A 56,196-nucleotide genomic window follows, 5' to 3' on the forward strand; every position below is an offset into this window, starting at 1 on the left:
CCAGGCCGCTCAGCTGGGCTATCTGCCGCGGCTGCGCATCGAACACACCTCGGCGTCGACGATCGGTCAGATCTATGTGCCGTGGATCAACGGTGTGCTCATGGTCGCCGTGCTGACACTGGTATTCGCGTTCCGCGGCTCGGCGGCGCTGGCCTATGCGTTCGGGATGGCCGTGACCGGAACGATCACGATCGTTACTCTGCTGTTCCTCTACATCGCCCGCACCCGATGGGGCACCCCGCTATGGCTGGTGCTGATCGGCGGCGGCGCGTTGCTGCTGGTCGATCTGCTGTTGCTGGCCGCCAACCTGACCAAACTCGTGCATGGCGCCTGGCTACCGCTACTCATCGGCTTGGCCGTGTTCACCGTGATGACCACCTGGCAGCAGGGCCGGGTGATCGTCACCCGGGTGCGCGAGCGGGAGGAAGGGCCGTTGCGTGGATTCGTCGAGGAGCTACGGCAGTACGATCCGCCGCTGGTGCGCACCCCGGGAACGGCGGTATTCCTCAACCGCGGCAACGAGACTGCGCCACTGGCGATGCGGGCCAATGTCGAGCACAACCGCGTTCTGCACGAAAACGTCGTCATCATGTCGATCGACACGATGCCGGTGCCGCGAGTGCCGGATGCACAGCGCACAACCATTGACAAGCTCGGCTACTCACAAGATGGAATCATTCACGTCAGCGCCCGCTTTGGATACATGGAAAGGCCCAACGTCCCGCACGCTCTGAGCCTGCTCGACGCCAGGGAGACGGAGGGCCTTCTCGACATCGACACGGCTTCCTACTTCTTGTCGAAGATCGAATTGACGGCCGGGCCGGAAGCCACCATGTCGTCGTGGCGCAAGCGCCTTTTCATCGCCACGTCGTACATCACCGCCGACGCCGCCGCCTACTTCAGCCTGCCGCTGGACCGAACAGTGATCATCGGTTCACGGATCGAGATCTGACGCCAGATCACTTCCGCCACAGCCGTTTCTCGCAACAGGGCGTGGTGGTTTCGCCCGCCTGATGAGCATTCACAGCGACGCCGGGGCCGCAAATCGCCGTCGGCGGTGGTGGCCGCGCTGGGGGACGCTGTTACTCCGTGGCAATCTGGCCGGGGCTGGCCGCAGCCCCACTCCGTACTTCCGTTTGGTGACCATCGCGCGCACCATGGAGAGATCGGCGGTTCTCACATGACGGGAAGGAGGCACGCGATGAAGGCGAAAGTCGGCGACTACCTCGTGGTCAAGGGCACCACCACCGAACGACATGACCAACATGCCGAGATCACCGAGGTGCGTTCCCAAGACGGCTCGCCGCCATACGTGGTGCGTTGGCTGGTGACCGGGCACGAGGCGACGGTGTACCCGGGTTCCGATGCGGTCGTCGTCAGCGCGGCCGAGCACGAGGAGGCCGCACGACGCGCGGCCGGCCGGGTGGGACGCGCCGCGACATAGCCGGCACGCCGCTCGGCGCGGTGGATAACGACGGCCGGGCGGCCTCGCGGAGGTATCCGGCGAAATGTTCGGCTCAGTCTGGCGACCAGTGCGGATCCAGGCTCTTCCAGTGCCCTCGTGGGCAGAACCCTTCCCCGCGTTCGTGCCAATGGGCATAGCAGTACGGGGCCTCACACCGTCGGCAGAAACCAGCGTCATCGTATAAGCCGGCGCTGTGTATCTTCGCGTACGTGAACGGCTCGGCAAAACCGCGGGCGATTCGCTCAGCCTGGGCGATCCCGATGTCGTCGCCCAACCCATTGCCCGCCTCGATGCCTTCGAAGATGAGGTGCCAGTTGCCGCCAGCACCGTAATGCCGTTCGTAGACCCGGCGATCGTCCTCAGACCAGGTCGCGAAGTCGTGTGGCCGCAGCCCCGGCGGCACCAATTCCACGAAGGCGGCCTGCTTGCCACACTGTGCGCACAATATTCGGGCGACCACCCTATCGCCGGCCGACTCGGCCATCCGTGGGTGCGCCGCCGAGTGTTGGCCGGGCGGCGAAGCCGAGGGGGCAACCGCTGGTGACGGCGGCGAGTAGTGGTCCGTCCAGGTGCTGCCGTCGAAATATCGCCACCGGCCGCTGCCGCCCGGATCGGGATACCATGCCGCCGGGGCCGACTGCGTCGTCGCGGCATGGGAGGCAACAGATGTCTCCGACGAGGACAACGCGTCCACGTGGTCGGCGGCCTCGCTCAATTCCGTGGCCAGCTCGCGGCAGCGAGCCGGGGTCAGGTCGCTGTAGGTATCGCTCTTGGCTAGATTCACCCTGATCCAGCGTTCACAGCGGCCGTCCGGATATTGGCGACCGTGAATGCGGATATTCGGGTCGGCGACATTTCGGTTGCTGCCGGAGAATTCGCGGCACCACACGCCGGGAGGGCTGTCCGCCCACGGGCCGACCCAATATGCATCCGATGGCACGTCGACCTGGCCGAGCCTGATCGAACTAGAGTTGTTTTGCCGTGCCATCCATCGCGCCGTACTGAGCAGGTGCTTCCGCGGGTGTGCATGAGCTGTGCGAACATCTGGGTCTGGCTCCGGCCCAGGGTCGTCGGGGCCGAAGCGGCGCTCCATTCGCTCCAGCCCCGCAATCTGAAGTGCGGTCAACTGATCGGCCAGTTCGCGCCAACTGTTGGCATATTCGGGATTCCCGGCCGGTGGGACCTTGCGGCTCATGACGGGGGTCCGGCTGCCGACGGTCGAATCGGCGCCGCGCCGCGCGAAAGCGACTCAACGTGATCGGCAGCCTCGCGCGGCGCGGTAACCACCTCGCGGGCCTGCGCCGCCGCCGCCTCGCCAAAGCAATTGAACCTGTCACGCCGATCAGTCCGTGAGTTGATGTCACGCTCACAGCGGCCGTCTTCGAACTGACGGCCACTGATGGTGACCGATGCGATGAAGACCCCCGCGTCCCGGATTTCCCACTGCTTACCGTCGAATTGGCGATACCACAACCCGTTTCGCTCGTAGTGCTGGTTCCACGGGTCTATCCGGGTGGCATCCGGTGGAGCCGGACACCGCCGGTTGAGCGCATTTACCTTGTCGGCAAGCTCCTTCTCGTGCACCCACCGCTGCGCCATCGACCGCAGCCGCACATCGAGGAGGTGGCGTCGTTCATCGCCGCCGAAGGCACGACCACCCAGACGCCGCTCAGGAACCAGGAAGGCAGGCGAACTGGCATCGGGAGAACCCTCAAGCCGCTCCAATTCGGCGACCTGCTCCGGGCTCAACTGGTCGGCCAGTTCACGCCAGTTTTCGGCGTCGTCGGTGTTGGCCACAGGGGAGGTCCTTACTACGGCTAGCGCGAGAATACTTCACGCGTCGCCGCGGACGCATCCAGTGATTTCGACCCGACGCCCGGGTTGGAGCCGTGAGTCGTCACGGATTTCCCGCTGATTGCCGTTTCGACGACACGACCTAGCGCGAGGGCTGGGAACTCTACTTGCCTGTTCCGTTGCCGTCGTCGGTTTCCCCGACCGCCTCCTCGCCTTCCTCGGCGTTGCGTGCGATCGCCAATAGGGTGTCGCCCTCGCCCAGGTTCATCAAGCGGACACCCTTGGTCTGACGTCCCGCTTTACGAACCTGTCGCGCCGCGGTGCGGATGACGCCACCTCCGGAGGTGATCGCGTACAGCTCGCTGTCGTCGTCGGCGATCAACGCTCCGACCAGCCTGCCGCGCCGACGGTCGTACATCACGGTCAGTACCCCTTTGCCGCCGCGGCCCTGCACCGGATACTCCTCGATCGCGGTCCGTTTGGCGTAACCGCCGGACGTAGCGACCAGCAGATAGGTGCCTTCGCGGACGACGTTCAGCGATAGCAGCCGGTCGTCGGCGTTGAATCGCATGCCCTGTACCCCGGAGGTGGCCCGGCCCATCGGCCGCAGCGCCTCGTCGGTCGCCGAGAACCGGATCGACTGCCCGTTGGCCGAAACCAGCAACAGGTCGTCATCGGCCGAGCACAGCACCGCCCCGACCAGCTCGTCGCCATCGCGCAAGTTGATCGCCACGATGCCGCCGGAGCGGTTGGAGTCGAAGTCGGTCAGCTTGGACTTTTTGACCAGCCCGTTCTTGGTGGCCAGCACCAGATACGGCGCATCCTCGTAACCGCGGATCTGGATGACCTGGGCGATGCGCTCCTCGGGCTGGAAGGCCAACAGGTTGGCGACGTGCTGGCCGCGCGCGATGCGGGAGGCCTCCGGCAACTCGTAGGCCTTGGCCCGATACACCCGCCCCTGGGTGGTGAAGAACAAGATCCAGTCGTGGGTCGAGCAGACGAAGAAGTGCGCGACGATGTCGTCCTGCTTGAGACCGGCGCCCTGTACGCCTTTGCCGCCGCGCTTTTGGCTGCGGTACAGGTCGGTCTTGGTGCGTTTGGCATAGCCGGTTTCGGTGATGGTGACGACGACGTCCTCGCGGGCGATCAGGTCTTCGTCGCTGACGTCGCCGTCGGCGGCGACAATCCGGGTGCGACGGTCGTCGCCGTGCTTGTCGACGATCTCACCGAGTTCGTCGCGCACGATGCCGCGCTGTCGCTCGGGCTTGGCCAGGATGTCTTCCAAGTCGGCGATCTCGGCCTCGATCTTGGCCAGGTCGTCGACGATGCGCTGACGCTCCAGCGCCGCCAGGCGCCGCAGCTGCATGTCCAGGATCGCTTGAGCCTGGATCTCGTCGATGTCCAGAAGCTCGGTCAACCCGGCCCGGGCGATGTCGACGGTCTCCGACGCCCGGATCAGGGCGATCACTTCGTCCAGCGCGTCGAGCGCTTTGACCAGCCCGCGCAGAATGTGGGCCCGCTCGTTGGCTTTTCGCAGCCGGTAACGGGTGCGCCGGATGATGACGTCGAGTTGGTGCTCGACGTAGTAGCGGATCATCTGGTCGAGCCGCAGCGTGCGCGGCACCCCATCGACGATGGACAGCATGTTGGCGCCGAAGCTCGTCTGCAGCTGGGTGTGCTTGTAGAGGTTGTTGAGCACCACCTTGGCCACGGCGTCGCGTTTGAGCTCGACGACGATGCGCACCCCGACCCGTTCACTGCCCTGGTCTTCGATGTTGGCGATGCCGGCAAGCTTGCCGTCGCGGACCTGCTCGGCGATCGAGGTGATGAAGTTGTCGTGGTTGACCTGATACGGCAGCTCGGTGATCACCAAAGAGGTGCGGCCGCGCGAATCTTCTTCCACCTCAACGACTCCGCGCATCCGGATCGAACCGCGACCGGTCTTGTAGGCGTCGGCGATGCCCTGGGATCCGACAATGAGCCCGGCGGTGGGGAAGTCCGGGCCCTTGACCCGCTCCATCACCGCGGCCAGCGTCGTCTCTTCGTCGGCGTCGTAATTGTCCAGCGCCCAGAACACCGCGTCGGCAAGTTCGCGCAGGTTGTGCGGCGGGATATTGGTGGCCATGCCCACCGCGATGCCGCCGGAACCGTTGGCCAGCAGGTTGGGGAACCGGCTCGGCAGCACCGTCGGTTCCTGCACCCGGCCGTCGTAGTTGGGGATGAAATCGACTGTCTCCTCGTCGATTTCACGCAGCATCTCCATAGCCAGCGGGGTCAGCCGGGCCTCGGTGTTGTGGCTGACGAAACCGTTGGTGAGGAAGGCGTGGTCGTCGGTGTCGACCCGCAGGCTGTACACCGGCTGCACGCCGGCGTCGGTGACGGAGGCGACCCGCGCGTAGTAGAAGCGGCCGTCAGTCAGTTCGGTGGCGATTGCCCGCACATCGGGATCAGCTATGCGCGAGAGTATCTCCTCGCCACGCGTGCGCCAGCGTTGGATGCGGTCGATGTTGTGGCGGTTCGGCCAATCCTTGTCGACCCAACGGCTGCCGCAGTGCCTGCGGATGAATCGCGCCAGCCCCGGAACGTGGTCGGTGTCCATGCCGGCGCAGCGCGGCATGGACGACAGGATCCGGACGAGCTTCTCCTGCTTGGCACCACCGAAGCCGATCTGGCTTGCGAACAGTTCGGCTGGGGCGCGGTTGGTGATGACGACTTTGTGTTCCCCGACGGCGTGCCGGTAGCGGCGCGAAACAACCCCGAACTCCAGCAGCATCTGCTGCACGTCCTTGGCCAGCCGCTCGCTGCGCGTCGAATAAGAGATCTGGATCGTATTGCGCGGCAGCGCAGAACACGATCCATCACCCTCAAAGAGTGCCTGTAGAAACACGCGTTTGACTGCGGCGGGGCGGTACCAGAGCCACTCGGGAACCGTCTTGGCTTCGGACCGTTGCCCGCACAGCGCTCCAAGTCGGGACCTCATCAACTCGGTAACGTTGGCCACGTCGAGTTCATGCAGAAGCGAACCCGAGGCGATCGTGCGTTGGTACAGGTAGCGCTTTCCACCCACGACTGCGTCGTATGCAGAGACCACCATGTTGAAATAATCGCGGTCCAGGTTGTTGAATCCGGCGCGCTTCGCCGACACGAAGCCTTCACTGATGAAGGCACCCAACAACAGTGCTTCCATCACGTCGCGCCAGTCCGCCGGCCCGAACTCCACGGGCGGGGTCCGCTGCAGCACGACGCAGTCGTCGGGGCGGATCTCCTCGATCAGCTTCCACAACAGCGTCGGCACCCCCCCGACATCGACCAAGCACAGCAATGGATGGTTCGCAGTGCCGGCGACCTCATAACCCTCGGCGGTGCACACCGTATAGGTCTGATGCTCACCCGAATGAAAGAGGCGATCGGCCGCTACTGGGTTGCCGTGCCGATCCAGCACCTTCAGCTCGACCGCGTTATCCGAATTGGACCGGGCGCCCGGAACGACATCGCCGATGCGCACCGACTGTCCAAGTGGCAAACGCACCAACGCATCTCCGGTCACGCAATAGCGCATCGCCGCCGGTGGATCGTTGCCCGGAGAACCGAAGTTGCCCTGACCGTCGACGAGCGGATAACGCAGCGACCATGGCTGCGCCATCCGCACCAAGGTGTCGTAGATCGACGCGTCGCCGTGCGGATGGTAGTTGCCCATCGTCTCGGCGACCGACCGTGCCGACTTGGCGTGGCTGCGGTCCGGACGGAACCCCGAGTCGTACATCGCATACAGCACTCGCCGGTGCACCGGTTTGAGCCCGTCGCGCACTTCCGGCAGGGCACGGCCGACGATGACGCTCATCGCGTAATCGATGTAGCTGCGCTGCATCTCCTGCTGAATGTCGACCGGCTCGATCCGCTCGGCGGAATCATCGGGCGGCAGCGTCGTGTCTGTCATCTATTCCTCGTTTGCAACTCGTGCGCGGGCACGCTTAGACATCTAAGAAGCGAACGTCCTTGGCGTTGCGGGTGATAAAGCTTCGGCGTGCATCCACGTCCTCGCCCATCAGGATGGAGAACAGCTCGTCGGCGGCGGCAGCGTCGTCCAACGTGACTTGACGCAACACCCGCACCGACGGGTCCATGGTGGTTTCCCACAATTCCTTGGCGTCCATTTCGCCCAGACCTTTGTAGCGCTGGATGCCGTCTTCCTTGTTGATCTTCTTTCCGGCCTTGAGCCCTGCCTCCAGCAAGCCGTCTCGCTCACGATCGGAGTAGGCGAATTCGGGGTCGGAACGTTGCCATTTGAGTTTGTACAGCGGCGGCTGGGCCAGGAACACGTGGCCGTTCTCGATGAGCGGACGCATGAAGCGGAACAACAACGTCAACAACAACGTCGAGATGTGCTGACCGTCGACATCGGCGTCGGCCATCAGCACGATCTTGTGGTAACGCAGTCTCGCGATGTCGAATTCGTCGTGAATGCCGGTACCCAACGCGGTGATGATCGCCTGGACTTCGGTGTTCTTCAGCACCCGGTCGATGCGGGCCTTCTCGACGTTGATGATCTTGCCGCGCAACGGCAGGATGGCCTGAAACATCGAGTCGCGGCCGCTCTTCGCCGAGCCGCCGGCTGAATCGCCCTCCACCACATACAATTCGGACTTGCGTGGATCGGTCGAGCGGCAGTCGGCCAATTTTCCCGGTAGTCCGCCCAGATCGGTTGCGCTCTTGCGCCGCACCAACTCGCGCGCCTTGCGGGCCGCAATCCTGGCCTGCGCCGATGAAACTGCCTTGTTGACAACGGTTTTAGCATCAGCGGGGTTGGCCTCGAACCAATGGGTGAGCTGTTCATTGCACACCTTCTGCACGAACGACTTCACCTCGGTGTTGCCCAGTTTCGTCTTGGTCTGGCCCTCGAACTGCGGCTCGCTGACTTTGACCGAAATCACCGCGGCCAACCCTTCCCGGATGTCGTCGCCGGTGAGGTTGGGGTCTTTGTCTTTGAGCAGTTTGCGGTCCTTGGCGTACTTGTTCACCACGGAGGTCAGCGCGCTGCGGAACCCCTCTTCGTGAGTCCCACCCTCATGGGTGTTGATGGTGTTGGCGAAGGTGTGCACCGACTCCGAATAGCCGGCATTCCACTGCATCGCGATCTCCACTTCGTGGCCGGGGCCCTTACCGGAGAAGTCGACAATGCTGCTGTGGATGGCGTTCTTGGTGCGGTTGATGTGCTTGACGAAGTCAACCAGGCCACCGGGATAGTGAAAGGTACGCCTCTTCACCTTGTGCGGGGCGGCGGATTCGGCGGCCTTCTCGCTGGCCGACTTCGGGGCCTCGGCGACGTCACTGACCACCTCGTCGACCACCTCGTCCTGGGTCACCCGCTGATCGGTCAGGTTGATGGTGAGCCCCTTGTTGAGAAACGCCATCTCCTGCAACCGTCGCGCGACGGTTTCGAAGTCGTACTCGGTGGTTTCAAAAACGTTGGGGTCGGCCCAGAACCGCACCGTCGTGCCGGTCTTCTTCGTCGGCGCGCCTTGCTTGAGCCCCATCGGCTCGGATTTCTCGTAAACCTGCGACCACTCATGGCCGTCGCGCTTGATCTCGACCTCCAGCCGGACGGACAGCGCGTTGACCACCGAGACACCCACACCGTGCAGCCCGCCCGATATCGCATAGGCGTCGGAATCGAACTTCCCGCCGGCGTGCAGCTGAGTCATCACCACGTCCACGGTCGGTATGCCGGAGGCGTGCATCGCGACCGGGATTCCGCGGCCGTCGTCGGTCACCTCGACACCGCCGTCTTCGAGCAGCACCACGGTTACGGTGGCCGCGTAACCGGCCATCGCCTCGTCGACCGCGTTGTCGACCACCTCCCAGATGAGATGGTGCAGACCACGCTCACCGGTCGAGCCGATGTACATGCCCGGGCGTTTGCGGACGGCCTCTAACCCCTCGAGAATCGTGATGGATGCAGCGCCGTATTCGTCTTGGGCCTTCTTCTTCTGGGCAGCCACGGTCCGAATGCTCTCCTCGGGGTTGCAATGCGAGCGGTCCAGTCACCGCAGCGGGTCGTGTACCTACTCTACCGTGAGCACCTGTCCGCACCGATTCTCTAGGCGCGTTTCCACCTATCTAACTGCGCCGTGCGCTCGATATCTTCTTTGAGGACGCGTCCCGACGTCGGGGATGCGGGTCCGCTTCGTCCTGGTGGATTTGAGACGCGGACGAAACGCAACTCGGGCCCGACGCCTGATGGACCCGGATCGCGGTCTAGCCGTAAGTGTCGCGCGGACCTCTGCCGGCGATGTGCCGCGGTCCTTTGCGCCACGACGGTGCGGCCGGGCCGGTGATTTTCAGCGAGGTCACCACGCCGTTGCCGACCGCGGCGGCGATCTTGGCCAGTAGTTGCGTCTGCATGATCCGCAACTGCGTGGCCCATGCGGTCGATTCGGCGGTCACGCTGAGCACACCGTCGTCCAGCGAGGTGGGAGTCGCATGGTCGGCGATCTGCTGGCCGACGACTGCAGCCCACTGGCCCAGCACGGTGCCCTCGCCGACACGTCCGGACCAACCGCGCTTCTTCGCCAGTTCGCGGGCTAACTTGCCCAACGGTTGCGGATCGCGAGCGTCGGGTCCCGGACCCGACCAGCTTCGGCGCTGTCCGGCGACGCGGCGCGACGAAACCGGCTGCACCACCGGCCCGCGGCCGAGATCGCGTCCCCGGGCACGAGCGGCGGCCCGAGCCTCTGCCAGGGTCCGTCGGACCAAGTCGATACCGTTGTCGGGTTGCGGGGTGGGCTCCTGTCTCGATTGTTCGCCGTTCACGCTGACACCACCGATACTCGTCCGTCGTCACCGTCACGCAAATCGATCTGCACCCGCCTCGCATCCCAACCCGCCGGAATGTCTTCCGGCACCGCCGCGGTCACAACAACCTGTTCGGCCGACTCCGCCGCACTCGCCAGGGCCCTACGGCGCTGGGTATCCAGTTCGGCAAAGACGTCGTCCAACAACAACACCGGGTCGCTACCCTCGACCCGCAACAGTTCATAGGCGGCCAGCCGTAGCGCCACCGCCATCGACCACGACTCTCCATGGCTGGCAAAACCTTTGGCGGGTTGGTCACCCAACCGCAATTCCAGGTCGTCGCGGTGCGGACCGACCAGACATACCCCACGTTCCACCTCGGCATCACGACGCGCGGCCAACGCCGCCAACAGCCGGGCCTCGAGGTAGTCCCGATCGGCAGCCCCGTCAATCTCATGCGATCCGGCGACCACCGACGTCATGCTGGCCCGGTATTCGATGGACGCCGTACGTGACTCCGGCGCCAGCAATTGATACGCCTTTGCCACCTCCGGGGCCAATTGGCTGACCAAATCCAAACGGGCGGCCATCAATTCGGCGCCGTGCTCGGCCAGTCGGCTGTCCCAGACATCCAGGGTGTCCAGCACACCGCGGTCGCCTCGATACCGCGCGCCCGCTACGGATTTCAGCAGCGCGGTACGCTGCCGCAGCACCTTGTCGTAGTCGGCCCGGACCGCGGCCACGGCGGGGCGCCGTAGTGTCGCCAAATCGTCGAGGTAGCGTCGCCGATCCGCCGGATCTCCGCGGACCAATGCCAAATCCTCGGGAGCGAACAGCACTGCTCGCAACACCCCGACCACTTCACGGGTGCTGCGCACCGGTGACCGGTTCAGCCGGGCCTTATTGGCCCGTCCCGCGGCGATCTCGAGGTCCACCGCACATTCCCGACCGTCGTTGACCACGATCGTCGAGATCACCGCACGGTCGGCGCCTGCTCGGATCAGCGGCGCGTCGGTGCCGACCCGATGCGAACCTAAAGTGCTCGAATACCACAGTGCTTCAACGAGATTCGTCTTGCCGAACCCGTTCGGACCTACGAACACGGTCCGCCCCGGGTGTAATTCGAGATCCGCGTGCGCCCAGGAGCGGAAATCACGCAAACCCAAATGCCGGACGTACACCTACTTCGGCACCACAACGATCAGCCCGGCAACCGAACCGGCATCAGCAGGTAGACGTAGTCCGTCGGCACCGCCGGGAAGGGACCACTACCGGTCGGCGTGACATCCTCGGCTGATGCGGGACGCAGCAAAGCAGGCTTTCCCGGGGTGGTGAAACCAAACGACACCCGCTCGGAATGCAACGACGCCAGACCGTCGGTCAGATATGTCGGGTTGAACGCGATCGTCAACGGTTCACCGGCGAAGTCGACGGCAAGGTCTTCCTCGGCTCGTCCGACATCGTCGGCGCCGGCGGAAAGCCGCAGCGTCTCTTCGGCGAATTCCATGCGGACCTGCGCGCCGCGATCGGCGACCAGCGCGACCAGCTTGATCGCTTCGGTCAACTCCGCCACATCAGCGGTGGCGACCGCGGTGTGCTCGACCGGCAGTAGTTGGCGAAATTTCGGAAACTCCGCGTCCAGCAGCCGGGTCGTGCTGCGCTTGCCGTTACCGCTGATCCCCAACAGCCCGTCCTTGCCGACGCCGGTGCCGGCACCCAATGACAGCCGGACATCAGATCCGTCACTGTTGGCTTTGGCGGCCTCGGCCAACGTCTTGGCCGGCACCAGCACCGACGCTTCGACCTCGGGCGACAACACGGTCCACGTCAATTCGCGTACCGCGAGGCGGAATCTGTCGGTTGCCGCCAAAACCACCGTCTCACCGGAAATCTCGACGCGGATACCGGTCAGCATCGGCAGTGTGTCGTCACGACCGGCCGCGATGGCGACCTGACTGATGGCCTCAGCGAACAGATCCGACGGCAACGTGCCGGTGTCATCGGGCAGCGTCGGCAGCGTCGGGTAGTCCTCCACCGCCATGGTCGGCAGCGAGAACCTGGCGTTTCCGCAGTTCAAGGCGACCCGGTTACCGTCGACGTAGAAATCGACCGGCTTATTGGGCAAGGCGCGAGTGATATCGGACAACAGCCGACCTGAAACCAAAACGCTTCCCGGAGAGGATATTTCGGCAGCAACCTGTACTTCGGCGGAAACCTCGTAATCGAATCCGGAAATTGTCAGCCCGTCGTCTGAGCCCGTCAACAGCACACCTGAGAGCACCGGGACCGCTGGCCTGTTCGGCAGGTTCTTCGCCACCCACGACACCGCCTCGGCGAACGACTCCTTCACCAAGCGAAACTTCAAGTCGGTGACACCAGTCTGGGTCGTAGCCGCGTCCATTGCGTCCCTTCACCTAACAGTGAGTTCGATCCCTAGATCCGTGAGCCAGCTCCCGCCGCCGGCATCGCGATTGCCCGTGACATAGCGCCGCAACGGCAGTCGAACAACAACCGTAGAACGTCTGGCTCCAAGTTGAAAGCTAATCGTCAACGCTGACATGTCGGGCTACGCACCCTCGCGAGGGACGCGGTGTGACGGGTGTCCCCAGACCCCTTCTTCTAAGGACAACCCTCGAATAGATTTCAATAACAGTAATAAGGGGTGTGAGTTTTGGGGATGGCCCGGTGTCGGTGCTGCTAGGCGACGAACCGGGGTGTGGATGACGACCTTGCCGGCTGTGTGGGCCGTGTGAGCTGCTGGGGATGAATCGTCAGGTGTGCAAAGGAAGACCCAAGTGTGCAATCCAGTTTCGGGTGGCTGTACACACAACTACACACACCGAATCGGTGTGGCTGCTGTGACTGGCGTGAGAGAAGTTTTTTGCAGAAAGCGACCGGAAATGGACCGGGTTCATCGCTTGGAGCGCTGCCGGATCCTTGTCGTGAGCTCTTTGACGTGATCGAAGACTTCGCGGCGTTCAGCCATTTCGGACAAGATCTTGCGTTGGGCGTACATGACCGTGGTGTGGTCGCGGCCGAACGCCTGACCGATCTTGGGCAGAGACAGATCGGTGAGCTCACGGCAGAGGTACATGGCGATCTGGCGCGACTGGGCCAGCGATCGGGTCTTGCCCGGTCCGCGCAGCTCTTCGACCGTGGTGTCGAAGTACTCGGCGGTGGCGGCCATGATGGTCGCCGCGCTGATTTGCATGGCGGTGGCGTCGGCGATGAGGTCGCGCAGCACGATCTCGGCCAGGGCTTTGTCGATCGGCGTCTTGTTCAGCGAGGCGAATGCGGTGACCCGGATCAGTGCACCCTCGAGTTCGCGGATGTTGCGTTCGATGCTGCTGGCAATGAGTTCTAGGACGTCGTCGGGTACCGCGAGCCGTTCCATCTGTGCCTTCTTGCGCAAGATGGCGATGCGGGTCTCCAACTCCGGGGGCTGCACATCGGTGATCAGACCCCATTCGAACCGGGTCCGCAGCCGGTCTTCGAGCGTGGCGAGCTGTTTGGGCGGCCGGTCGGAGGAGATGACGATCTGCTTGTTCGCGTTGTGCAGCGTGTTGAAGGTATGGAAGAACTCTTCCTGGATGCCTTCCTTGCCTTCGATGAACTGGATGTCATCGACGAGCAACACGTCGACGTCGCGGTAGCTGCGCTTGAAGGCGACCTTGCGGTCGTCGCGCAAGGAGTTGATGAAGTCGTTGGTGAATTCCTCGGTGGAGACGTACTTGACCCGCATCCCGGGGAACAGTCGCTGCGTGTAATTGCCGGCGGCATGCAAGAGGTGAGTTTTCCCCAGTCCCGACTCGCCCCAGATGAAGAGGGGGTTGTAGGCGCGCGCAGGTGCTTCGGCGATGGCCAGGGTGGCGGCGTGCGCGAACCGATTGGAGGCGCCGATGACGAAGGTGTCGAAAGTGTAGCGGCGGTTGAGGCTGGTTCCACCAGTGGCGGCGACGGTATCGGTGCCCGACGGGCGCTTGGTGAAGTACGTGGGCCAACTGGGCCGAGGGCTGCCGGCGGTCTCGTCGGTGTCTCCGGCGATTTCGGGCGACGCTTCCGGTGACATTTCCAGGCCGGGCTCATCGGCCGGCACCGCGCTCTCGTCGGCGTCAGCGGTGGGTGGAGGTGGCGCGATACGGACACCGAGTTGGATCTGGTGGCCGAGTCGTCGGCTCAGCGCGTCGGTGATCGGGGTACGCAGGTGACGCTCGATTTCGTTTTGGACGAAGCTGCTCGGGACCGACAACAGCGCAAACCCCTCGACGATGGTGAGCGGCTGGACAAGGTTCAACCATGCTCGTTGCTGAGGGGTGAGGGGAGTGGCGAGGGTGGTGCCAGTGCCCGGGATGCCGTCAGCGTTGAGTTCCCCGTTGAGTTCGGCGACGACCGCATTCCACACTGAGGCAAAGCCGGACCCGGGATCATCGGTCAACGACGCATCCCCCTGGTCCGACATCGAGGTGCAATTGTCGGCGACAAGCAAACTGTCCACATGGTTATCCACAGTTGTGGAAAAGACGGTCGACTACATTCCGTAGCCTTTCGGCCACGGCCCGCGATCTCCGCGCTGCATCCAACCACCCGGCTGTCGGGGCAGCTAGTCGATCCGCCATCCTCGCTTCATCGTCGGCCGCCGTTTCAGTCCGAAACAGCACTGCCCGAAGCTAACAGTTTTCGGTGCGGCTGCCAACAGTTCTTTCGTTTTCGGGTCGCCGTCTTTGGATGTGCGTGCAATACGGAGTGCGTTAGAGGCAGCCATCTTTCGGTGCGGGCCGGTGAGGTCTGAGTCTGTTGCGACTGGCGAGGTTTGACCAGGCGAAGCCTCGTCAGTACCCTCAAACAGTCGCCCGAAAGTCGGCGATACGGCTGCGACCTGGATTATGCCTCCGGGGACCGCGCCGGCCAGCAGCCAGACCACCTCCGGCCGCCGACTGTGCACGATGAGCGGGCGGATGGTATGCGAGACACATCGAGGAGAACGCCGTGGCCAAGGGCAAGCGGACCTTCCAGCCGAACAACCGGCGCCGAGCCCGCGTCCATGGTTTTCGACTGCGGATGCGTACCCGCGCCGGGCGAGCCATCGTGTCCGGCCGGCGCCGTAAGGGCCGCCGCGCACTGACTGCCTGATCGTCGAGGCAGGTTTCTTAGCGGTGCTGCCCGCACGCAACCGCATGAGGCGGTCAACCGAGTTTGACGCAACCGTCAAGTACGGGATCCGTACCGTACAGCCCGACGTGGTCGTCCATGTCCGTCGGGGTAACGATTCGCAGGACTGTAGCGGTCCGCGGGTGGGATTGATCATCGCCAAATCGGTGGGCACCGCGGTCGAACGCCATCGGGTGGCACGTCGGTTGCGCCACGTTGCCCGGCCGTTGTTGGGCAACCTGCATCCATGCGACCAGGTGGTGATCCGGGCACTGCCGAGCAGTCGGCACGTCTCGTCGGTATGGCTGGAACAACAGGTGCGACGCGGCTTGCGACGCGCGTCCGAATCGGCGGGTGTCGGCCGGTGACCCAGTCGGCGTGGAGTCGCGCGAGCGTGGCGAAGGCCACCGGGCGATGGACAGCCCGCGGACTGATTTTCATGATCAATCTCTATCGGCACATGGTTTCTCCGCAACGGCCGGCCTCCTGTCGTTTTGTCCCAACCTGCAGCCAATACGCGGTGGATGCGCTGACCGAATACGGCCTGATCCGGGGCAGTTGGCTGACGGTAGCCAGGCTCGCTAAGTGTGGACCCTGGCATCGCGGAGGATGGGATCCGATACCGGAGCGCCGGGGATGTTCGGATTGCGATGTCCGCCGGGACGTGCCGGCGAAGCAAGGGGAGCGTGAGTCTTTTGTTTGATTTCTTCAGCCTCGACTTCGTCTACTACCCGGTGTCGTGGATCATGTGGGTCTGGTACAAGCTGTTCGCGCTGATCTTCGGGCCGTCGAACTTCTTCGCGTGGGCGCTCTCAGTGATGTTCCTGGTGTTCACGCTGCGTGCTCTGCTCTACAAACCGTTCGTCCGGCAGATCCGTACCACCCGTCAGATGCAAGAACTGCAGCCGCAGATCAAGGCGCTGCAGAAGAAGTACGGCAAGGATCGCCAGCGGATGGCGATGGAGATGCAGAAGCTGCAACGCGAACACGGGTTCAACCCGATCCTGGGTTGCTTGCCGATGCTGGCGCAGATCCCGGTGTTCTTGGGCCTGTATCACGTGTTGCGTTCGTTCAACCGCACGACGGGCGGCTTCGGCCAGCCGCAGATGTCGGTGGTGGAGAACCGGCTCACCGGCAATTACGTCTTCACCCCGACCGACGTGGGCCACTTCCTGGACGCCAACCTGTTCGGCGCCCCGATCGGGGCGTCGATGACTCAGCGCGGTGGGTTGGACGCGTTCATCGATTTCAGTCGGCCCGCGGTGATCGCGGTCGGTGTGCCGGTCATGATCCTGGCCGGCATCGCAACTTACTTCAACAGCCGGGCATCGATTGCCCGGCAGAGCCCAGAGGCGGCGGCGAACCCGCAGACGGCGATGATGAACAAGTTGGCGCTCTATGTTTTCCCGCTGGGCGTCGTGGTCGGTGGCCCGTTCCTTCCGCTGGCGATCATCCTCTACTGGTTTTCGAACAACATCTGGACGTTTGCCCAGCAGCACTATGTGTTCGGGATGATCGAAAAAGAGGACGAGGCCAAGAGACAGGAAGTGTTGCAACGCAGGGCAGCCAACGCACCTGCCCCCGGAGCCAAGCCGAAGCGCCTGCCCAAGACGGCGTCTGCAGGCGGTGACGGGTCGGTGGCCGACCCGGATGCCGAGGGCGGCGTGAGGAACACGGGCCCGGCTGATCAGAGCCCGGAAGGGAAGTCGGCCGAGAAAGCGCCACGGACTCAGGCCGGCAAGCCGCCTCAGGCCGGCCGGAATAACGCCCCCGCCGGCCGTACACCGCGCCCGGGTGCGCGACCAAAGAAACGCAAACGGTAAGAGCGCGTCACAGCGTTTGCGGGACGAGCGGCACGACCGCCCAGAAAGCCTCAGCAGAATGCCGCGAAACATCGCCAACACTGACCCGTGAGTGAGGGAGAAAGCCATGACTGATGCCGAAACCACCGAGCTCGACATAGAGAGCAAGGCAGCGGTGGGGGATGTCCCAGATATCGCAGAAGACGTGATGCCGACGGACGCCGATGCCGAGGAGGCCGATCTGGAAGACCGATTGGTTGCCGAGGGAGAGATCGCCGGGGACTACTTGGAAGAGCTGTTGGACCTCTTGGACTTCGACGGCGATATCGATCTGGATGTCGAGGGTAACCGCGCGGTGGTGAGCATCGACGGCAGTGACGACTTGAACAAGTTGGTGGGTCGCGGGGGCGAGGTGCTGGATGCCCTGCAGGAGCTCACCCGATTGGCGGTGCACCAAAAGACCGGGGTGCGGAGTCGATTGATGCTCGACATCGCAAGCTGGCGCCGGCGCCGCCGAGAAGAATTGGCGGCATTGGGGGAAAGGGTGGCGCGGCGTGTTGCCGAGAGCGGTGAACGTCAGGAACTCGCGCCGATGACACCGTTCGAACGCAAGATCGTCCACGATGCGGTCGCGGCGGTGCCCGGTGTGCACAGCGAAAGTGAGGGCGTCGAGCCATCGCGGCGCGTTGTGGTTCTGCGCGACTAACCCGTTATCCGACCGCGATCCCACCGCGATGTTGTGGCGGTGAGTTACAGCTATGGAGTTCCGCCGGACAGGGCCGTCGGCGGAGCCCGGAAGATCGGAGAATGTTTCACGTGAAACATGGACGTTCTCCGGAGCTCGGCCCGCCGCGAGCCGCATTGGAACCGATGCACCCCGACAGGTCGGGGATCCCGACGGCGATCTTTGGCGACCGGCTGGGACTTGCCCGGAGATACGCCGACTGGTTGGCGGGGCCCGGGGCGGACCGCGGGTTATTGGGTCCCCGTGAGGCCGAGCGAATGTGGGAACGGCACCTATTGAACTGTGCCGTGATTGGCGAACTCGTGGATCCCGGTGAACGGATAGTTGACATCGGTAGCGGCGCCGGACTGCCCGGTGTGCCGCTGGCCCTCGTGCGGCCCGATCTCCGAATCGTTCTGCTGGAGCCGTCGCTGCGCCGCAGCGAATTTCTGCACGAGGTCGTGGCCGACCTGGGGTTGGCAGTGGATGTGGTGCGGGGCCGGGCCGAGGACCCGGCGGTACGGAAGCGGCTTGGGGCCAGCGATGTCGCGGTGTCGAGAGCGGTGGCCCCATTGGACAAACTGACGAAGTGGAGTATGGCGTTGCTGAAGCGAGACGGGCGAATGCTTGCGATCAAGGGAGAGCGAGCCGCCGATGAAGTGGCGAAGTATCGGCGTGTAATGACCGCATCGGGTGTGCGTGATGTCAGGGTAGTGGAATGTGGCGCGAACTATTTACGAACAACCGCAACCGTGGTGGTGGCCCGGCGCGAAGGTCGGGACCGACCGGAGCGGGGGCAATCAGCGGACGGGGTAACGATATGAACGCGCCCCGGCTTTTCGCCGCGTCGGCCCCAGGCGCTCCTGCGCCGCAGACGGGGATCTCGCCGGCCCGGCCGTCACGGCCTGTGTCGCTTATTTCGGTAGACGCACCCGGCGCGGAAGGGCCGACCTCATCTGCCGCGCCGCCACGGTCCGGAACGCTGTCGACGGTTACCTCCCGCTCAGCCAAGACATTCGCGGGTGCCACAACGATGGACAGCGCGAGCCCGACCGCCCTGCTACCCCCCGAGTTGGCGTCGGCGGCCGAAACAACGCACAATCCCACGGTGAATGTTTCACGTGAAACATCAACAGAAATCGACACCCCGATCGGCGCTGCGGCCGAACGCGCCATGCGCGTCCTGCACACCACCCACGAACCGTTACCACGGCCCCACCAGCGGCGCCTTTTCACCGTCGCCAACCAGAAGGGCGGTGTGGGCAAGACGACCACCGCCGTCAACCTCGCCGCCGCCCTTGCCGTTCAGGGACTCAAGACGCTCGTCATCGATCTCGATCCACAGGGCAACGCGAGCACGGCGCTAGGCATCACCGAACGGCAATCCGGGACGGCGTCGTCCTACGAAGTGCTCATCGGCGAAGTGTCGTTGCGGCAGGCAATACGGCGTAGCCCTCACAGCGAGCGACTGTTCTGTGTCCCGGCGACAATCGATCTCGCCGGCGCCGAGATCGAACTGGTGAGTATGGTGGCACGCGAGAACCGGTTGCGTACCGCGCTGGCCGAACTCGACAACCTCGACTTCGACTACGTCTTCGTCGACTGCCCCCCGTCGTTGGGACTGCTCACCATCAACGCACTGGTCGCCGCCCCGGAAGTGCTGATCCCGATTCAGTGTGAGTATTACGCGCTGGAGGGTGTGTCACAGCTGATGCGCAATATCGAGATGGTGAAGGCACACCTCAACCCCGAACTCGAAGTCACCACGGTAATCCTGACGATGTATGACGGCCGGACGAAGCTGGCCGATCAGGTGGCGGAAGAGGTCCGCCGGTATTTCGGAAGCAAGGTATTGCGGACGGTGATTCCCCGCAGCGTCAAGGTATCGGAGGCGCCGGGCTACAGCATGACGATCATCGATTACGATCCCGGTTCGCGTGGAGCAATGAGCTACCTCGATGCCAGTCGCGAACTAGCCGATCGTTATCGACCATCAGCCGGGAGGGGACGACCATGACGCAGCCCTCACGCCGGAAAGGCGGCCTAGGGCGGGGACTGGCGTCACTGATTCCCACCGGTCCCGCCGACGGTGAGTCGGGGCCGTCGTTCGGCCCACGGATGGGGTCCGCGACCGCAGACGTCGTAATCGGCGGGCCCACGCTCGACGCCAGCCCGATGGGTGCGGTGTACCGCGAAATAGACCCTTCGGACATCGAGGCGAATCCCCGGCAACCGCGCCAGGTTTTCGACCAAGAGGCGCTGCAGGAATTGGTGCACTCGATCCGCGAGTTCGGGCTCTTGCAGCCGATTGTCGTGCGGGCGATCGAGGCAACACCAAGCGGTGCGCACTACCAAATCGTGATGGGCGAGCGACGTTGGCGCGCTGCCCAAGAGGCCGGCCTGGCCACCATTCCCGCTATCGTGCGCGAAACCGGTGACGACAGTCTGCTGCGCGACGCGCTGTTGGAAAACATCCATCGGGTCCAGTTGAACCCGCTGGAGGAGGCTGCCGCCTACCAACAGCTACTCGATGAATTCGGCGTTACCCACGATGAACTGGCCGCACGCATTGGCCGGTCGCGCCCGTTGATCACCAACATGATCCGGTTGCTCAAGCTGCCGATCCCCGTTCAGCGGCGGGTTGCCGCGGGGGTGTTGTCGGCTGGTCATGCGCGTGCGCTGCTGTCGCTCGAGGCCGGGCCAGAGGCACAGGAGGAACTGGCGAGCCGGATCGTCGCCGAGGGTCTTTCGGTGCGAGCCACCGAGGAAGCCGTCACGCTGGCCAACCGAGCTGGTGCTAGCACACCGACCCCGCCGCGGCGCAAACCGATCCAGATGCCGGGACTTCACGACGTTGCCGAGCGACTGTCGACCGCCTTCGACACCCGGGTCACGGTCAGCCTTGGCAAACGCAAGGGCAAGATCGTGGTGGAATTCGGCTCGGTGGACGATTTGCAGCGGATCATCGGCTTGATGACCGACGCCAAGGCGTGAGCCGCAACACCGGGTAATTACGTCACAGTGACACTGACGCAGTTCCGGAATAGGGAGGCAGTGCTTGGTGCGGTGTACTTCGACGCAGACCCTATGCGCGTCAGGGGTTTTCGTGACGCGGCCGGCTGGTTGTGATCAGCGGAGCCGGTCGTGACGCGGCAGCGGCCGGCGGCGGCCCCGGTGGCCAACCGACACTGGCCCAACCGCGACCAACTCTCCTATCCTGGAGAGGTTGCTGGCGCGCATCGGCCGGGGGAGAACAGGGCTGTGGGCGTGGCGATGCGACAACGCGGGCCGAAGGGCCGGCAGAGGAGCGGGGCTGACAGTTGCAGTACCGCACGGAGGCCAGGAGACTAGTGTCTGCTCGTACCACAGCGCTGCGGCTCGAAGCCTTCGAGCAGCTTCCCAAGCACGCGCGCCGATGCGTCTTCTGGGAAGTAGACCCCGCGACCCTGGGCAACGATCACCACCTCGCCGACCCCGAATTCGAAAAAGAAGCCTGGCTCTCGATGGTGATGTTGGAGTGGGGTTCGTGCGGTCAGGTGGCGACAGCCATCCCGGATGAACGCAGCGTCGCCGAACCGCCGTGTTTGGGGTACGTGTTCTACGCTCCGCCGCGAGCGGTACCGCGGGCCCGTCGGTTCCCGACCGCGCCGGTGTCTGCCGATGCGGTGTTGTTGACATCGATGGGTATCGAACGCGGACAAGCCCCCGATGATTTGCCGCACAGCCTGATCGCTGGGGTGGTCGACGAACTGGTCCGGCGCGGGGTACGCGCGTTGGAGGCTTTCGGCCGCACGGCGGAGGTGGCCGACTTACAGGACCCCGGATTGGTCGACCCCGAAGTGCGCCCGGTGCTCGAGGCTGTCGGTGACTGCTCCGTCGACCACTGTGTCATCGACGCAAACTTCTTGATAGACATGGGTTTTGTGGTGGTGGCCCCGCACAGGTACTTCCCGCGGCTGCGGCTCGAACTGGACAAGGGCTTTGGGTGGAAGGCCGAGGTAGAGGCGGCTTTGGAGCGATTGCTGGAAAATGCGCAGCTGCAGCAACCCGTGGGGGCGGCTACTGCGGCCAGTTCCAGGGCCAGTTCTACGGCCAGTTCTAGGCCGGGCAACACCCTCGGACGGCTCGAAAACGATGCGCCCTGGAACTCAAGACAATTCAGGAACCGCCGAGCCTGCTGGCCCGTTCCACCGACAGCTCGTGGGCCAATAACTCGGCGAAAGTAAAAGTGCCTGTGGGTCGATCGTTCTTGCCCAACAAGTAGAGGCGCTTGACTGCGGCAAGAATACCTTCGGCAATGGCGTCGCGGGTCTGTGTCGAGACCAGCATCTCCCGATCATGGGGGTTGGTGATGTAGCCGATGTCGACTTGAACGGTCGGCATCCGGGTCAGCCGCAACAGATCCCACGTCCGGCCATGGGTACGGCAGTCCCGTAAACCAGTGCGCGCCACCACTTCTCGCTGAATGAAGTCAGCCAGATTGCGACCGATGGTGGACACCGACCCGTGCGAGTTACCGAAGTGGAACGAGGCGACGCCGTTAGCCGAAGGACTGGCTTGGGTTTCGCAGCGCAGGCTGATCATCAGGTCTGCGCCAACCGCGTTGGCGGTGGCGGCGCGTTCGGCGTCTGACGGGCTGCGGTTGGCCGGGCGGGACAAGAAGGTCTCCATGCCGATGGCCGACATTCGTCCTTCAAGGCGACTCGCCAAGTCCCACAAGACGTCTGCCTCGCTGATCGGCCCGGCCGGGCCCTGGGTGATCAGGCCGTGATCGGCACCGCCGCGGCCGGGATCGATGATGATGCGCTTGCCGGACAACTTGGGACCCGAACGGCGGACCAGCTCCTCTTCCCGAATCGCGTGCGGTGAGCCGCCGCTGACCCGTGAACTAAGAAAGTACAAGGACCGCAACGTTTCTGGCCCGCAGATACCGTCGGCGGCGAGCCCGTACTCACGCTGATACGACATCAGCGCATTGTGGGTCTGCAACCCGAAATATCCGTCGACCAGCCCCGTGTAGAACCCGAGATCCTGAAGTCGGGCCTGTAGTGTCGCGACATCGTCACCGTATAGCGGCGCACCGAATTGGTGATAGAGCGTGCGGGCGCCGAGCCGGTAGGAAGCCTCCTTCAACGCCCGATAGGTGGCCTCGCCGACGATGCCGTCAACGAGCAATCCGCGATGCTGCTGGAAGGCACGTACCGCTTGGTCGAGTTCGGCGTCGAACACCTCGAGCGCAACGTGGCGGCCCGTGATCAGATCTTCGTCGGGATTATCCAGCATCCCCAGCGCGGCCAGCGCAGCGCGGATCTCGGTGACAGCGGCGCTACGGTCACCACAGCGCAGCGCGTCGCCGTCTTCGCGGCGCGGACTCGGCATACCAAAGGCCCTCCAGGACTCACTGATCTCGCTGACAAATGCAACACAGCTAGCCGCTATTGTCGCAGACGCTTCCCAATTTCGGGAAAACCCCAGGCTGATCTGGGGCCCGACGCGTCGTCCAGGTGACGGTTGGTCGCAGCACTACAACTGCGATGATGACGGTAGGGCGCGGTGGATGGTGGCCGTGACGGCTTTTGCAACGAAACCTGGTCGGATTGGGTAATCCCGATGTTCTTTGCTGCAGTGAGCGCGTTGCAGCTTGCGATGGCTGTCCGGAGCGGGGCGATGATGGTTTGGGCGATCTCATCGTGAGTTGCTTACATTGACGGGTGGCGCCTCTGTGCTTGCTGCATTTCGCCGTGTCCGAAATGAAGTGAATCGGTTTTGAACGGCCTGCGCACGGGACCAAACACGGTGGAGGCCAGCCCCGCGGGACTGGCCTCCACCGGATGCTTTAGGCTAGGCGCCCCATTTGGCGGCTTCGGCCATGCCGCGGGCGTTCATTGCCAACGTGTTGGATTCATGCGTGGAGGCCATCGATTGATATGCGCTGACCAGTTCTGTGCTTCCCCCGGTTTCTCGGAGACTTCCGAACCAGGTTTGATCTTGAGAGCCTGGAGGAAGGAAGTGTGCAGTGGCAGCGAACAGGAAGTATCCGGTGGTACAACCCCCGCCGCATCCAAGCTGGCCTCTGCGGGCTCTCACCCGACGAATATGAAGCTGCCTGGAAGGACAACCAGCAGCACCACCCCCAAGCGGCTACCCTCCCACTCGAGGGGGTCGGTCCCAAATAAAAAAAGTCTCCGGGAAACCGGGGGAGGTCCGTGCCTCCCAGCTGGCCGGCCCCGGACCAGCGCGCAGCATCGCCGAGTTCACCTCCGGCGGGCACGCCATCCAGATCGGTGCGATCATGCCAAACCAGCCGCAGGGGCATACATCAGCGCTGCGGTGGCATCACCAGCGGCATAACTGACCCCGGCCTCACCGATGCGCACACCCGAGCGGGCCAGCTCTTCGACACCCTCAGTGGCGATCCCTACGTGCTGCACACCGCAGGCACTGAGCTCCGCCGCAGTAGCCAGCGACACCGGGTCGGCCGCTGGAGCCACCACTCCCGTGATCAACGGCGCCGCGGCAGCATGCGCAGCCGCCAACCGAGCACTCAACGCCTCCGCCGCCGCAGCCGCGCCGGCCAAACCCTCAGGAACCACCCGCAGCGTCAAGTCGACACTCCTCGTTCTAATGTTTTATGACTCCGCGGGTTTCCAGATGTTGCCGAATTCGCGGTATCCAACGACCGACCGATTGGACCATGGCCGCTGACTCTGGGCAACGACGCGCCGATACATTCGAGGTCTCGGATCATAAATAGAAATAATCAACCCGGTGCAGCGCAGGCGTTGAATCGCTGGGGGCTGCAACGAGCGACCGTTCCACGCGAATTCCGCTGACAGATAACAGGGTTCGAGTGTGACAAAGCGAGGGCGACCAAAGCCGGAGCCATTTAGACCGATGGGAAAAGCAAGACGCTGACGTTCTGGTGTTGCGACCCAAGTCGGTCGTCGTTTTCGGCGGTGCGGATACGGGCGATTCAGGCGTGCGCCAATGGCCTACGAAAGTGGCTGCACGGGAGCTGGTTTCGCGTCAGATCAGATAGTTACAGTAAATTTAACCTGACCGCCGCATTTCGAATCCCGGCCGCAACCGACGGTATGCAAGCGGGATCGCCGCTACACCCCAGGACGGCGGCTTTCTCATCAGCCACATCAGTCTCCGCGGTTCGGGGTGTCTCGCTTTGCCCGCCTTTCCCCGACAAATTCGTTGCACCCCTGGGCTTGTCGCTCGAAGATGGGCACATTGCGCACCGCTAGGCCTGGGGTACCCAGGACTCTGTGCAGCGCGGCAAATAGATCAGCACGGTCCTAGACTTGTCGCGAATGGGGTGTCGGCCGAGCTACTGGCCGAGGTTCGGTACCACGTCGGAAATCTCGCGCAGCAAGGCTGCTTTCCCTTTGGCCCCGACGATTCGTTTCACCGGCTGGCCGTCCTTGAACAGGATCATCGTGGGAATCGAGATGACCTGAAAGTCACGGGCGGTTTGCGGGTTGGCGTCCACGTCGAGCTTGGCCACCGTGAGGCTGCCCGAACGCTCCGCGGCGATTTCTTCGAGCACCGGCGCCACCATCTTGCACGGGCCGCACCAGGTGGCCCAAAAGTCAACCAGCACAGGCTTATTACTAGACAGCACGGTGGTGGAAAAGGAAGCGTCGGAAACTTCGATTGTGGCGCCGGACTTCTCGGAATCGGTCATTGTTGTGCTCCAATCAAGGTGTCGGTACTGTCTGCGTGCCCGGTTGCTTCGCGTTCGGCCAGCCAGCGTTCGGCGTCGATGGCAGCGGCACAACCGCTGCCGGCTGCGGTGACCGCCTGCCGGTAGGTGCGGTCGACCAGGTCTCCGGCGGCGAATACCCCGTCCAGCGAAGTGCTTGTGGTGCCGCCGTTGACCAGCACGTAGCCGTCTGGATCCAGCTCGACGGCATCGCGCACCAGGCCGGAACGCGGCTCGTGTCCGATCGCGACAAAGACGCCGGTTACCGGCAGTGTGGTTTCTTCACCGGTGGCGGTGTCGCGCAACCGCAGTCCGGTGACGGTCGTGTCCCCGTCCACGGCGAGCACCACCTTGTTGGTCAGGATGTTGATCTTGTCGTTTGCCTGGGCGCGGTTGAGCATGATCTTGGAAGCCCGGAACTCGTCGCGGCGGTGCACCAGCGTGACACTGCGGGCAAACCGGGTCAGGAAGGTAGCCTCCTCCATGGCCGAGTCACCGCCGCCGATGACGGCGATGTCCTGGTCGCGGAAGAAGAACCCGTCACAGGTGGCACAGGAACTCACTCCGCGCCCGAGCAGCTTCTGCTCGCCGGGCACGTGCAGGTAGCGCGCCGCCGCACCCATCGCCAGGATCACGGCGCGAGCGCGGTAGGTTTCGCCCTCGGCGGTGACGACCGACTTGATCGGTCCGTCCAGCGATACCGACTCCACGTCCTCCATGCGCAGGTCCGCACCAAACCGCAACGCCTGTTCCCGCATCTGGTCCATCAACTCGGGACCGGTGATGCCGTCGCGGAAACCCGGATAGTTCTCCACCTCGGTGGTGGTCATCAGTGCGCCGCCGAACGAGGTGCCTTCGAACACCAGCGGAGCCAACTGCGCCCGGGCGGTGTAGAGAGCGGCGGTGTACCCGGCAGGACCGGAGCCGATGATGATCACGTCGTGGATGGTGTCTGGAGTGGCGGAGGCGGCAGTCATGCGGGCCTTTCGGGTGCGGAAAGCTGGACTCGGACTTTTATGAACGCCAGCGTAGGCACTGGTGTTCCCCTCCGCGCGCCGGACCATGTCGGGATGCCGCTACGAGCCGGTGGCTCGGGTCACCGTGGTGCTGGCCAACAGGCCGGTATCCGCGGCGCTGCAGTTGAGCGCCACCGCGTAGACCGCCACAGTGTCGGCGACGTCACCGGGGACCACCAGCAGCACGCCGGGGCGGGCGTTGATGTCGATCGGCCGTGCGCCCAGGATCTGCGTGGACGCCGGGTAGCCCAGCCCGCTCAGGCAGGACGCGCGCCTTGCCGGGTCGGCGAGGGCGGTGTCTAGCGGGCCGTAGTCGGGTGTGCGTTGCAGCAGTTCCAGGATCTGTTCGTGCGGCAGCGGAATCACCGGCGGCGGCGTCGAGACGGTGATGTGCATTGCGGTGGCGGGTGTGCTCGGTGCCGGTGCGGGCGCAGTGACCAGTGCGGCGGTACCGACACCGATCGCCGCGACGGCCGCGCAGCACCCGGCTATGCCGGCAAGGATTTTCGCCGGGCGGATGCGCGGTCGGGCTGCGTGAGTGGCGGCCGAGTCACTGGAAGCCGCGGACCGCAGCGTCCGGGAAACCTTGGCGGTGACATCGATGGGAGGATCCGGCGCCGACGCCGGATCAGCTCCGGCGGCCGCGAGGTCGCGGCGTACCTGCTGCAGTGCACGCAGGATTGCCGCCGCCTGCGGGTCAGTGCGGACTCGTCGGCGGACGCCGGCGGCGGCTTTGTCGTCGAACAGACCTGCCTGCAGGTCGGCGAGGAGCTCGACGGTCAGCGGCGGATTCGCGTCGGCTTCGTGTCCGGTTCCATTCATCCGCCCCAGTGTCCGTCATGCACAGCTTGATGACGATGCGCGCCCCGCGCGGCAGTGCGGCGCGCCGATCTGTGCTAACTCGCGTCGAAAGCGTTGGCGCCGGTGTCGAGGTAGCCCAGCAGTCGCGCCAGCCGCGCCCGCCCGCGGGCGCAGCGGCTCTTGACGGTGCCCTCGGCCACACCCAGCATGAGTGCCGTGTCGGCGATCGAGTACCCCTGCATATCGACCGCGACCACCGCGGCCCGTTGTTCGACCGGAAGCTGCAGCAGCGCTCGCTGCACCAAGATCTCCGTCTCGACTCGAGCCGTTGCATCCGGAACCGGATGCACGTCGTCGAGCGGGGCGGTCGGCCGCGCCCTGGCCTGGCGCAACCGGTCCAGGCAGGCATTGACCACGATGCGGTGCAGCCAGCTGCTGACCGCCGCGTCATACCGAAACGACGCCGCGCACCGGTGCGCCGAGAGCATCGCCTCTTGCAGTGCGTCCTCGGCGTCTTCCGGGGTGCGGCTGGTGAGCCGGGCCAACCGGTACAGGTGGCGCTGATGGCGAAGGAACAACTGCTCGAAGGCTCGGTGCTCGCCGCCGACGAAAGCCGCCAACAGCTCGGCGTCACTGCGTTCCCGCTTGCCCCCAAAACCCACGGCCGGACAGTAACCAATCGGTAGCCGCAGGGCACTTCACTCGTTTGCGGGGCTGTGCGGTCAGGATGCGGCCTGGATGGTGATCTCCGAGATGTCGGCGCGGCTCTTGCCGTCGGTGGTGCCCAATGTTGAAATCCACACCAGCAGGTTGGACGTCGGTGCCGACGATTTGACCGCGATGGTGTTGTGGCCGGGCTTGAGTGCGGTGGCCGAGGTCAGCACGGAGGTTTCGTCGAGCTTCGACGGGTTCGGCGTCGGTGACGAGCGAATCTCGACCTTGGTGCCGGTGCTGGAAATGTCGATGGTGACGGCGCCGACCACGGTCGGCTTCGGCAGCTGCAACATCAATCCGACGCCGTTCTTGAAAGCCGGGAACGGGACGGCGTCGGTGTAGGTGTCGGTTTGCCAGGAAGTGCTGGGATTGCCGTCGATAGCCAGATCGGCTTGGCCTGGGTTGTCGGCCTCCCCGTCGGGGGAGAAGACGGTGGCTTTGGTGGGTTTGACGGTGCTGCCGGCGGGGGCGGAACTGGCCTCCGACGCCGACGACGTTTGGGTGTTCAGGCCGAGCTGGTCCCGGTTGAGGCCGGCGCCGACGTTGCCGAAGACCTTGTTGATCACCGAGACCAGAACCAGAAGAGCGACCAGCAGAACGGCGGCGCCGGCACTGATACCGATGAGCAGGTTGCGGCGACGCCGCGCATAGGCTTCCCCGTCCTCCGCGGCCGAGCGGCGCACCGAGACCGGCGGCGCCGGCTCGACGGGACCGAGCACCTCGGTCCGATCGGCCACCGCAGTCGCCTGCTGAAGCAGGTTCAAAAGCGTTGAAGCACTGCGTATTCCGCCGTCCTCCTGGACTGAGCGTACGGCAACGGCGGAGATCTGGAAGGGAATGTCGCGGTCGATGACGGTCGGTTCGACGGGCTCACCGGACGCATCCCGTTCGGCCTGGGGGAACCCGCTGCGGGTCCCGGACTCCGGCAGCGGCCACTGGTTGACCAGCAGGGCATACAGCGCGGCGCCAATGCCACGGATGTCGTCCTGGGGGTTGGCTTCCGGCATGGTCGCCGGATAGGCCAGTACCACGTCGCCTTCGATGCTGACGCGCACCCGGCTGGGGTGGTCGATCGAGAGGGCCACTCCGGCGCGGTGCGCGGCGTCGGCGGCCGCGGCCAGTGACTGCATCGCCCGGATTGCCCCCACGGGCGACGGCGCGGTCTCGGCGACCTCGCGCAACGAACCGCCACGGATCCATTCGGCGACCACCAGACCCCCGGAACCGATGTGCAGGACGTCGAGCACCCGCGCGATACCGGGTTTGTCGATGCGGCTCAGCCGCAGGGTGCGGGCCAGGATCCCCTGGCGCACCTCCTCGGGCAGCGCGCCCTCCGGGTCGACGAACGTCAGCGCCACCTGGCGATCCAGCGCGGTGTCCAAGGCCTGCCAGAACCGCAGATGCGGTGTGCCGCCGTGGAAGATCAGCAGACGGTAGCGGCCGTTGGCAATACGGGCGCCCGGAACCAGGTTGACGTCGTCTCGCGGCACCGACGGTTCCGGGCCGCGTTCGCGCGGCGCATCGAACGGAATCGGTCCGTGGGTATCGGCGTCGCCGGAGAGCCGGTCGGGCCGGCGGGGCCGCGACCCGGCACCCCGATCGGGGTCGGCGGGAATGTCGGGGTGAAAGTCATCGGCAACGGGCCGCGGTAGGTCGGTGCCGGAGACGGCGTCGGACGAGGCGGCACTATCCGATGGGCGGTCGGTCACCTCCGGTCCTTTCGCTATCCCAGCTCTGATTGCCGGAGGTCTGCGCCGGATCGGCTGATGGACCGCAGTTTCCCCCGGCGGGGACGACTTTCTTTGCTCAGGGTACGTGACGCGGTGCCGGCCAGACGATCCGTCCGCCACGGTGACCGCGCGCCGACCGGGTTTGCCCGGCCGAATGCCGAGGCGATGCTGGATCACCCGTAGCGCCGCCTGCGCCTCCGGGACCTGCGCGCCGAGCATGATCGCGGCCAGAATCGGCACCATGATCAGCCCCAGAACGAGCAGCCGCAGCAGTGAGCCGGCCCCACCGCCATGGGCGGTCAGCTTAGCCAGGCCGAGCAGCCGATCCGCGACGTGGGCAACCAGGCCGGCCAGCAACGAGGCGGCGGTCGTCACCAGGATGGTGTGGCCCTCGTGGACGCCGATCAGCTGACCACCGCCGGGCCGCAGCGCCCGTCGCAGCAGGTAATAGCCGACCGTCGCGCCGGCCAGGAATCCGAGCCCGTTGGCCAGTCCCAGATAGCCGGCAACCAGCTCGGGGTCTTCGGTGACGTGCGGTGCCAGCAGCGAGGCGATGATCTTGACGCCGGTGATAACCACGATGATGACGATCGGCGTCCATGGTTGCTCCTGGGCGTAGAACACCCGCAGTTGCAGCAGCACCAGCCCGTAGGGAATCAAGGTGAACGCCGACAACGCGATCGCGGCGCCGAGGTATCCGGCATCGACTTGGCCGAAATGTCCGTAGGCAAACAACGCGCTCCCCATCGCCGGCCCGCCGACAGTCATGAAGGCCACTGTGGGGATCAGCGTGATCATGGTCAGCCGGGTGGCCAGCGACAGGTCGGCGAGCACCGCCGGGATGTCGTCGGCGGCGGCATTACGGCTCAGTCGCGGCATCACCACGGTCAGCACGGTGACACCGATCATCCCGAACGGCAGCATCAGCACCAGCCAGGTGTAGTTGTAGATCGCCGGGCCCGAGGCCGCTGCCGTGCTGGCGATCTGGTTGCCGACGACCAGGCCGAGCTGACTGATCAGCACATACAGCACCATCGCTGCGGCCATCGCGCCAAATCGCTTGAGCCGCTGGTCGATTCCCCACAACGGCCGCAGGCTGATGTGCTCACGCCCAATCGCCACCAGCAGCATGGCAGTTTGGGCGAACACCCCCAACGTGGTCCCGATTCCCAGCACCAACAGCTTGGGGTTGCCCATCTTGACCGGATCGACCGACAGCTCACCGGGGACCGCCAGATACACCCCCAGGGTCGCGATGGCGACCACGTTGTTGACGACGGGCGCCCACGCCGGCGGCCCGAACACGTTGCGGGTGTTCAGGATCGCCATGAACACCGACGACAGGCCGTAGACAAGGACCTGGGGGAGTAGCAGGTAGGCGAAGGCGGTGGTCAGTGGCTCGTTGACTTGCGGATTGCGGCCCAGCATCAGGCGCACCAGCAGCGGTGCCGCGGCCACCGACAGCACAGTGGCCACGACCAGCAGCGTGGTGGCCAACGTCACCAATCGGCGCACAAACGCGGCGCCACCGTCGGGGTCGTCCCGCTCGGCACGGGCCAGCACCGGCACGAAGATCGCGGTGAAGGTGGCTTCCAGGACCAGCGCGGCCACCAGGTTCGGCAGCTGGTTGGCCACCGAGAACGAGCTGGACAACGCGGCGCCCAGGATCGCAGCCAGCAGCACGATCCGGGCGAAGCCGGTGAGCCGGCTGATCAGCGTCGCGAAGGCCATTCCCCACGATCGCGACACCAGGGCGGCGTCGGACAGTTCGGCCCGGCGCGGGGCCGGCGGCGGATCCGGGCGCTGCGTCGCTGGGTGCACTCGCCGCGGAGCCGGTTTCATACCCGATGCTCTTCTTCGACCCGACGGTCGGGCGCACCATGCTGTTGGGTGTGCCGGGCCGGGGGCGGGTCGGGGCGATCCAGGTCGGCGCGGTCGGGCTGGCCGCGGAACCGGTGCCAAAGCCGCCGTCCGGCCAGTGTCACCAGCACTGCCGCGGCGGTGAGAGTGATGGCGAACAGCACCTTGCCGTAGGCGTTGGAGTGCACCGACAACCGCACCGGTTCACCCAGCGCCATGCCGTCGGGCGTCTTGAGCGCGACGTCGATGGCGACCCGCTGGGTGAAGTTGACTTCGATAGGTACCCGCAGCGGCAGATATCCGGGCGGCAGCTCGATTTGCCCGATGTCGGTGACCGTCATGCCGGGCGGAGCATCGACCTGCAGCTTGACCCGGATGGGTACGGCCAGACCGTTATGCAGCGCCAGGGGAAGCGGACTGTGTTCGGTCGCCAGGGTGTAGGAGCCGCCCGGGTTGACGATGGTGACCGCACCGAAGAAGTCGTTGATGGTGTTGCCGACCACCGCCAGCCGCTGCTGGGCCAGGCCGTTGCGGGTATCCGGTGGCACCGACTGGCTCAGCGCGCGCAGCATGTCCTCGCGAAGCGGCGCGGTGTATTGCACGCCGGTCAGCCCGGTGCGGTCATCGGTGGTCAGCGCCGCGGTGAGCTTCCACAATCGGCCGACTTGGCTGGCGATCTGCGAGGTGATGTCGTCGCTGAACCGGCCGCGGGCGGTCGCGGGGTTGGCCTCGGTGCCCGGGGGCTGCGGTGGCTCGGTGTGCGCCGCCGCGTCGGCGATCAGCGCAGGCAGCGGACGCGGCACGGCCAGTCCGGCGTGAATGGTGGTGGCCAGGGCGGTCAGGATGGCCTGCGCGTCGTCGCCCTGCAGGTTCCACGTCGCCGGTGGCACCAGGATCTGGGTGCGTGGGGCGGCATCCGGGTACAGGCTGCGCCACAGCACGGCACCCAAGGCGTCCTCGCGGCGGGCGGTGGCCGAGTCGTGACTGATGCGAACCGACAGCGACGAGTCGAGGTAGGTGGGAACGATCGGGTTGGCGCCGGCCGCGGCCAGCGCGGCGCCGACGGCCGGGTCGAACGGCGCCGCGACCAGCTGCGGGGACAGCCGCCGGGGGGTGATATCGGGGTTGGCGGAGGTTCCTTGAGCCGTTTCCGGGGCGGCAAAGTCGGCGGCCGCGATCGCGACCATGCCATCGTTGGCGCTCAGCAGGTCGACACCACGGGTGGTCAACGGCCCGTCCGGCATCAGGGTTGCACCCCGCACGGAGTTGATGTCGAGGATCTTGTCGACGATGTCGCCGGCGCTCAGGGTGGCGATCGCGCTCAACCCGGGGTCGTTGACCCGCTGCAAGGCGTCCAGGTCGGCCTGGGAATACGGAAGCGGTGCCACGCAGGTGCGATGAGCCAGCGCGCGCAGCCGGTTCAGCCAGATAGTGGCCGCGGTTTGGCCCGTTCCCGGGTGGGTCGAGGTGCCGGGCAACTGCCCGGGGCCGTCGGGCGAGTCGGACACCACATAGCCGGCAGTCATCGCGTTGACGGTGACGAGCAGATCCGGATCGACTGCCAGACACAGCGCGCGGGTGACGGCGCCCTCGGGGTCGACGTCGCGGCTGGTGGCGAGCTCGGCCGCGGAAAGCAGGGTGTCGAGTCGGCCGCCGTTGGCCAGCGAGTTGGCCAGGTCGTCGTCGACGAGCCGCACCGGAATAGTGCCGCCCGGGACGCCGGGGGCCAGCCGGGGCCGGTCAGCGAGCGGCCACAGCATGGTGATCCATACCGGCTTGGTGGTTTCCGGTGCGACGGCGGTGTCGTAGGCCGCTGACTTATCGGACTTGTCGGGGGGCACTCCCACGACGGGCAGCAGGAACCGGGCGTTGTCGAGGCGGGCGGGGGCCCCGTAGTCGGGTGTCCCGTTGACGTTGACCAGGATCGGGAAGATACCGGGTTGGTCGATGGTCAACGACGGCTTGGTCAGCGATCGTAGCGGAGCGGACAGGGTGAACCCCGCCCCGTGTCCGCGCTGCAGTTCCGGGGCGACGGTGACGAAGTCGGCGGCCGGCTGGTATTGGTCGGTGGTGCCGTCGAGCGAGGTGCGCAAGGCCGCCGACGACGTGACGGTCCCGGCATGCTCGAGCCGGACCATCACGTCACGGACCGGGCGGTCACCGATGTTGGTCACCGTGCCGCTGACGGTGACCACCGGGTCGCTGGTGGTGGTGACGACGTCCGGGGTCACCTGATCGATGCGCACCTGCACGAAGGGCGTGGGGGTGGGCTCACCCGCGGTCGCACGCGGTGCTTGCAGCACGCCCGCGAAACCGGCCACGATGCCGATCACGGCGGCGAGGCGCCACAAACCGGCCCAAGGCACTCGCAACGCAGTCACGGCCCGTGCGAGTTCTTTCGGCTCGGCGGCGATCCGTCGGCGTGCCGGGTGCGTGAGTGGGTCTGCGGCCGTCGCCGCGGTGAGCTGGGCGGAAGCGGGGGAAGTGCGGCCGGGCCGTCGGTCTGCAGTTTGTCGATCAGTTCGTCGGCCACCTCGGCCAGGCGGCGTTCGTCGGCGTAGGCCAGCCGGGACGGCAGCTCCCGGATCGGCACCCAGGCCACCTCGGCGACCTCGAGATCGTCGTCGGAAAGCTCGCCGCCCGAAAAGCGCATCAGATAGTGATGCACGGTCTTGTGCACCCGGCGGCCGTCGGTGACGAACCAGTAGTCGATGCGACCCAGCGCGGCCAGCACGCTGCCGCGGATTCCGGTTTCCTCGGCGACCTCGCGGATCGCGGTCTGTTCGGCCGTCTCGCCCATTTCGATGTGGCCCTTGGGCAGCGACCACAGCATGCGTCCGCGTCGGTCGATGCGGCCGATCAGCGCCGCGACCTGCTCGTCACGCGGCCCGTCGATACCGTCGATGACCAGGCCTCCGGCGGATGTCTCGTGCACCGTGCGCAGCCGGTCCGGACGGCCGCGACGCGAGCGCGGCCGGGCAGGTCTTGCCGATGACGGGGTGGCGGCGCCGTTGCCGGCAGGTTGGATGTCCGTAGCATTTTCGGCGGAACCCGCAACGCCACGACCGCGGCGCCGGCCCCGGCGCCGACGTGGTTTGGCTTGTTCGCCCTGCGACACCCAAGCGATATTAGCTGGCACGGGCTGGTCTTCCCGATGTACTCGCCGTTGGGGCTGCGTCGTCGGTGCAGGTTCGGGTGGCCGGGCCGCGCGCGGGCACGCCGGTGGGTGGCTGGCCGCGGACTGGGCGAGTCCCGTCGGCCACTTGGGTCACAGAAGTCTCTGGGTTGGAGGACAGCGATGCCCACCTTCGCGCGACTGTGCTACGGCCATCCGACTGAACCCCACGCGGTTGATTCGGCCTCTCTCGACGAGCCGGCAAATACCCGTCAGCTACCTGTCAACGCCACGCCGATCGATTCCGATTAGGCTGATCGAACGTGCCCGACACCGTCCAGGACGCCGACCTGCTGACCGCGGCCGCGGTCGCCCTCAATCGGCATGCCGCCGTGCTTCGCGAACTCGGGTCGGTATTCGCTAAAGCGGGTCATGAGTTGTATCTGGTCGGCGGTTCGGTGCGCGATGCGCTGCTGGGCCGGTTGAGCCCCGATCTGGATTTCACCACCGACGCCCGTCCCGAGCAGGTACAGAAGCTCGTGCGGTCCTGGGCCGATGCGGTATGGGACACCGGGATCGACTTCGGCACCATCGGCGTCGGCAAGGACGCCTACCGGCTGGAGATCACGACATTTCGGGCCGACAGCTACGACCAGGTGTCGCGGCACCCCGAGGTGTCGTTCGGCGACCGCCTCCACGACGATCTGGTACGCCGCGACTTCACGGTCAACGCTATGGCGGTGCGAGTCACGCCGAACGGTCCGGGCGAGTTCCTCGATCCGCTGGGCGGTTTGGCGTCGTTGCGCGACAAGGTGCTCGACACTCCGGCGCTACCGTCGGAGTCCTTCGGTGACGACCCGTTGCGGATGTTGCGCGCCGCGCGGTTCGTCTCCCAACTGGGCTTCACCGTTGCCCCGCGGGTGCGGACGGCGATCGAAGAGATGGCCCTGCAGCTGGGCCGGATCAGCGCCGAGCGGGTTGCCGCCGAACTGGACAAGCTGCTGCTGGGTGACGACCCGATCGCGGGCATCGACCTGATGGTGCAGAGCGGCATGGGTGAGGTGGTGCTGCCCGAGGTCGGCGGCATGCGGATGGCGATCGACGAACACCACCAGCACAAGGACGTCTACCAGCATTCGCTGACAGTGTTGCGGCAGGCGATCGCGCTGGAAGACGAGGGCCCGAACCTGGCACTGCGCTGGGCGGCGCTGCTGCACGACATCGGCAAACCCGCCACCCGCCGGCACGAGGCCAACGGCGGGGTCAGCTTCCACCACCATGAGGTGGTCGGCGCCAAGATGGTCCGCAAGCGGATGCGCGCGCTCAAGTACTCCAAACAGATGATCGACGACGTCTCGCAGCTGGTGTATCTACATTTGCGGTTTCACGGATATGGCGACGGCAAGTGGACCGATTCCGCGGTGCGCCGCTATGTCACCGACGCCGGGCCGTTGCTGTCGCGGCTGCACAAGTTGGTGCGTGCCGATTGCACGACCCGCAACCAGCGCCGCGCGGCCCGGCTGCAGGCCAGTTACGACCGGCTAGAGGAGCGGATCGCCGAGCTGGCCGCCCAAGAGGATCTGGCTCGGGTTCGCCCGGATCTCGACGGTAATCAGATCATGAAGCTGCTCGACATTCCGCCGGGCCCGCTGGTGGGTGAGGCGTGGCGCTACCTGAAAGAACTGCGGCTGGACCGCGGGCCGCTGAGCACCGAGGAAGCCACCGCCGAACTGTTGGCCTGGTGGAAAACTCGGGGGAACCACTAACTTCGGCGTTGCGTCAGAACGGTTGTGGAGTATTGCGTGGGCGGGGACGACGGGTCTGCGGCCATCTGGAACCGTGCACCCGACCTCGATCTCGACGGTGACGGCCGGCTCGATGCGATCGGGCTCGATGTGGACGGCGATGGGATGCGCGACGATGCGCTGACCGATTTCGATGGCGACGGGCTGGCCGACCATGCCGTGCTCGACGTCGACAATGACGGCACGCCGGAAAGCTACTTCACCGATGACGGGTCGGGGACGTGGGCGGTCGCAGTCGACCGGGGCGGACAGGTGCGCTGGTTCGGGCTGGATGGCGTCGAGCACACCGGCGGTCCGCTGGTCGACTTCGACGGGTACGGCCATGCAGACGACTGGCTGATCGACGCCGACGGCGACGGGCGGGCCGACCGGGTGCTGTGTGCCGGGGACGAGGGTATGACCGCATATGTCGACACCGACGGGGACGGGCATTGGAACGTAAGGCTGCGTGACACCGACGGCGACGGCGCCGCTGATGGCGCCAGTTCATTGTGAATTGACCGGTACCCCGGCTCTGGTTAGCCTGGCCCGCAACTGCTGGGCCGCGCCAATGCTGTCCGTAGCTCTTCGAAAGAGGTGGCGATGTTCGTTGACACGGGATCACTGCACTTGGGGGCCAACGATTCTCACCGTGCGGGTGACCATGCGCAGGATGGAGCCGGTCATCTCTCGCGCGGATCACTGCTGTCGGGGATGTTCGGGGAGTTTGCCGCAGCCGAGGCATTTCATGGCGCAGTCACCTCGGCGCATGCCCAGCAGGTGAAAACGTTGCAGGCCCACCAAGAGGTGCTCACCGCAGTCGGCGGCAACGCGCGTCGAGCTGCGGCGGGGTTCACCGGGATGGATGAGCGCAACGCCGCGCAGCTGCGGGCGGTGCGATGCAGCTCCGCTACATAAGCATTCCACTGTTGATCGGCGAGGCCGGCGGTGATCCGTGGGCGATCAACTCCAGCCTCCAAAGTGGGCGCCCAGCACAGATTGCCGATTTGGCGCAGGCCTTTCATGACGCGGGCCGGTGTACCGCCGAATCCAGTGCGGCCTTCGACGAGGCGCGTCGCCGATTTGAGGCGGCGTGGAATCGGGAAAACGGCGATCATCCGATCAACGACTCCGCCGAAGTGCAGCGGGTGGCTCAGTCGCTGGGCGCGCAGTCCTTGCAGTTGCCGAAGATCGGGGTCGATCTGGAGACCATCGCGGCGGCGTTGGCCGAAGCGCAGCGGTCGGCCAGTGGGCAGATCGCGACGCTGGAGGGCCGACTGCAACAGCTCGACAACCAGATCGGCCAAGCGGTCGAACTCGAGAAGGATATCCACCTCACCAATGCCGATAGAGCGGCGCTCGACGCACTTATCTCTGCCCTTGAGGATCAGGCAATCGCCGACACCAAAAGCGCCCTGGGACAACTGCAATCGATCCGCAACGGCTACTCGGACACGCTGCAGAAGTCGCTGAACACATTGCGAAGTGATGGGTATGACCCGGCAGGTATCCAGGCTCTCGACGCTCCGCAATCACCACCGAAACCTGAAGAGCCGATTCAGATTCCGCCACCAGGAACCAGCGCTGAGGAGGTCAACAAGTGGTGGAAATCGCTGAGCCCTGAACAGCAGCGGCAGCTGATCGCTGACCATCCGCCAGAGCTGGGGAACCTCAACGGAATTCCGGTCGACGTCCGCAGTCCGATTAACAAAGCAGTGATGAACGACGACCTCCATCGCGTGGCGGACGTTGCCGACAAATATGGTGTTTCGGTCAACGAGGTGGTCGCCGATCCGGGCAAGTATGGGCTGTCCGCGGCAGCAATTACCCGCTATAACAACGCTTGCCGTACTCAGGAGGGGCTGAACGCGTCCGCCAAGGCGAAGGATGAACGGAACAATCATCCGGAAGTATTTCTGTTGAAGTATCAACCCGATGCCTTCGGCGGCGAGGGGGCCGCCGCGATCGCCATGGGCAACCCCGACACCGCGGCTCACACTGCAGTCCTGGTCAAGGGGCTGGGTAGTGGGGTTCGCGAGGGAACGCTTTCCAACCCCGACGGGGTGCGCCTGTACCAGGAGTCCAGCCGAGCCGACTGGGGAAAGCGAACCGCGGTGGTGATGTGGGTGGGCTATGACGCGCCCAACACCGTGACAGACCCGGGTTTGTACGAGCCGAACATGGCCCGTACCGGGGGGCAGGCGCTGGCCGCCGATGTGAACGCCCTGGCGGTCACCCACCACGACGACGTGCCGTCACACATGACGGTGGTCGGACACTCCTACGGTTCCACTACGGTCTCGGATGCGGCGGCGGCATACGGGATGCATGCCGACGATGTGGTGCTGGTCGGCTCGCCGGGAGCCGACCTGGCGCATTCGGCGGCCGATTTTGATCTATCTCCGGGTGGGCATCTTTATGTCGGGGCGGCTTCGGGGGATGCGGTCACCTGGTCGCCTGGTCATGTGACCGGACCCGGACTCATCGGTCCGACGCTAGGTGGGCTTGGAGACGATCCCGCCGTCGACGGTTTCGGGGCCACCCGGTTCAAAGCCGAAGTGCCGGGTTATACCGGCGTTCCGGTGTATGACCATTCGCATTACTTTGATGACGGGTCGGAATCGCTGTTCAGCATCTCTGACGTGGTCTCCGGTCACGGCGATGCGCTACAGCACGATGGGATGACCGCACATCATCGTGGTGAATACGGGATGGGGGAGTGGTTCGACCCCGAAGCGCTGCGATCGGCGACCACCGGGCACCGCCATAGCGGACCGACGGGCTGAAATGTGTGCCGTTTCGCGACTTTGAAATTCTTGAAAGGAAGTGGACGGGTGTGGACCCTGCCAGTCCGGGTTGCCGTCGCGGCGATCGTAATCGGCCTTGTGCTCGGCGGATGTGCTGACGACGTGCGTCACCCGATTTCGCCTCAGCAGGCACGCGCCCAGGTTGTCGATGCGGCCCACGACATCGTCAACTCCCTTCATGCCGAGGTGACTGAAGCGACATTCAGTTACGAATCATGTAATGACCAGGGAGAGCCACCGTTTCGTGGGGTGGTGGACTTATCGCTTTGGATGCCCGGTGTCTCGCACGATGGACCGGCCGATCCTAAGACGGTGATCTCAACGTTGGTCGCCGACGGGTGGAGCACCGACTCCGATTTCATATCTCATTCGCCGACGCTGCGGAAGAAGGACGTCAACGCCATCGTGACGGTGGTACCGCCCGCGCTCCAAGGGGAAGGATTCAACAGTCATGTCGGCGTCAAACTGGACGGCGAGTGCCGCGACACCTTCGACCACCGTAGGGACCACTCCATCTTGCCGGTCGATATCAGTAGGGAAATTCAGCAGCCCTGATGCCGTCGGCGATGAACACTGGATTCATGAGGTATCGATGAATGAAATAGGCCTGGGAGAGGCTCGAATGCGTGCTGTCGAGGCGATTGACAAATTAGCTGAGAAAGAGCGACTGGGTGAGCTCATGATCATTGATTCAGCGATCGTGGAGACAAACGGAGCATGGTATTTCCCGTACGACGCGGTCGCGTTCGTCGTACATGGAGATATTTCCGCTGCCGTGGCGGGGAATGTGCCAGTGAGGGTACCGCGAGATGGCAGCGCTCTCACGTACGAAGCGCCCGCTCAGTGGTGAAGCGGGGGAGCGAGCCGCAATTTGCTGTCGGCCTTGAAGTGCGCCATCGGCACCTTTGGTGTTGTAAGTCACTTCATCGGTCGTAGGGCGCTGGCTGAATTGTGGCGACGTGCCGATGTTGTTAGGTTGCCGCCATGGGCGCTGATGACACGTTGCGAGTAGATCCTGTGGTGATGCACGGGTTCGCCGAGTCGTTGCGTGGTGCCGCTGAGCATTTTGCAACGCAGTTGGCAGAGCTTGATTCTGAGGTTGGCGAGGTGTTGGGCGGCTGGCGCGGCGCGTCGGGGACCTCGTATGGCTCGGCGTGGGAGTTGTGGCATCGCGGTGCTGGTGAGGTGCAACTGGGGTTGGCCATCCTGGCGCAGGCGGTAGCCGAGGCGGGGGCGGGGTATCAGCAAAATGAGACTGCATCCGCCCAAGCGATGCGTGAGGTCGGTGGTGGCTGAGGCGTTTCGGGTCGATCCGGCGGCGCTGTCCGAGGCGGTGCAGCGGATGGCCGAGTTCGGGCGTCATACCGAAAGCATGCTCGCCGAGATCGACTCGTTAGTGACCCGGTTGCACGTGACGTGGACGGGGCATGGTGCGGCGGCTCATGCTGAGGCGCACCGGCATTGGGCTCTGGGTGAGGCGATGATGCGCCAGGCATTGGCTCAATTGCGTACCGCGGGACAGGGCGCCCATGCCAACTACTCGGGCGCCATGTCGACCAATAGCCGTATGTGGTCGTGAGCTGATGACCACGCTGGCGGTGGATCCGGCGGCCCTTGATGGCGCCGGTGCGGCGGTGGTGGCTGCGGGTGAGAATCTGGGGTCGGTGACCTCGACGCTGACCGGCGCGCTGGCGGGATCTGCTGGGATGGCCGGTGATGATCCGGCCGGCGCGCAGTTCGGACGTGCGTATGACGAGACGGCGGCCATGGTGTTGCAGGCGATGGCCGTTACGCGTAATGGGTTGTGCAATCTCGGCGATGGCGTGCGCATGACCGCGCACAACTACTCGGTGGCCGAGGCCATGTCCGATGTGGCCGGCCGCGCCGCGCCGCTGCCGGTGCCGCAGCTGACGAGTTGCGTGGCCGCGAGTTCGGCGCCGTCGGCCATTGGTAACGGCGATAGCGCCCCGGCGGGCTGGGGCTGGGTAGCTCCCTACATCGGGATGATTTGGCCCAATGGGGATTCGGGGAAGCTGCGTGCGGCGGCGGCGGCTTGGCGTAACGCCGGCACTCAGTTCGCGGTGGCCGAAATCCACGCTACCGCCGGACCGATGAATGCCATTCGCGCTCAGCAACTCCCGGAAGCAGGGCTCATCGAGGGCGCGTTTTCCGATGCCTACTCCGGCGCGACCGCCGTAGTGGGGCAGTGTCAGACCATCGCAACCGGCCTCGACAAATATGCGGCCAAAATCGACGCGGTCCATGCGGCGATCCTGGATTTGTTGTCACGTATCTGCGATCCGCTGACGGGAATTAAAGAAGTCTGGGAGTTTCTCACCGACGAGGACGAAGACGAGATCGCCCGCATCGCCCATGACATCGCAGCGGTGGTCGATAATTTCACCGGCGAAGTTGATGCGCTCGGCAACCAGATCGGTGAGGCGGTTGCGCAGGCTCATACGACGATCACCAACATGGGTCGGCTCGCTGCCAAGGAATGGGACCAATTCCTGCAAGGCAACCCGGTGGGACAGGTCATTGATTTTGCGGGGCAGCGGCTGGAAGGACTCGGGAAGGCAGCATGGGGCCTGGGGGAAACGGCCTGGCACTACAACCAGATCCGCGCTCTGCTCGACCCGGTTGGTTATGGCCGCGATGTGGGGGGCATGGCGTTGGGGATGGCGCCGCTGGTCGGCCTCGGCGACGACCATGTGCCGTCGGTGGCCGACTCGTGGAAGCAACTCGGTAAAGAGCTAATCCACTGGGACGAGTGGCGAAAAAGCCCTGGTGAAGCCCTCGGAAAAACCGAGGCCGACATTGGGACGATGTTCCTACCGGGTGGCGCGCTATCAAAGCTCACCAACAAAGGCCGCGACGTTGCCGATGCCGCAAGAGCCCTAAGGCAGCAGTTGTTCCGGTCAGGCGAGCCCCACGGTGACCCGAATCCTCCTAAGCCACCCACACCCGCGGTCCCCAAGTCTGAACCGCCTGACCAGCCGCAGCCGCCGACGGACCAACAGCCCCGATCTGGCAGCCCGACGCCTGGGCCGCAGTCCAAACCCGGAGCCGAAGACAATCCGCTACCCAAGAGCCCCACTGAAAACAAGACACCAGTCGAGAACAAGTCCCCGACAGCGAAACCAGTTGAACCCTCCGTAACGTTACCGACATCACCAGGCCAGCCCGATACCTCCGCACCAGCCGAATTGGGCGAACATCCACCGCCAACGCACGCACCATCAAGTCAGCCCGTCCAAGCCAAGGCACCGGGGCCCACGCCCCAAAATGCGTCTGTTGCCGAGCCAACGCTTGCCGCACCGTCTGCACAACAATCTGCATCCACACTGGCGGCATCCCACACTTCGACCGCCCAATCCATGCCGGACGGCGTGCCGTCTAAACCACCGCCGTCAGGTGGGGCGTCGCCCAGCGGAATACCCAGTGGGCAGTCAACCGAACTCGCGCCGAGCCACGAAACTGGCGGAGTGCATGGCACTAAGGGTGACGCTAGTGAGCGGCCTGTACATGACAGCGCGGGCACGGATAATCTCGGCTCCTCCGTCGGCGGACAATATGCGATCATTGATAGCTTAAACACCGATGATCTATCCGCACTCGCGGACTATACTGGAAATGGTTTTACGGATTTAAACAGTGCGTTGAGGGGTGGCGTATTGGATTCATCTCAACTCGCTCGTGTAAACGCTTTGAATAGAGCGTTGGAAAAGCTTCCGGCATATGATGGGGCGGTCGTGCGGGGCACGAATCTTTCAGATGAGGCGCTGGCCCAGTATGAGCCAGGCAGGTTTGTAGAAGAGAAGGCTTTCATGAGCACGTCGACGGATCCAGGAGTCGCACGGTCCTCGGTGTTTGTGGGAAACGTCGAGTTTAGAGTCTTGTCCAAGACTGGACGAGATGTTTCTGCCGTTTCTATCGTTCCTCACGAGCAAGAGATTCTGTTTCCGGCGCGTACAATCTTTTACATCGTAAGCAAGGTAGTAGACCCATTGACAGGTCAAACAATCATTGATATGATTGAACACTGATTTCTAATGAATTGAGATGGCGATCAACCGATTGGATGTCAGCAATTGAGCAGAGAAATTGCCGGAAAAGTGTTCTATACTCAAGAAGAGGCCGAGCAGGCCGGCCTCACCCCTCCGAGCGGCGAGGAGATTGTCCGCGCAAAAAAGCTCTTTGATGAATTTCAGAAGAAAATGGACGCTGTACCTTCGGATCGGGTCGGGGAAGTCTCACCCAAATTTTGGGATGATACTTCGGGCACCGAATGTGAAGGTCCGAGAGAACGCTGATGTGTCGGCGGCCCGTAATGGGCGGGCGCGTGCACGGGGATGACCGGCAATAGCGATAATTTTTTGATACGCCAGCGCCACAGCCACGTCGAGCACGATCTTACCGGGATCGTGGCTGGCCTACGGTTTACGCTGCGGCGCTAACTAACGGGCCTCCGACAACACCCTCGTCAGCTCCACCTGCTCTGCGGCACGCAACACGACAACACCACCCGCATGCGACACCGCGCGGTACCCCCAGGTGACGCAGACCCGGTCGGGGTCGACGTTGATAGCCATCCGACAGGAGTTTGCGCATCTTCGGGCGTGACACGACACCAGCCGACTGTGACATCGGTAATCATTCCCGCTGAGAGGCGCCTGGCAGCCGCTCTCTGTCTCGGAAGTCCAGGTTGCAGATCGGTTGTGGCACGACGTGATTTGCCGCCAGCTTGATCGTTGCCCCACCATTGAATCCGTCGCGGTTCCGTGTTGGGTTGCACGCGTATACACGCATCGCGTTGGTTCCCCAATGGCGGACTCTTAGGAGGGTATATGGCCGAAGAATGCGCGCAAGACGTTGGCGGCGGCGCTAGCCGCTCGCCCAATGGGTCGTCGGTTCGGGCAGGTTCCAGTCGGCTCGGGCGACCCTCAGGCACAAGGCGTGCTATGTTCTTGGCCGCGATGTCTAGCGTGGTGGCCGTTGCTGCGCTGAGCATGGCCCTCATAGCCTTCTCGCGGGGCGCTCGACCGGCTACGAGTAGCGCGCCGACGTATAGCCCTGCAGATACAGCCGCGGCTCAACGACAGCTGTGCGATACCTACCGCCTGGTGGCGCGAGCGGTGCAGGTCGACACAAATGGCAATAACCCCGCATTGGCGCGTATCGCGACCACCAATGCCGCGGTTATGCTCGATAACGCTGCGGCGAATGCGGCACTCGATACCACGCACCGCGACGCCGCGCGCGCACTTGCAACCGCCTACCTCACCACCACAGCGATGGGCAACAGGGACGTTGCTAGTGACAGCGACTTTAGAGCTGCTCTCGATGACCTGATCGCTAAGGATGCAGTGATGAAGAAGGTATGCGGTGACGGGTGACCTTCCGCCTGGGAGGTGGACTACGGCGTTGATCGGGCCGTGGTGGCCAACTCCGTCGACGACCCTTCGCGCTGCCGCTCAACATTGGACCGCATGGATGACGCAGAAGCAAGAACTGGCTCAGAGTCTGCGGAATCAGCGAGAGCTCTTGTCTCGCAATGAAGGCAAGACTGCGGAGGATCTTATTGCCCGGTATTTCCAGGGTGAGAGAGCTGAGCTAGACAAGGCGGAAAAATACAAGGCAAAGTCTGACGCGTTTATCACAGGTGCTGATGCCATCGATTATCTGCGGAGCCGTTTGACAGACATCGCAAACACCGGCAACAAACAAATAGATGACGTTCTTGCGTCGAAGAAGCCGTTATCCGAGCAGTTAGCGGAAATTCATAGAATCCAAGCCCAGTGCAATGCTGACGCCACGTCCGCTTCCCTAGCCACTGTCGACAAAATCGTGGGTGCCACTCAAAAGATCCTCGATGCCGAAGGTGTTGGCGGAGATGCGCGAAACTGGGCGCGCGACCACGGGTTCGCTATCGACGATGTGCCGCACTCGCTTCAGATCACCAAGGATGACCTGAGTACGGCGGCAGCGGGCCAGGGCGGTCGCGACGGCGGTGTTGATGGCCTGAGCGGGGGCCAAAACGCAGTTTCACAGGCTTCGCCGGCCGGTCCTGGTTTGCGTGATGGTGGTGGCTTTCGTGCCCCTGGTGGCGTTCAAAGTGCCGCCACCCAGGAGGCATGGCCTCCAGCGGCGGCTGGTGCCGGTGCGCGCGCCGGGCCAATACCAACAAGCCCACCACCGGTCACACCGCCGGTCACCACACCACCAGGGATCACCCCCGGCATACCAGCAGCCCCCGGCCTACCCGGCGGGTCATTCTCACCAGCGGCCGCAGGTCAAGGCATCTCACCCGCCTCGCTTGGGCAATCGTTTGCCACCGGGATGATGACGGGGCAACCGGCTGCCGCGGGTGCGCAATCATTGTCGGCTGGCGCCATGCATGCGATGGAATCGGGATCAACACCCGCACCGCAGACAGCTTCTCCATTACCTACCCCGCCACCGGTGGCTGCACCGACCATGGCCGCTGTCGGGATTGAATCGGCCGCAATCCACCCTTCCGTCGACACGTCAGCGACCACGTCCGGCACCCCGGTGATGGCAGCCAGTGACACCGGCACGGCGGCGGTAGCACCAACGGTGGTAACCGGCACGCCGATGTCCGCGCCCGCGACGCCTGCGGTTGGACCGGCCGTCCCTGCTGGATCGCTGCCCGCTTATGGCTCCGACCTGCGCCCATCCGTCGTCGCTGCCGGGCCCACGCCGTCGGCTGTGGCAGGGCCGGTTTCCGGTGCGGCGGTGGCACCGTCGGCGTCGTCGTCACCATCAGCCGGGGGCCCGCTGGTTTCTCCGGTCGAGCGCACAGCGTCGGGCACCACCACGGGTGGGCAGGTCGGCGCAAGCGGAACACCGATGGCCGCAGCATCGGCAGCGTCGGCCACATCCGGAGCGGCCGCCGGTGCGGTGTCTGCTAGGACGGCCGAGCAACAACGGCTGGAGCGGCTCGTCGATGCGGTGGCTCGCCAGGAACCGCGGCTGTCCTGGGCGGCCGGACTGCGTGAGGATGGCACCACCACCCTCCTGGTCACGGATCTTGCAGGGGGGTGGATCCCGCCCCACATTCGACTGCCTGCCAACGTGACCCTGCTGGAGCCAACCGCGCGGCGTCGCGATGTCAGCGTGGTCGACTTGTTGGGAGCCGTCGTCGCCGCGGCTGCACACGAGCCGAACGCCTACATTGGCGAGCCGGGTCCCGATGCACCTCTGCTCAGCGGCGATCGCTCAGCGCGCTCCGCAGCGCCTCAAGTCGACGAACTGGGACCGACCCTCGTCGAGGCCGTGCGTCGTCGCGACGGCCTCCCGCGGATAGCGCAAGCCATCGCAGCTCCGGCAGTGCGCAAAACCGGCGTCCTGGAAAGCGAAACCCAATTGCTGCGAGAGCGCCTTACCGCGATCCAGGAGTCGGTGCTCAACGCGTACCCGGACCACGAGCTATCGGCCCTTGGCGATTGGATGCTCATGTCGGCAATCGATGCGCTGATCGACGAGCATCAGTATCTCGCGAACTATCACATGGCGTGGTTTGCCGTAGTCGCTCGACGCGAGGGCTCCGGAGGGTTTGCTGCGTAGGGAGTTTTGGTGATTCCCGGGCCGTGGTTCCAGCACCCGGGCGACGTTGCAGGACTGTCAGCTTCGGACCCGGCAGCGCTGGCTACTGTGGCATAGGCCCGCCGCCCCATCGAGGTGAATACCTGTCAGGTTGTGCTGTGACAAAATCATGATGACGCACCCGTCGGCGCGTGCAATGCAACCAAGGAGCGGCCTCAGGTCAGCCCAGACGAGGTTGAGGTGACGACATGACCGCGGATCCATTCCCGTTCCCGGTTCCGGGAGTTCCGGCCATCCCGCCCAACTCCAGCGGAGTCCCGATCAAGGTGACGCCGGAGACCTTACAACAGGCGCTGTACGGGCCGTTGTCGCCGCAGGTCGAGCCGAATATCGTTCCGCCGCCAGGACCCGCCCCCGCAGACCAGTGGCAATCGGCCCTCGGGAGCTCCGGGAATCTTGGTGTTCCCGGCGACGTGGCATCGAGCGCCCAGGAAGATATGGATCGTCGGGCGCACGCGGCCGATGCCGCGCGGAAGTTCCCGGCTAACGAGGCTGACGCGGCACAGCAGTTCCAAGGCGTCGGTGCGCAGGCGGGCGCCCAGGGGGCTACCCAGATGATCCAACAAGTGGTGTCCGGCATTACCGGTGCCGTTGGCGGGGCGGTTGGCGGCATCTTGGGGCCACTCACCCAGCTTCCACAGCAGGCGATGCAGGCCGGCCAGGGCGCAATGCAGCCGCTGATGAGTGCGCTTCAGCAAGGCCACGGCGCGCAGGGGCTGGAGGCTGCGGACGGCGCCCGGCTTGTGGACAGCATCGGCGAAGAATCCGGGCTCGGCGGCGGCAGTGGTGCCGGAGGCAGCGGCTCCGGTGGCGGGGGTGGTGGCGGTACAACCCCGACGGGTTATCTGGGACCGCCGCCGGTGCCGACGTCGTCACCACCGACAACTCCTGCTGGGGCGCCAACCAAGTCGGTGACCGGAACGCCCACCAGCGGTACGTCGCCCACACCGACATCGATGGGTGGGACAGGGATGCCGATGGTTCCGCCCGGCGCGATGGGCCATGGCGGTGAAGGGGGGAGCAAGGACAAGCCGGTCGAGAAGCGGATAACCGCTCCGGGTGTGCCCAACGGGCAGCCGGTCAAGGGCCGCTTGACGGCCCCGCCTAGTGTCCCCGTCAAGACTGGCGATGGCAAACCGCCCGTTACCAAGTCGGCCCGCCGGATTGTGGTATTGCCGAGCGACGGGGAAGCGCAGGAATAGCCCAAGTGCTTTCGAGCTGAGCCGGGACAGCTCGTCGGGTTCACCGGACCCGCTCGGAAGTCGCCCATACCTCAAATCGACGACGCGGTGCATGGGCGTTCGGGTTGCCCACCCACGCACCTATTCCGTTCGGCCTCAGCGGGCATGGCGTGGTCCCGGACGGCGAGTCGCTTGTGCGCTTGAGCCTCGTGCCGAATTCCCGGCCAGGGCAACCATAGTGACGGACACCATTGTGCATCTCGGGCCGCTTCGGGCCAGGCCGCAATGGCGCAGGAATGACCCGGCCATACCTAGTTGACGTACACATAGGCGGAGGCGAATGAAGCGGAAGATAGCAATGGGCACCGGTACCCTCGCCTTCGCAATCGCCGGGTCCCAAGTGTGGCGCACGTTTGAGTTAGGGCGCATCGCATCGTTCTATTCGGACAGTCTCGATTGCCTAATTCGCGGCGACACCGATCGGCAGTCATTACACTTCCACCTTTCGGTATTTCTACTGGCGGCTGAACGTCGAGGCGGCATTGCCGACTGCCGCCGCGCTGGTCTTGATCCTGGTGTTCTCTGGAAAGTCCATGGGGTTGAGATTGGTCGCGGTCGGATGCGGCGTCGTCGTCATCACTACAACCCGGCGGAGCGCGCCACCCGCCGTGGCCGGAAATGACACCTAAACCAGTTCGTGATATCGGCTCCGTGCGGGAATCGCCCACTCAATTCCAGGAACACAGCAAACCGCAATTTGTACCGCGCACCGAGTGAGTGGTCGAGTCGTCGTAGCCGAAGTAATGTCATGGCCGTGACGCCATTACGCCACCTCCGCCGGGTCGATCGAATGGCGCGGAGGGTTGCCTTGACGCTACCCTGCTCTACACGAGCGAGCCGACGTTCCGGGCATTCTGTTGGATGCCGTCGGCCTGGCGTGGGCGTTCGCTGACCAGAAGTTGCGGGAGTAGTGGCTCAATGTTTGTTTCCGATCCGGTGCGCCAAGTCACGGCCGGCGAACTGCCGGGCCCGCCACCGACGGATTTGACACAAACGGCAGTCGGGCTTGCCGGCGACGGGCCGGCGCCTGCCGGCGGGCCGACGACCTCGCTCGGCTTCGAACACAGGAGCATCGTTGACTGACCCCGTGACCGCGCAGGCAATAGCGGCGCTATCCCGCGGTCACCGCCTGTTCGCGCGCCGCGCCACGCCGGCTGCCATAGACAGCGTCCCAGCACGCGTCCAGGCGCACGCCGACGCAATACGGCAGGCGACGGTAGCCCAACCCACCGTCGCGGAAAACAAGTCCGATACCTCGGTGCGGGTGCTGCGCCGGTTGGCCGACACCGATGCGGAGCTGGCGCAGATCACCGCAGCAGCCCAGGCCGATCACGCGCACGCCGGCACCGTGACGCGCGCGATCCTGGACGCCGCGAAGGCCGATGTCATGCCGTCCGTGGATACTCCACTGGGCCGCCGCGAGGCGATGGCCCGGATGGTGGCACGGCTACGAGCTCAGCATCGACACATTGCTCGGTCCAAAGCGCGGGCACGGCTACATGCACTGCGGCTGCGGCGGCTGCACTACCTGCGGACAGCACGAAGAAGGCACTACGAAACCACATCCACCGGACGCGCAGCGGTATTGGCTGCAATTCAGGAAGCCTTGGACATCAAGGGTATTCATGATCCCGTCGCACGAGCCAGGTGGGCCCGTGGTATGGATCTGGTGGCGCGACGCGAGTCCAACTACAATGCCGACGCCGAAAACCACTGGGATTCCAACGCTGCAAAGGGCACGCCCAGCAAGGGTGCTTGGCAGTTCATTGCGCCGACGTTCCTGAGCTATCACCAGCCTGGGACGTCGACCGACATTCACGACCTGGTCGCCCAGGCGTGCGCGTTCATCAACTATGCGCGCGGCCACTACGGCGTGGCCGCAGATGCGTCGAATTTGGCTGATCGAATTCAGCAGGCCGATCCTCGCCGAACGCCTAAGGGGTATTGAGAAATGCCGTTGAGTTTGTCCAACCGCGACCAGAATTCCGGTCACCTGTTCTACAACCGGCGGCTACGCGCGGCGACGACCCGCTTCTCGGTGCGAATGAAGCACGACGACCGCAAACAAACTGCCGCGCTTGCGTTGTCGGTGGTGTTGGTCGCTATCGCAGCAGGATGGATGATGCTGCTCAATGTGCTGAAACCCACTGGCATCGTGGGTGACTCAGCAATCATCGGTGACCGCGATTCCGGCGCCATCTATGCACGCATCGACGGCCGGCTATATCCAGCACTGAATTTCACGTCCGCGCGCTTGGCAACCGGGACGGCCGGACAGCCGACATGGGTCAAACCGGCTGAGATTGCGAAGTATCCGACCGGTCCGCTTATCGGCATTCCCGGAGCGCCCCCGGCGATGCCGGTAAACCTGGGTGCCATCTCGGCGTGGGCAGTGTGCGATACCGCTGGTCGGCCACGTAGCGGCGACAAGCCGGTGGTGACCTCGATCGCGGGCATGCCCACCGGCGGCGGGCGCGCAGCGCCGATGCCCAGCGACGCAGGCCTGCTGGTGACATTCGAGGGCAGCACCTATGTGATCTGGGGAGGCAAGCGATCACAGATCGATCCGGCCAATAGGGCGGTGACCTTGAGTCTGGGGCTCGACCCCGCAGTGACGATGCCGGTAGAGATCTCGCGCGCGCTGTTCGACGGGTTACCGGCGACCGAACCGCTGCGCATACCGCAGATACCCGAGGCTGGAACTCCCTCGAAGTGGGTGCCGGGTTCCCAGGTTGGTGCGGTGCTGCAAGCCCAAACCGCCGGCGGGGGAAGCCAGTTCTACGTACTGCTGCCGGACGGCGTGCAAAAGATCAACAGTTTCGTGGCCGATCTGCTGCGCAGTGCCAACTCCTATGGATCGACGGCGCCGCGACTGGTGACTCCAGACGTACTCGTCAACACACCTCAGGTGACCTCGTTGCCGGTGGAGTACTACCCGACCGGGCGGCTGAATTTCGTTGACACCGCTGCGAATCCGACCACCTGTGTTTCTTGGGAGAAGGCGTCGACGGATCCGCAGGCCCGCATCGCCGTCTACAACGGCCGGGGCTTGCCGGTTCCCTCGTCGATGGACAACCGGATCGTGCGATTGGTGCGTGACGACCGCAACCCGGCGTCGGTGGTTGCCAAGCAGGTTCTGGTCTTGCCGGGTGCGGCGAACTTCGTGACCTCGACCAGCGCTGTGGTCACCGCTGATTCGCGTGAATCGTTGTTCTGGGTGTCAGCTAACGGCGTGCGATTCGGAATCGCCAACGATGAATCGACGCTGCGCGCGTTGGGACTGGACCCGTCTCACGCCGTGCAGGCGCCGTGGCCACTGCTGCGGACCTTCGCGGCGGGACCGGCATTGTCACGCGAGGCTGCGCTGTTGGCTCGCGACACGGTGCCGACGCTGGGCCAGGTGGCCGTGATGACGACGACAGCGAAGGCGGGCGGCTAGCAGGATGTCGAAGAAAGCATTTCCCATCAACCGTGCCAAGATCCAGCCGCCGAAACCGGTTCGGGTGGCGCCTAATGCGCCGATCGCACTACCGGAACGCGAGCCACGCAATATCTGGGTGATGATCGGCGTACCGGCGCTGATCGTGGCGTTGATCGGCACCATCGTCATGCTGTACGTGTCGGGCGTGCGCAGTCTGTCAACCGGGTTCTTTCCGCTGATGGGCATCGGCGCGTTCAGCATGCTGGCGTTTTCCGGGCGGTTCGGCCGGGCCCGCAAGATCACCTGGGGCGAAATGGAAAAGGGTCGCCGCCGCTATCTTCGCGACCTCGACGTCATCCGTGACGAGATCCAGGACGCCGTATGCGCGCAACGCTCGTGGCAGCATGCGGTGCACTCCGATCCGCGCGGTTTGGGCGCCATCATCGGGGGCCCCCGGATGTGGGAACGCGGCCGCGGCGACGTCGACTTCCTGGAGGTGCGGCTGGGCACCGGCGTGCAGCATGCACCCGATTCGGTGTTGTCGGTGACCTGGCCTGACATCTCCTCCGAGGAGGAACTCGAACCCGTTACCGGGCAGGCGTTGCGCGATTTCATCTTGGAGCAGCGCAAGATTCGCGATATCGCCAAGGTGGTGAATCTACGCTCGGCACCGGGCTTCAGTTTCGTCAGCGAAGACTTGGATCGGGTGCGGTCGCTGATGCGCTCGATGTTGTGCTCGCTGGCGGTGTTTCACAACCCGCGCGAAATCAAGCTGATGGTGGTGACGCGTAACCCCGAGGTGTGGTCATGGATGGTGTGGCTGCCTCATAACCTGCACGACGAGTTGTTCGACGCGTGTGGATGGCGGCGGTTGATCTTCGCCACCCCCGAAGAGCTGGAGGCGACGCTGGGCGCCGAGCTACACATGAAGGGAAAGCGCGGCGCGTGGACACCGCCGACGGCAGCCAGCCCAACGGCAATGGGCTCCGCACTGGAAACCGGCCAAGGCGCCGACGGGGTGGACTTGGGACCGCACTTGGTGATTGTTGACGACAACACCGGCAGTCCCGATGCGTGGGAGAGCGTCGTCGGGCAGGTCGGCAAGGCCGGTATTACGGTGCTGCGTATCGCGTCGCGGGTGGGGACTGGCGTTGGATTCGGTGACGACCAGGTTTTCGATATGGCTGAACGAGATGGCGCGACAAGCGGTTCCGCCGCCCTCAGACCCGGCACAAATGGCTCCGATGGCTCCGAAGTCGAGGGCGACGACGCCCGCCCCACGCCGCTGTTGCGCGCGCGCGGCAAGTTCTTCGCCCACGCCGACCAGCTGTCCATCCATCGGGCCTACCGATATGCGCGCGCGATGGCGCGGTGGTCACCGACAAGCCGCAGCGAGATCATCGATTCGACCAGCGGCGCCGCCGAGCTGCTGCGGGCACTCGGCATCAGCGATCCGCGGGAATTGGATGTCGACCGGTTGTGGGCCGAGCGCCGCGGCCGCGGTGACGAACGATGGTCGGAGATCCCGGTCGGTGCGAAACCGAACGGCGAGCTGCAGAATGTCATCATCCGCGCAAAAGACTTCGGTGGCTTCGGGTTTCATTCAGTGGTCATCGGGACCAGCGGGTCGGGCAAGTCCGAGTTCTTCTTGTCATTGGTCTACGGGATCGCGCTGACACACTCGCCGGAGACGTTCAACGTCATCTTCGTCGACATGAAGTTCGAATCTGCAGCCCAAGACATCCTGGGCATTCCGCATGTGGTTGCCGCTCTGTCCAACCTCGGTAAGGACGAGCGCCATCTGGCGGAACGTATGCGCAGGGTCATCGACGGCGAGATCAAACAGCGATACGAGTTGTTCACGTCGGTGGGTGCGCGCGATGCCAACGACTACGAAGAGATCCGCCTTGCCGGTCGCGATCTGCCGCCGGTGCCGGTCTTGCTCGTCATCGTCGACGAATATCTGGAGTTGTTCGCCAACCACGAGAAGTGGATCCAGCTGATCATCCATATCGGCCAGGAGGGCCGCGGCGCCAACGTCTTCTTCATGTTGGGCGGGCAGCGGCTGGACCTGTCGTCGCTGCAGAAAGTCAAGTCCAACATCGCATTTCGGATCGCGCTGCGTGCCGAATCCGGCGATGACAGTCGAGAAGTGATCGGTTCAGACGCGGCTTACCACCTGCCGTCCAAGGAGAACGGTTTTGCGCTGCTGAAGGTGGGGCCACGCGACCTCGAGCCGTTCCGCTGCTTCTACCTGTCCGCACCGTTCGTCGTGCCGAAGAAAAAGGAAGTGGCCAAAACCATCGACATGACGTTGACCAAGCCCCGGCTGTACAACTGGCAGTACCAGCCGCTGGACCCATCCGACGCCGAGGCGTTGGAGGTCGCGGCCGCCGCCGATGCGGAACCCGACGAATTCCTCTACCACGACGATGGATTCAAGAAGAAGAAGGTTGTCGACGTGTTGCGCGAATCGCTACGGGCCGTACCGCACCGATCGCCGCGACGGCCATGGTTGGAGCCACTGGAAGACGCCGAAACGGTTGATGTCCTGGTGGCTGGATATCGCGGTAAGCCATGGCATGTCGATTACGGGGACAACCCGGGGATGATGTTTCCGGTCGGTGTCATGGACATCCCCGAAGAATCCAAACAGGTCGTGTATGCGATCGACGCGCTGCGCAGCAACATCATCGTGGTCGGCGCCAAGCAGCGCGGCAAGACGACCGCCTTGATGACGCTAATGGCCTCGGCCGCAACGATGTACAACCCAGCGCGGGTGACATTCTTCTGCATCGGCGGGGCCACCATGGCTCAGGTCGCTTCGCTACCGCATGTCACCGACATCGTGTCGCCCAAGGACGCCGAAGGCATCGAGCGCATCTTGAGCACGATGGAGGCATTGATCGATTCGCGTGAAGAGGGGTTTCGGCGCGCCAGAATTGATCTAGACGGATTTCGGGAGCGCCGTTTCGGCCCGGGCAGTGACGGGATCGGCGGCACCGACCCCGACGACCAATTCGGCGATGTCTTTGTGGTGCTTGACGATTACGACGATTTGTACTCCCGGGACAACACAATCGGTGATCGCATCATTTCGTTGAGCAGCCGCGGTCCCGAATACGGTGTGCACCTGATGGTTAGCGCGGGCGGCTGGATTCACGGCCAGCGGCAAAGTCTGCTGCAGAACGTGACCGCGCGAATCCAGTTGCGGCTGGCCGACCCGAGCGAAAGCCAGATGGGGCATTCGTCCATCGAGTCACGCGAGGCGGCGCGACGAACATTGAACCGCCCCGGTTTCGGTTTGACGGAGAGTTTGCACGAGCTGCGCGTTGGTGTTCCGGCGCTGGCTGATCCTGCCACCGGCGAATTGGTCGGTATTACCGAAGTCGGGGAACGAATCGCTGACGTCGCTGGTGTGACTAAACACGCAAGCCTGCAGCGGCTGCCGCAGCGGGTCGAACTCAAGGCCATCCTCGAATACGAGGCCGCACATCCCAGCGGCGACGACCTGTCGATTGCATTTGCCATCGGCGAGCGGCACCAAGTCGGCCCGGTGCCGCTCAAGTTGCGGGAGAGCCCAGGGTTGATGATTTTGGGCCGCCAGGGCTGCGGCAAGACCACCGCGCTGGTGGCCATCGGTGAGGCGGTGATGAGCCGGTTCAGCCCGGAAGAAGCCCAGCTGACGCTGATCGACCCCAAGACCGCCCCGCATGGTTTTCGCGACTTGCATGGCCCCGGCTATGTGCGGGCATACGCCTATGACCAAGACGAGATCGACGAGGTCATCACAGAGCTGGCCCAACAGGTCTTACTGCCCCGATTGCCTCCGAAGGGGCTGAGCCAGGAAGAGTTGCGCGCGCTCAAGCCATGGGAAGGGTGTCGGCATTTCGTGCTCATCGACGACATCCAGGACCTGCGCAAGGAACAGACTTACCCGCAGAAGCCGCCGGTGGGTGCGGCGCTGTGGAAGCTGATGGAGCGCGCCCGCCAGATCGGTTTGCACGTGTTTACCACACGCAATAGTGCGAACTGGGCGACCATGCCGATGGATCCGTGGATGAGATTCCAAACGTCAGCGAAAGTGGCCCAGCTGTATATGGATAACGATCCGCAGAACAGAATCAACCGAATGGTTCGAGCGCAAGCGTTACCGCCCGGACGTGGTTTGCTGGTCAACACCGACGATGCCGTCGAAGGAGTGTTGGTCGGGCTTCCGACGACGCTGGCCGCACGGTAAGAGTCCCCAGGATGGAAGGCAGCGTTTCAGAGTCGCAGACGGTGCGATGCAGCTCCGGTACATAAGCATTCCGCTGCTGATCGCCGAGGCCGGCGGCGACCCCTGGGCGATTAACAACAGTCTCCAAGTTGGCCGTCCGGCGCAGATTTCCGGTCTGGGGCAAGCATTTCACGACGCGGGCCGTTGCACCGCCGAGGCGAACGCCGCATTCGCCGACGCACGTCGCCGCTTCGAAGCGGCGTGGAACCGGGAAAACGGCGACCACCCAATCAACGACTCCGGCGACGTGCAGCGGCTAGTGCAGTCGCTGGTCGGTGGGGGAAATGGGGTGCTGAGCTGGGGTTTGTGGTGATGTGGACAGAATAATGTAGCCACTAAACATGGCGTGTTGCTGCTACTGGTAGG

The 56,196-nt window shown here is 64.5% G+C and carries 46 protein-coding genes and 3 pseudogenes (1 of these 49 cut by a window edge); 28 read left to right on the forward strand and 21 right to left on the reverse strand.

All coding sequences use genetic code 11. From position 1 onward, the window contains the following. Positions 1-952, forward strand: the 3' portion of a protein-coding gene (locus CDN38_RS13560) for a potassium transporter Kup (protein WP_082276948.1). It extends 920 nt beyond the left edge of the window; only the last 952 of its 1,872 coding nucleotides appear in the window; its start codon lies off the left edge, out of view; its stop codon occupies positions 950-952. A 249-nt stretch (positions 953-1,201) separates the two neighbouring features. After that, the gene (locus CDN38_RS13565) at positions 1,202-1,444 is read left to right on the forward strand and encodes a DUF1918 domain-containing protein (protein ID WP_075509267.1); all 243 of its coding nucleotides are present in this window, start codon (positions 1,202-1,204) and stop codon (positions 1,442-1,444) included. A gap of 73 nt (positions 1,445-1,517) precedes the next feature. On the opposite strand, the gene CDN38_RS13570 is transcribed toward CDN38_RS13565, so the two are convergent. From CDN38_RS13570 to dnaA, 8 genes are all read right to left on the reverse strand, one after another. Next, the gene (locus CDN38_RS13570; protein ID WP_075509266.1) at positions 1,518-2,660 is read right to left on the reverse strand and encodes a DUF2510 domain-containing protein; all 1,143 of its coding nucleotides are present in this window, start codon (positions 2,658-2,660) and stop codon (positions 1,518-1,520) included. After that, the gene (locus CDN38_RS13575) at positions 2,657-3,262 is read right to left on the reverse strand and encodes a hypothetical protein (protein ID WP_075509265.1); all 606 of its coding nucleotides are present in this window, start codon (positions 3,260-3,262) and stop codon (positions 2,657-2,659) included. Before CDN38_RS13575 ends, CDN38_RS13570 begins: the two co-directional genes overlap by 4 nt. Before the next feature lie 160 nt (positions 3,263-3,422). Then, positions 3,423-7,196: an intein-containing DNA gyrase subunit A gene (gyrA, locus tag CDN38_RS13580; protein WP_075509264.1), complete on the reverse strand. Its 3,774-nt coding sequence runs from the start codon at positions 7,194-7,196 to the stop codon at positions 3,423-3,425. A gap of 34 nt (positions 7,197-7,230) precedes the next feature. Next, the gene (gene gyrB / locus CDN38_RS13585) at positions 7,231-9,258 is read right to left on the reverse strand and encodes a DNA topoisomerase (ATP-hydrolyzing) subunit B (RefSeq protein ID WP_075509263.1); all 2,028 of its coding nucleotides are present in this window, start codon (positions 9,256-9,258) and stop codon (positions 7,231-7,233) included. 256 nt (positions 9,259-9,514) lie between these two features. Continuing rightward, a complete protein-coding gene (locus CDN38_RS13590) occupies positions 9,515-10,069 on the reverse strand; it encodes a DUF721 family protein (protein ID WP_075509262.1) in 555 nt (184 codons plus the stop codon). Then, complete coding sequence (recF, locus tag CDN38_RS13595) at positions 10,066-11,232, reverse strand: DNA replication/repair protein RecF (RefSeq protein ID WP_075509261.1); 1,167 nt, start codon at positions 11,230-11,232, stop codon at positions 10,066-10,068. The genes CDN38_RS13590 and recF overlap by 4 nt, the downstream gene beginning before the upstream one ends. Before the next feature lie 20 nt (positions 11,233-11,252). Then, positions 11,253-12,452, reverse strand: coding sequence for a DNA polymerase III subunit beta (gene dnaN, locus CDN38_RS13600; protein WP_075509260.1), 1,200 nt, complete (start codon positions 12,450-12,452; stop codon positions 11,253-11,255). Positions 12,453-12,962: 510 nt separating this feature from the next. Beyond that, entirely contained in the window at positions 12,963-14,486 is a 1,524-nt protein-coding gene (gene dnaA / locus CDN38_RS13605; RefSeq protein ID WP_075509336.1) for a chromosomal replication initiator protein DnaA, read from the reverse strand. A 551-nt stretch (positions 14,487-15,037) separates the two neighbouring features. Here dnaA and rpmH point away from each other — a divergent pair. The 9 genes and pseudogenes from rpmH to CDN38_RS13650 form a co-directional block, all read left to right on the forward strand. Continuing rightward, positions 15,038-15,181, forward strand: a complete 144-nt coding sequence (rpmH, locus tag CDN38_RS13610) for a 50S ribosomal protein L34 (RefSeq protein ID WP_068111553.1) — start codon at positions 15,038-15,040, stop codon at positions 15,179-15,181. A gap of 23 nt (positions 15,182-15,204) precedes the next feature. Further along, positions 15,205-15,567 (forward strand): ribonuclease P protein component, encoded by a 363-nt coding sequence (rnpA, locus tag CDN38_RS13615; protein WP_075509259.1) that lies wholly within the window; start codon positions 15,205-15,207, stop codon positions 15,565-15,567. Further along, positions 15,564-15,902: a membrane protein insertion efficiency factor YidD gene (yidD, locus tag CDN38_RS13620; protein ID WP_408633013.1), complete on the forward strand. Its 339-nt coding sequence runs from the start codon at positions 15,564-15,566 to the stop codon at positions 15,900-15,902. Before rnpA ends, yidD begins: the two co-directional genes overlap by 4 nt. Further along, positions 15,886-17,022, forward strand: coding sequence for a membrane protein insertase YidC (gene yidC, locus CDN38_RS13625; protein WP_075509258.1), 1,137 nt, complete (start codon positions 15,886-15,888; stop codon positions 17,020-17,022). Before yidD ends, yidC begins: the two co-directional genes overlap by 17 nt. Positions 17,023-17,128: 106 nt before the next feature. Beyond that, positions 17,129-17,707, forward strand: a complete 579-nt coding sequence (locus CDN38_RS13630) for a Jag family protein (protein ID WP_075509257.1) — start codon at positions 17,129-17,131, stop codon at positions 17,705-17,707. A 101-nt stretch (positions 17,708-17,808) separates the two neighbouring features. Next, positions 17,809-18,549 (forward strand): 16S rRNA (guanine(527)-N(7))-methyltransferase RsmG, encoded by a 741-nt coding sequence (gene rsmG, locus CDN38_RS13635; RefSeq protein WP_075509256.1) that lies wholly within the window; start codon positions 17,809-17,811, stop codon positions 18,547-18,549. A 209-nt stretch (positions 18,550-18,758) separates the two neighbouring features. Then, positions 18,759-19,742 carry a ParA family protein gene (locus CDN38_RS13640; protein ID WP_233026863.1) on the forward strand — a complete coding sequence of 328 codons (984 nt, stop codon included), beginning with the start codon at positions 18,759-18,761 and terminating at the stop codon, positions 19,740-19,742. Next, positions 19,739-20,719 carry a ParB/RepB/Spo0J family partition protein gene (locus tag CDN38_RS13645; RefSeq protein ID WP_075509255.1) on the forward strand — a complete coding sequence of 327 codons (981 nt, stop codon included), beginning with the start codon at positions 19,739-19,741 and terminating at the stop codon, positions 20,717-20,719. The genes CDN38_RS13640 and CDN38_RS13645 overlap by 4 nt, the downstream gene beginning before the upstream one ends. A 356-nt stretch (positions 20,720-21,075) precedes the next feature. After that, positions 21,076-21,801 (forward strand): annotated as a pseudogene (locus CDN38_RS13650) (acetyltransferase); the annotation flags it as partial. An 82-nt stretch (positions 21,802-21,883) separates the two neighbouring features. Here the strand turns inward: CDN38_RS13650 and cwlM are convergent. The 10 genes and pseudogenes from cwlM to CDN38_RS13700 form a co-directional block, all read right to left on the reverse strand. After that, positions 21,884-23,104: an N-acetylmuramoyl-L-alanine amidase CwlM gene (gene cwlM, locus CDN38_RS13655; protein ID WP_075509254.1), complete on the reverse strand. Its 1,221-nt coding sequence runs from the start codon at positions 23,102-23,104 to the stop codon at positions 21,884-21,886. A gap of 462 nt (positions 23,105-23,566) precedes the next feature. Next, positions 23,567-23,668: pseudogene (locus CDN38_RS13660) on the reverse strand (WXG100 family type VII secretion target); the annotation flags it as partial. A gap of 347 nt (positions 23,669-24,015) precedes the next feature. Continuing rightward, a complete protein-coding gene (locus CDN38_RS13665; protein WP_075512744.1) occupies positions 24,016-24,330 on the reverse strand; it encodes a PE family protein in 315 nt (104 codons plus the stop codon). 731 nt (positions 24,331-25,061) lie between these two features. After that, positions 25,062-25,418, reverse strand: coding sequence for a thioredoxin (gene trxA / locus CDN38_RS13670; RefSeq protein ID WP_075512745.1), 357 nt, complete (start codon positions 25,416-25,418; stop codon positions 25,062-25,064). Beyond that, positions 25,415-26,413, reverse strand: a complete 999-nt coding sequence (gene trxB, locus CDN38_RS13675) for a thioredoxin-disulfide reductase (protein WP_075512746.1) — start codon at positions 26,411-26,413, stop codon at positions 25,415-25,417. The genes trxA and trxB overlap by 4 nt, the downstream gene beginning before the upstream one ends. 99 nt (positions 26,414-26,512) lie before the next feature. After that, a complete protein-coding gene (locus tag CDN38_RS13680) occupies positions 26,513-27,274 on the reverse strand; it encodes an RsmA family anti-sigma factor (protein ID WP_075512747.1) in 762 nt (253 codons plus the stop codon). A 74-nt stretch (positions 27,275-27,348) separates the two neighbouring features. Beyond that, positions 27,349-27,915 (reverse strand): RNA polymerase sigma factor SigM, encoded by a 567-nt coding sequence (gene sigM / locus CDN38_RS13685; RefSeq protein ID WP_075512748.1) that lies wholly within the window; start codon positions 27,913-27,915, stop codon positions 27,349-27,351. Between the two features lie 60 nt (positions 27,916-27,975). Beyond that, on the reverse strand, positions 27,976-31,539 hold the full coding sequence (locus tag CDN38_RS13690) for a lipid II flippase MurJ (RefSeq protein WP_075512749.1): 3,564 nt from the start codon (positions 31,537-31,539) through the stop codon (positions 27,976-27,978). After that, positions 31,536-33,938: a hypothetical protein gene (locus CDN38_RS13695; protein WP_075512750.1), complete on the reverse strand. Its 2,403-nt coding sequence runs from the start codon at positions 33,936-33,938 to the stop codon at positions 31,536-31,538. The genes CDN38_RS13690 and CDN38_RS13695 overlap by 4 nt, the downstream gene beginning before the upstream one ends. Continuing rightward, positions 33,935-34,675, reverse strand: coding sequence for an NUDIX hydrolase (locus CDN38_RS13700; RefSeq protein WP_075512751.1), 741 nt, complete (start codon positions 34,673-34,675; stop codon positions 33,935-33,937). The genes CDN38_RS13695 and CDN38_RS13700 overlap by 4 nt, the downstream gene beginning before the upstream one ends. Positions 34,676-34,995: 320 nt before the next feature. Between CDN38_RS13700 and CDN38_RS13705 the strand changes: the two genes are divergently transcribed. The 10 genes from CDN38_RS13705 (at position 34,996) to CDN38_RS13750 (ending at position 43,576) form a co-directional block, all read left to right on the forward strand. Continuing rightward, a complete protein-coding gene (locus tag CDN38_RS13705; RefSeq protein WP_075512752.1) occupies positions 34,996-36,438 on the forward strand; it encodes a CCA tRNA nucleotidyltransferase in 1,443 nt (480 codons plus the stop codon). Positions 36,439-36,462: 24 nt separating this feature from the next. Further along, complete coding sequence (locus CDN38_RS13710) at positions 36,463-36,972, forward strand: pullulanase (protein WP_075512753.1); 510 nt, start codon at positions 36,463-36,465, stop codon at positions 36,970-36,972. A gap of 87 nt (positions 36,973-37,059) precedes the next feature. Further along, positions 37,060-37,374, forward strand: coding sequence for a DUF2563 family protein (locus CDN38_RS13715; RefSeq protein WP_075512766.1), 315 nt, complete (start codon positions 37,060-37,062; stop codon positions 37,372-37,374). Beyond that, the gene (locus CDN38_RS13720; RefSeq protein WP_075512754.1) at positions 37,356-39,242 is read left to right on the forward strand and encodes a putative alpha/beta hydrolase; all 1,887 of its coding nucleotides are present in this window, start codon (positions 37,356-37,358) and stop codon (positions 39,240-39,242) included. The genes CDN38_RS13715 and CDN38_RS13720 overlap by 19 nt, the downstream gene beginning before the upstream one ends. A 48-nt stretch (positions 39,243-39,290) precedes the next feature. Beyond that, complete coding sequence (locus CDN38_RS13725) at positions 39,291-39,818, forward strand: lipoprotein LppJ family protein (RefSeq protein ID WP_180276325.1); 528 nt, start codon at positions 39,291-39,293, stop codon at positions 39,816-39,818. Between the two features lie 67 nt (positions 39,819-39,885). Beyond that, positions 39,886-40,113, forward strand: coding sequence for a YrhB domain-containing protein (locus tag CDN38_RS32415; protein ID WP_075512755.1), 228 nt, complete (start codon positions 39,886-39,888; stop codon positions 40,111-40,113). A 134-nt stretch (positions 40,114-40,247) separates the two neighbouring features. Continuing rightward, on the forward strand, positions 40,248-40,559 hold the full coding sequence (locus CDN38_RS13735) for a WXG100 family type VII secretion target (RefSeq protein WP_075512756.1): 312 nt from the start codon (positions 40,248-40,250) through the stop codon (positions 40,557-40,559). Next, positions 40,552-40,842 (forward strand): WXG100 family type VII secretion target, encoded by a 291-nt coding sequence (locus tag CDN38_RS13740; RefSeq protein ID WP_075512757.1) that lies wholly within the window; start codon positions 40,552-40,554, stop codon positions 40,840-40,842. Before CDN38_RS13735 ends, CDN38_RS13740 begins: the two co-directional genes overlap by 8 nt. A 4-nt stretch (positions 40,843-40,846) precedes the next feature. Beyond that, entirely contained in the window at positions 40,847-43,309 is a 2,463-nt protein-coding gene (locus tag CDN38_RS31810; protein ID WP_082277345.1) for an ADP-ribosyltransferase, read from the forward strand. 45 nt (positions 43,310-43,354) lie between these two features. After that, on the forward strand, positions 43,355-43,576 hold the full coding sequence (locus CDN38_RS13750) for a hypothetical protein (protein WP_082277346.1): 222 nt from the start codon (positions 43,355-43,357) through the stop codon (positions 43,574-43,576). A gap of 144 nt (positions 43,577-43,720) precedes the next feature. Here the strand turns inward: CDN38_RS13750 and CDN38_RS31815 are convergent, their stop codons facing one another. After that, entirely contained in the window at positions 43,721-43,855 is a 135-nt protein-coding gene (locus tag CDN38_RS31815) for a hypothetical protein (protein WP_267888309.1), read from the reverse strand. 369 nt (positions 43,856-44,224) lie between these two features. Here CDN38_RS31815 and CDN38_RS33010 point away from each other — a divergent pair, with 369 nt between their 5' ends. Beyond that, complete coding sequence (locus CDN38_RS33010; protein WP_075512759.1) at positions 44,225-44,659, forward strand: hypothetical protein; 435 nt, start codon at positions 44,225-44,227, stop codon at positions 44,657-44,659. 430 nt (positions 44,660-45,089) lie between these two features. On the opposite strand, the gene CDN38_RS30770 is transcribed toward CDN38_RS33010, so the two are convergent. Then, a complete protein-coding gene (locus tag CDN38_RS30770) occupies positions 45,090-45,299 on the reverse strand; it encodes a hypothetical protein (protein ID WP_075512760.1) in 210 nt (69 codons plus the stop codon). A 426-nt stretch (positions 45,300-45,725) separates the two neighbouring features. Here CDN38_RS30770 and CDN38_RS30775 point away from each other — a divergent pair, with 426 nt between their 5' ends. Then, complete coding sequence (locus CDN38_RS30775; protein WP_233026865.1) at positions 45,726-46,850, forward strand: DUF5631 domain-containing protein; 1,125 nt, start codon at positions 45,726-45,728, stop codon at positions 46,848-46,850. Positions 46,851-47,077: 227 nt separating this feature from the next. Then, a complete protein-coding gene (locus CDN38_RS13775; RefSeq protein WP_099319005.1) occupies positions 47,078-48,091 on the forward strand; it encodes a hypothetical protein in 1,014 nt (337 codons plus the stop codon). Between the two features lie 493 nt (positions 48,092-48,584). Here CDN38_RS13775 and CDN38_RS31820 read toward each other — a convergent pair whose 3' ends face one another. Continuing rightward, positions 48,585-48,707, reverse strand: coding sequence for a hypothetical protein (locus CDN38_RS31820; RefSeq protein ID WP_267888310.1), 123 nt, complete (start codon positions 48,705-48,707; stop codon positions 48,585-48,587). 498 nt (positions 48,708-49,205) lie between these two features. Here CDN38_RS31820 and CDN38_RS13785 point away from each other — a divergent pair, with 498 nt between their 5' ends. The 4 genes and pseudogenes from CDN38_RS13785 to CDN38_RS13800 form a co-directional block, all read left to right on the forward strand. Beyond that, positions 49,206-50,078, forward strand: a complete 873-nt coding sequence (locus tag CDN38_RS13785; protein ID WP_075512763.1) for a transglycosylase — start codon at positions 49,206-49,208, stop codon at positions 50,076-50,078. A 3-nt stretch (positions 50,079-50,081) separates the two neighbouring features. Further along, positions 50,082-51,569: a type VII secretion protein EccB gene (eccB, locus tag CDN38_RS13790; protein ID WP_075512764.1), complete on the forward strand. Its 1,488-nt coding sequence runs from the start codon at positions 50,082-50,084 to the stop codon at positions 51,567-51,569. Between the two features lie 4 nt (positions 51,570-51,573). Beyond that, positions 51,574-55,791, forward strand: coding sequence for a type VII secretion protein EccCa (gene eccCa, locus CDN38_RS13795; RefSeq protein WP_075512765.1), 4,218 nt, complete (start codon positions 51,574-51,576; stop codon positions 55,789-55,791). Between the two features lie 46 nt (positions 55,792-55,837). Next, positions 55,838-56,101: pseudogene (locus CDN38_RS13800) on the forward strand (putative alpha/beta hydrolase); the annotation flags it as partial. Between the last annotated feature and the right edge of the window lie 95 nt (positions 56,102-56,196).

Origin of the sequence: Mycobacterium ostraviense (assembly GCF_002705925.1) — a bacterium.
GTDB lineage: Bacteria > Actinomycetota > Actinomycetes > Mycobacteriales > Mycobacteriaceae > Mycobacterium > Mycobacterium ostraviense.

Excerpts from the sequence above, each read along its gene's own strand:
- CDN38_RS13565 (WP_075509267.1), top strand. The coding sequence starts at position 1,202 with ATGAAGGCGAAAGTCGGCGACTACCTCGTGGTCAAGGGCACCACCACC.
- CDN38_RS13570 (WP_075509266.1), bottom strand. The coding sequence starts at position 2,660 with ATGAGCCGCAAGGTCCCACCGGCCGGGAATCCCGAATATGCCAACAGT.
- gyrA (WP_075509264.1), bottom strand. The coding sequence starts at position 7,196 with ATGACAGACACGACGCTGCCGCCCGATGATTCCGCCGAGCGGATCGAG.
- dnaN (WP_075509260.1), bottom strand. The coding sequence starts at position 12,452 with ATGGACGCGGCTACGACCCAGACTGGTGTCACCGACTTGAAGTTTCGC.
- CDN38_RS13630 (WP_075509257.1), top strand. The coding sequence starts at position 17,129 with ATGACTGATGCCGAAACCACCGAGCTCGACATAGAGAGCAAGGCAGCG.
- rsmG (WP_075509256.1), top strand. The coding sequence starts at position 17,809 with ATGTTTCACGTGAAACATGGACGTTCTCCGGAGCTCGGCCCGCCGCGA.
- CDN38_RS13640 (WP_233026863.1), top strand. The coding sequence starts at position 18,759 with ATGGACAGCGCGAGCCCGACCGCCCTGCTACCCCCCGAGTTGGCGTCG.
- CDN38_RS13645 (WP_075509255.1), top strand. The coding sequence starts at position 19,739 with ATGACGCAGCCCTCACGCCGGAAAGGCGGCCTAGGGCGGGGACTGGCG.
- cwlM (WP_075509254.1), bottom strand. The coding sequence starts at position 23,104 with ATGCCGAGTCCGCGCCGCGAAGACGGCGACGCGCTGCGCTGTGGTGAC.
- trxA (WP_075512745.1), bottom strand. The coding sequence starts at position 25,418 with ATGACCGATTCCGAGAAGTCCGGCGCCACAATCGAAGTTTCCGACGCT.
- trxB (WP_075512746.1), bottom strand. The coding sequence starts at position 26,413 with ATGACTGCCGCCTCCGCCACTCCAGACACCATCCACGACGTGATCATC.
- CDN38_RS13680 (WP_075512747.1), bottom strand. The coding sequence starts at position 27,274 with ATGAATGGAACCGGACACGAAGCCGACGCGAATCCGCCGCTGACCGTC.
- CDN38_RS13690 (WP_075512749.1), bottom strand. The coding sequence starts at position 31,539 with ATGAAACCGGCTCCGCGGCGAGTGCACCCAGCGACGCAGCGCCCGGAT.
- CDN38_RS13715 (WP_075512766.1), top strand. The coding sequence starts at position 37,060 with ATGTTCGTTGACACGGGATCACTGCACTTGGGGGCCAACGATTCTCAC.
- CDN38_RS13720 (WP_075512754.1), top strand. The coding sequence starts at position 37,356 with ATGCAGCTCCGCTACATAAGCATTCCACTGTTGATCGGCGAGGCCGGC.
- CDN38_RS32415 (WP_075512755.1), top strand. The coding sequence starts at position 39,886 with ATGCGTGCTGTCGAGGCGATTGACAAATTAGCTGAGAAAGAGCGACTG.
- CDN38_RS13735 (WP_075512756.1), top strand. The coding sequence starts at position 40,248 with ATGGGCGCTGATGACACGTTGCGAGTAGATCCTGTGGTGATGCACGGG.
- CDN38_RS31810 (WP_082277345.1), top strand. The coding sequence starts at position 40,847 with ATGACCACGCTGGCGGTGGATCCGGCGGCCCTTGATGGCGCCGGTGCG.
- CDN38_RS31815 (WP_267888309.1), bottom strand. The coding sequence starts at position 43,855 with ATGGCTATCAACGTCGACCCCGACCGGGTCTGCGTCACCTGGGGGTAC.
- CDN38_RS33010 (WP_075512759.1), top strand. The coding sequence starts at position 44,225 with ATGTTCTTGGCCGCGATGTCTAGCGTGGTGGCCGTTGCTGCGCTGAGC.
- CDN38_RS13775 (WP_099319005.1), top strand. The coding sequence starts at position 47,078 with ATGACCGCGGATCCATTCCCGTTCCCGGTTCCGGGAGTTCCGGCCATC.
- CDN38_RS31820 (WP_267888310.1), bottom strand. The coding sequence starts at position 48,707 with ATGACGACGACGCCGCATCCGACCGCGACCAATCTCAACCCCATGGAC.
- eccB (WP_075512764.1), top strand. The coding sequence starts at position 50,082 with ATGCCGTTGAGTTTGTCCAACCGCGACCAGAATTCCGGTCACCTGTTC.
- eccCa (WP_075512765.1), top strand. The coding sequence starts at position 51,574 with ATGTCGAAGAAAGCATTTCCCATCAACCGTGCCAAGATCCAGCCGCCG.